Source organism: Paeniglutamicibacter terrestris, assembly GCF_012271785.1.
In the GTDB taxonomy this organism is placed as follows: domain Bacteria; phylum Actinomycetota; class Actinomycetes; order Actinomycetales; family Micrococcaceae; genus Paeniglutamicibacter; species Paeniglutamicibacter terrestris.
In genome coordinates this window covers 1,206,280-1,263,330 of sequence record NZ_JAAWVT010000001.1, presented here as the reverse complement: position 1 = coordinate 1,263,330, position 57,051 = coordinate 1,206,280, and the positions used below count along the sequence as shown (strand labels likewise).

The 57,051-nt window shown below is 61.4% G+C and carries 54 protein-coding genes and 1 riboswitch (2 of these 55 cut by a window edge); of the genes, 26 read left to right on the top strand and 28 right to left on the bottom strand.

The annotated features are described in order from the left end of the window. The 4 genes from HED64_RS05620 to HED64_RS05605 all read right to left on the bottom strand — a co-directional run. Positions 1–1,270 carry the 5' portion of a polysialyltransferase family glycosyltransferase gene (locus HED64_RS05620; protein ID WP_168151040.1) on the bottom strand. The gene continues 104 nt to the left of window position 1, outside the view, so only the first 1,270 of its 1,374 coding nucleotides appear in the window; it begins with the start codon at positions 1,268–1,270; its stop codon lies off the left edge, out of view. Continuing rightward, positions 1,267–2,289, bottom strand: a complete 1,023-nt coding sequence (locus HED64_RS05615; RefSeq protein ID WP_168151039.1) for a glycosyltransferase family 2 protein — start codon at positions 2,287–2,289, stop codon at positions 1,267–1,269. The genes HED64_RS05620 and HED64_RS05615 overlap by 4 nt, the downstream gene beginning before the upstream one ends. Positions 2,290–2,417: 128 nt before the next feature. Further along, positions 2,418–3,311 (bottom strand): N-acetylneuraminate synthase family protein, encoded by an 894-nt coding sequence (locus HED64_RS05610; protein WP_132360760.1) that lies wholly within the window; start codon positions 3,309–3,311, stop codon positions 2,418–2,420. An 89-nt stretch (positions 3,312–3,400) separates the two neighbouring features. Further along, the gene (locus tag HED64_RS05605) at positions 3,401–4,606 is read right to left on the bottom strand and encodes a cytidylyltransferase domain-containing protein (protein ID WP_168151038.1); all 1,206 of its coding nucleotides are present in this window, start codon (positions 4,604–4,606) and stop codon (positions 3,401–3,403) included. Between the two features lie 329 nt (positions 4,607–4,935). Here HED64_RS05605 and HED64_RS05600 point away from each other — a divergent pair, with 329 nt between their 5' ends. Beyond that, positions 4,936–5,388: a MarR family winged helix-turn-helix transcriptional regulator gene (locus HED64_RS05600; RefSeq protein ID WP_342590656.1), complete on the top strand. Its 453-nt coding sequence runs from the start codon at positions 4,936–4,938 to the stop codon at positions 5,386–5,388. Between the two features lie 149 nt (positions 5,389–5,537). Beyond that, positions 5,538–5,771 carry a hypothetical protein gene (locus HED64_RS05595; protein WP_168151037.1) on the top strand — a complete coding sequence of 78 codons (234 nt, stop codon included), beginning with the start codon at positions 5,538–5,540 and terminating at the stop codon, positions 5,769–5,771. An 85-nt stretch (positions 5,772–5,856) separates the two neighbouring features. On the opposite strand, the gene HED64_RS05590 is transcribed toward HED64_RS05595, so the two are convergent. The 3 genes from HED64_RS05590 to HED64_RS05580 all read right to left on the bottom strand — a co-directional run bounded on the left by HED64_RS05590 (position 5,857) and on the right by HED64_RS05580 (position 10,272). Next, positions 5,857–8,241 (bottom strand): ATP-binding cassette domain-containing protein, encoded by a 2,385-nt coding sequence (locus HED64_RS05590; RefSeq protein WP_168151036.1) that lies wholly within the window; start codon positions 8,239–8,241, stop codon positions 5,857–5,859. A gap of 165 nt (positions 8,242–8,406) precedes the next feature. Next, positions 8,407–9,120, bottom strand: a complete 714-nt coding sequence (locus tag HED64_RS05585; protein ID WP_168151035.1) for an SDR family oxidoreductase — start codon at positions 9,118–9,120, stop codon at positions 8,407–8,409. A 75-nt stretch (positions 9,121–9,195) separates the two neighbouring features. Then, positions 9,196–10,272, bottom strand: a complete 1,077-nt coding sequence (locus HED64_RS05580; protein WP_168151034.1) for an alkene reductase — start codon at positions 10,270–10,272, stop codon at positions 9,196–9,198. 165 nt (positions 10,273–10,437) lie between these two features. Here HED64_RS05580 and HED64_RS05575 point away from each other — a divergent pair, with 165 nt between their 5' ends. After that, entirely contained in the window at positions 10,438–11,040 is a 603-nt protein-coding gene (locus HED64_RS05575; RefSeq protein WP_168151033.1) for a TetR/AcrR family transcriptional regulator, read from the top strand. Positions 11,041–11,112: 72 nt separating this feature from the next. On the opposite strand, the gene HED64_RS05570 is transcribed toward HED64_RS05575, so the two are convergent. The 4 genes from HED64_RS05570 to thiE all read right to left on the bottom strand — a co-directional run bounded on the left by HED64_RS05570 (position 11,113) and on the right by thiE (position 14,859). Then, on the bottom strand, positions 11,113–11,970 hold the full coding sequence (locus HED64_RS05570) for an alpha/beta fold hydrolase (RefSeq protein ID WP_168151032.1): 858 nt from the start codon (positions 11,968–11,970) through the stop codon (positions 11,113–11,115). A 61-nt stretch (positions 11,971–12,031) separates the two neighbouring features. Then, complete coding sequence (locus HED64_RS05565) at positions 12,032–13,027, bottom strand: zinc-binding dehydrogenase (protein ID WP_168151031.1); 996 nt, start codon at positions 13,025–13,027, stop codon at positions 12,032–12,034. A 50-nt stretch (positions 13,028–13,077) separates the two neighbouring features. Next, complete coding sequence (locus HED64_RS05560) at positions 13,078–13,953, bottom strand: alpha/beta fold hydrolase (RefSeq protein ID WP_168151030.1); 876 nt, start codon at positions 13,951–13,953, stop codon at positions 13,078–13,080. Between the two features lie 234 nt (positions 13,954–14,187). Then, positions 14,188–14,859: a thiamine phosphate synthase gene (thiE, locus tag HED64_RS05555; protein WP_168151029.1), complete on the bottom strand. Its 672-nt coding sequence runs from the start codon at positions 14,857–14,859 to the stop codon at positions 14,188–14,190. Between the two features lie 143 nt (positions 14,860–15,002). Between thiE and thiO the strand changes: the two genes are divergently transcribed. From thiO to moeB, 5 genes are all read left to right on the top strand, one after another. After that, a complete protein-coding gene (gene thiO, locus HED64_RS05550; protein ID WP_168151028.1) occupies positions 15,003–16,235 on the top strand; it encodes a glycine oxidase ThiO in 1,233 nt (410 codons plus the stop codon). Further along, on the top strand, positions 16,232–16,471 hold the full coding sequence (gene thiS, locus HED64_RS05545) for a sulfur carrier protein ThiS (protein WP_132360732.1): 240 nt from the start codon (positions 16,232–16,234) through the stop codon (positions 16,469–16,471). The genes thiO and thiS overlap by 4 nt, the downstream gene beginning before the upstream one ends. 44 nt (positions 16,472–16,515) lie before the next feature. After that, entirely contained in the window at positions 16,516–17,319 is an 804-nt protein-coding gene (locus HED64_RS05540; RefSeq protein ID WP_168151027.1) for a thiazole synthase, read from the top strand. Between the two features lie 24 nt (positions 17,320–17,343). Then, positions 17,344–18,024 (top strand): 4a-hydroxytetrahydrobiopterin dehydratase, encoded by a 681-nt coding sequence (locus HED64_RS05535; RefSeq protein ID WP_168151026.1) that lies wholly within the window; start codon positions 17,344–17,346, stop codon positions 18,022–18,024. Positions 18,025–18,137: 113 nt separating this feature from the next. After that, entirely contained in the window at positions 18,138–19,334 is a 1,197-nt protein-coding gene (gene moeB, locus HED64_RS05530) for a molybdopterin-synthase adenylyltransferase MoeB (protein ID WP_245325634.1), read from the top strand. Here moeB and HED64_RS05525 read toward each other — a convergent pair. Together HED64_RS05525 and HED64_RS05520 are read right to left on the bottom strand one after the other, a co-directional pair. Further along, complete coding sequence (locus HED64_RS05525) at positions 19,331–19,597, bottom strand: DNA gyrase subunit A (protein WP_168151024.1); 267 nt, start codon at positions 19,595–19,597, stop codon at positions 19,331–19,333. The two genes, moeB and HED64_RS05525, sit on opposite strands and share 4 nt — an antisense overlap. A 95-nt stretch (positions 19,598–19,692) precedes the next feature. Next, positions 19,693–20,736, bottom strand: coding sequence for an NAD(P)-dependent alcohol dehydrogenase (locus tag HED64_RS05520; RefSeq protein ID WP_168151023.1), 1,044 nt, complete (start codon positions 20,734–20,736; stop codon positions 19,693–19,695). Between the two features lie 342 nt (positions 20,737–21,078). Here HED64_RS05520 and HED64_RS05515 point away from each other — a divergent pair, with 342 nt between their 5' ends. Beyond that, the gene (locus HED64_RS05515) at positions 21,079–21,882 is read left to right on the top strand and encodes an IclR family transcriptional regulator (protein ID WP_168151022.1); all 804 of its coding nucleotides are present in this window, start codon (positions 21,079–21,081) and stop codon (positions 21,880–21,882) included. Between the two features lie 43 nt (positions 21,883–21,925). On the opposite strand, the gene HED64_RS05510 is transcribed toward HED64_RS05515, so the two are convergent. Genes HED64_RS05510 through HED64_RS05500 form a run of 3 tightly spaced genes read right to left on the bottom strand, consistent with a single transcriptional unit; the run spans position 21,926 to position 25,603 of the window. Beyond that, positions 21,926–22,888: a beta/alpha barrel domain-containing protein gene (locus tag HED64_RS05510; RefSeq protein WP_168151021.1), complete on the bottom strand. Its 963-nt coding sequence runs from the start codon at positions 22,886–22,888 to the stop codon at positions 21,926–21,928. Continuing rightward, positions 22,885–24,129, bottom strand: a complete 1,245-nt coding sequence (locus HED64_RS05505; protein ID WP_168151020.1) for a CoA transferase — start codon at positions 24,127–24,129, stop codon at positions 22,885–22,887. The genes HED64_RS05510 and HED64_RS05505 overlap by 4 nt, the downstream gene beginning before the upstream one ends. 28 nt (positions 24,130–24,157) lie before the next feature. Next, positions 24,158–25,603 carry a GntP family permease gene (locus HED64_RS05500; protein ID WP_168151019.1) on the bottom strand — a complete coding sequence of 482 codons (1,446 nt, stop codon included), beginning with the start codon at positions 25,601–25,603 and terminating at the stop codon, positions 24,158–24,160. Between the two features lie 343 nt (positions 25,604–25,946). On the opposite strand from HED64_RS05500, the gene panD reads away from it, so the two are divergent. Then, positions 25,947–26,369 carry an aspartate 1-decarboxylase gene (panD, locus tag HED64_RS05495; protein WP_168151018.1) on the top strand — a complete coding sequence of 141 codons (423 nt, stop codon included), beginning with the start codon at positions 25,947–25,949 and terminating at the stop codon, positions 26,367–26,369. Positions 26,370–26,416: 47 nt separating this feature from the next. Then, positions 26,417–28,105, top strand: a complete 1,689-nt coding sequence (locus HED64_RS05490) for a long-chain-fatty-acid--CoA ligase (protein ID WP_168151017.1) — start codon at positions 26,417–26,419, stop codon at positions 28,103–28,105. Between the two features lie 113 nt (positions 28,106–28,218). Here HED64_RS05490 and HED64_RS05485 read toward each other — a convergent pair whose 3' ends face one another. After that, positions 28,219–28,770, bottom strand: coding sequence for a hypothetical protein (locus HED64_RS05485; RefSeq protein ID WP_168151016.1), 552 nt, complete (start codon positions 28,768–28,770; stop codon positions 28,219–28,221). A 229-nt stretch (positions 28,771–28,999) separates the two neighbouring features. After that, positions 29,000–29,065, top strand: a riboswitch (guanidine-III (ykkC-III) riboswitch). A gap of 12 nt (positions 29,066–29,077) precedes the next feature. Here HED64_RS05485 and HED64_RS05480 point away from each other — a divergent pair. After that, positions 29,078–29,395: a DMT family transporter gene (locus HED64_RS05480; protein ID WP_168151015.1), complete on the top strand. Its 318-nt coding sequence runs from the start codon at positions 29,078–29,080 to the stop codon at positions 29,393–29,395. A gap of 181 nt (positions 29,396–29,576) precedes the next feature. On the opposite strand, the gene HED64_RS05475 is transcribed toward HED64_RS05480, so the two are convergent. The 5 genes from HED64_RS05475 to HED64_RS05455 are packed head-to-tail and all read right to left on the bottom strand — an operon-like array spanning position 29,577 to position 35,400. Then, positions 29,577–29,852 carry an HPr family phosphocarrier protein gene (locus tag HED64_RS05475; protein ID WP_132360691.1) on the bottom strand — a complete coding sequence of 92 codons (276 nt, stop codon included), beginning with the start codon at positions 29,850–29,852 and terminating at the stop codon, positions 29,577–29,579. Positions 29,853–29,907: 55 nt separating this feature from the next. Beyond that, positions 29,908–31,596 (bottom strand): phosphoenolpyruvate--protein phosphotransferase, encoded by a 1,689-nt coding sequence (locus HED64_RS05470; RefSeq protein WP_168151014.1) that lies wholly within the window; start codon positions 31,594–31,596, stop codon positions 29,908–29,910. Next, the gene (locus HED64_RS05465; RefSeq protein ID WP_168151013.1) at positions 31,593–33,641 is read right to left on the bottom strand and encodes a PTS fructose transporter subunit IIABC; all 2,049 of its coding nucleotides are present in this window, start codon (positions 33,639–33,641) and stop codon (positions 31,593–31,595) included. Before HED64_RS05465 ends, HED64_RS05470 begins: the two co-directional genes overlap by 4 nt. Continuing rightward, positions 33,638–34,624 carry a 1-phosphofructokinase family hexose kinase gene (locus HED64_RS05460; protein WP_168151012.1) on the bottom strand — a complete coding sequence of 329 codons (987 nt, stop codon included), beginning with the start codon at positions 34,622–34,624 and terminating at the stop codon, positions 33,638–33,640. Before HED64_RS05460 ends, HED64_RS05465 begins: the two co-directional genes overlap by 4 nt. After that, a complete protein-coding gene (locus HED64_RS05455) occupies positions 34,621–35,400 on the bottom strand; it encodes a DeoR/GlpR family DNA-binding transcription regulator (RefSeq protein WP_132360683.1) in 780 nt (259 codons plus the stop codon). Before HED64_RS05455 ends, HED64_RS05460 begins: the two co-directional genes overlap by 4 nt. Positions 35,401–35,927: 527 nt before the next feature. Between HED64_RS05455 and HED64_RS05450 the strand changes: the two genes are divergently transcribed. The 3 genes from HED64_RS05450 to HED64_RS05440 all read left to right on the top strand — a co-directional run bounded on the left by HED64_RS05450 (position 35,928) and on the right by HED64_RS05440 (position 39,117). Continuing rightward, positions 35,928–36,524 (top strand): SbtR family transcriptional regulator, encoded by a 597-nt coding sequence (locus tag HED64_RS05450; protein ID WP_168151011.1) that lies wholly within the window; start codon positions 35,928–35,930, stop codon positions 36,522–36,524. 156 nt (positions 36,525–36,680) lie between these two features. Then, complete coding sequence (locus HED64_RS05445; RefSeq protein WP_210149211.1) at positions 36,681–37,235, top strand: NAD(P)H-dependent oxidoreductase; 555 nt, start codon at positions 36,681–36,683, stop codon at positions 37,233–37,235. Between the two features lie 928 nt (positions 37,236–38,163). Further along, the gene (locus tag HED64_RS05440) at positions 38,164–39,117 is read left to right on the top strand and encodes an acyl-CoA thioesterase (RefSeq protein WP_168151010.1); all 954 of its coding nucleotides are present in this window, start codon (positions 38,164–38,166) and stop codon (positions 39,115–39,117) included. Positions 39,118–39,125: 8 nt separating this feature from the next. On the opposite strand, the gene HED64_RS05435 is transcribed toward HED64_RS05440, so the two are convergent. Together HED64_RS05435 and HED64_RS05430 are read right to left on the bottom strand one after the other, a co-directional pair. Next, entirely contained in the window at positions 39,126–40,853 is a 1,728-nt protein-coding gene (locus HED64_RS05435; RefSeq protein ID WP_245325633.1) for an alkaline phosphatase D family protein, read from the bottom strand. Next, a complete protein-coding gene (locus tag HED64_RS05430) occupies positions 40,807–40,950 on the bottom strand; it encodes a hypothetical protein (protein ID WP_168151009.1) in 144 nt (47 codons plus the stop codon). The genes HED64_RS05435 and HED64_RS05430 overlap by 47 nt, the downstream gene beginning before the upstream one ends. Positions 40,951–41,061: 111 nt before the next feature. On the opposite strand from HED64_RS05430, the gene HED64_RS05425 reads away from it, so the two are divergent. The 3 genes from HED64_RS05425 to HED64_RS05415 all read left to right on the top strand — a co-directional run bounded on the left by HED64_RS05425 (position 41,062) and on the right by HED64_RS05415 (position 44,434). Continuing rightward, positions 41,062–41,508 (top strand): SRPBCC family protein, encoded by a 447-nt coding sequence (locus HED64_RS05425; RefSeq protein WP_168151008.1) that lies wholly within the window; start codon positions 41,062–41,064, stop codon positions 41,506–41,508. 84 nt (positions 41,509–41,592) lie between these two features. Then, a complete protein-coding gene (locus HED64_RS05420) occupies positions 41,593–43,032 on the top strand; it encodes a glycosyltransferase family 87 protein (protein ID WP_168151007.1) in 1,440 nt (479 codons plus the stop codon). Next, entirely contained in the window at positions 43,022–44,434 is a 1,413-nt protein-coding gene (locus tag HED64_RS05415; RefSeq protein WP_168151006.1) for a phytoene desaturase family protein, read from the top strand. The genes HED64_RS05420 and HED64_RS05415 overlap by 11 nt, the downstream gene beginning before the upstream one ends. Positions 44,435–44,546: 112 nt before the next feature. On the opposite strand, the gene HED64_RS05410 is transcribed toward HED64_RS05415, so the two are convergent. Next, positions 44,547–45,725: an ATP-binding protein gene (locus HED64_RS05410; RefSeq protein ID WP_168151005.1), complete on the bottom strand. Its 1,179-nt coding sequence runs from the start codon at positions 45,723–45,725 to the stop codon at positions 44,547–44,549. A gap of 246 nt (positions 45,726–45,971) precedes the next feature. On the opposite strand from HED64_RS05410, the gene HED64_RS05405 reads away from it, so the two are divergent. Continuing rightward, positions 45,972–47,192: a sensor histidine kinase gene (locus tag HED64_RS05405; protein WP_210149315.1), complete on the top strand. Its 1,221-nt coding sequence runs from the start codon at positions 45,972–45,974 to the stop codon at positions 47,190–47,192. Next, a complete protein-coding gene (locus tag HED64_RS05400) occupies positions 47,192–47,827 on the top strand; it encodes a response regulator transcription factor (protein WP_168151004.1) in 636 nt (211 codons plus the stop codon). The genes HED64_RS05405 and HED64_RS05400 overlap by 1 nt, the downstream gene beginning before the upstream one ends. 10 nt (positions 47,828–47,837) lie before the next feature. Here HED64_RS05400 and HED64_RS05395 read toward each other — a convergent pair whose 3' ends face one another. After that, positions 47,838–48,485 (bottom strand): hypothetical protein, encoded by a 648-nt coding sequence (locus tag HED64_RS05395; protein WP_168151003.1) that lies wholly within the window; start codon positions 48,483–48,485, stop codon positions 47,838–47,840. A gap of 75 nt (positions 48,486–48,560) precedes the next feature. After that, positions 48,561–49,628, bottom strand: a complete 1,068-nt coding sequence (locus tag HED64_RS05390; RefSeq protein ID WP_168151002.1) for a CPBP family intramembrane glutamic endopeptidase — start codon at positions 49,626–49,628, stop codon at positions 48,561–48,563. Between the two features lie 132 nt (positions 49,629–49,760). On the opposite strand from HED64_RS05390, the gene HED64_RS05385 reads away from it, so the two are divergent. After that, positions 49,761–50,996, top strand: a complete 1,236-nt coding sequence (locus HED64_RS05385; RefSeq protein ID WP_168151001.1) for a histidine kinase — start codon at positions 49,761–49,763, stop codon at positions 50,994–50,996. Then, positions 50,990–51,658 (top strand): response regulator, encoded by a 669-nt coding sequence (locus tag HED64_RS05380; RefSeq protein WP_168151000.1) that lies wholly within the window; start codon positions 50,990–50,992, stop codon positions 51,656–51,658. The genes HED64_RS05385 and HED64_RS05380 overlap by 7 nt, the downstream gene beginning before the upstream one ends. Before the next feature lie 160 nt (positions 51,659–51,818). Here HED64_RS05380 and HED64_RS05375 read toward each other — a convergent pair whose 3' ends face one another. Continuing rightward, complete coding sequence (locus tag HED64_RS05375; protein WP_342590654.1) at positions 51,819–53,273, bottom strand: MFS transporter; 1,455 nt, start codon at positions 53,271–53,273, stop codon at positions 51,819–51,821. Positions 53,274–53,363: 90 nt separating this feature from the next. Between HED64_RS05375 and HED64_RS05370 the strand changes: the two genes are divergently transcribed. The 4 genes from HED64_RS05370 to HED64_RS05355 all read left to right on the top strand — a co-directional run. After that, positions 53,364–53,810, top strand: coding sequence for a MarR family winged helix-turn-helix transcriptional regulator (locus tag HED64_RS05370; protein WP_245325632.1), 447 nt, complete (start codon positions 53,364–53,366; stop codon positions 53,808–53,810). A 134-nt stretch (positions 53,811–53,944) separates the two neighbouring features. Continuing rightward, the gene (locus tag HED64_RS05365) at positions 53,945–54,889 is read left to right on the top strand and encodes an ATP-binding cassette domain-containing protein (RefSeq protein ID WP_132360661.1); all 945 of its coding nucleotides are present in this window, start codon (positions 53,945–53,947) and stop codon (positions 54,887–54,889) included. A gap of 1 nt (position 54,890) precedes the next feature. Beyond that, entirely contained in the window at positions 54,891–55,754 is an 864-nt protein-coding gene (locus tag HED64_RS05360; RefSeq protein ID WP_245325631.1) for an ABC transporter permease, read from the top strand. Positions 55,755–55,783: 29 nt separating this feature from the next. Next, positions 55,784–57,051: the 5' portion of a sensor histidine kinase gene (locus tag HED64_RS05355; protein WP_168150999.1), read on the top strand. Its footprint extends 70 nt past the window's final position; 1,268 of the gene's 1,338 nt are visible here — the first part of the coding sequence; its start codon is at positions 55,784–55,786; the stop codon falls past the right edge of the window.

The window sequence follows — 57,051 nt, the reverse complement described above, 5'->3', positions numbered from 1 at the left end:
CGGCCCCGGGAATGACCCTGCCGCTGCGCCGCGGGTGTGCCCATGACGGAGGAAGCTCCAGGGCAGCAATGCGTCGGCGCTTAAAGTGCTGCTCGAAACGCAGGTAGTTCACGGAGAGGAATTCGGCTGCCTCGTCGCGCAATTCCGGCAGGTTCTGGTATTGCATGCAGTAGGCTACAGCGCGCAGCAAGGGCGTGAGCTCGTCCACCGAATCACTGGCGGCCGGAGAACTGACGCCCTGAACCAGTTGGGCGTGCACGATCGAGAGCGGGATCCGGTTGCTGTTTTGGTACGGGCTGAGCTCCTGTAACAGCTCGCTGGTGCCCACGGCGATCACCGGGACGCCGAGCATGTTCTTGGCGCTGAGCAGAGCGGTGGAGAAGCAGGAGATGACCGCCAGCGGCTTCATGAGCGTGATGACGGTTTCCGCCAGCAGATCTGTCTGCAGGATCTGGAAGTCCAAGCCGAGGGATTCGGCGCGGGCTCGCAGCTGCAGTGCGGCGGTGGGGCCCGAGCTCGGGTGCGGTTTGAACACCACGGAGCGCGCGCCGGCGTCACGGGCGGCCAACAGCATGCCTTGGTGCAGTTCGAGTTCCTTGGCCGTATCAAGGATGCCCAGCGAGCCCAGGTACTGGCCCACCACCAGGGCGCCGTCTTGGGGCAGGTTGAGGCTGGCCGGGTCGACGGCAGCTGCCAGTTCGGAAAAAATGGCCGCGAGCGACTCAAGCTTCAGGACCTTGCGTTGCACGGGGTGTTCGAGCAGCAGCATGGGTTCAAGGCCCGGGACCAGGTCGATGTGGATGGTCTCGCGCAGTCGCTGGAGCATGTGCAGCGGCAACTTATTGCGGGTCGGGCCGTAGGACATCAATCCGTCGGAGTGCACGGAAATTGGTGCGTCGAAGAATATTCGTGCCAGCGCCTGGGCGGGGTTGACCTGGATAGATTCAAGCACCAGAGACACCTGCTCGCTGCCAAGGTTCCAGCGGTGGCGCAGGAGCTTTTCAAAGAGCGCAAGTTCTTCGCCCCGCGGGTTGAACTGTCCACAGCGGCGCGGCCAGAGCAGATCGGCCAAATCAACTACGCCATCGAAGCGGGCAGCCAGGGCCGCGAATCCCGGGTAATCGGGCAGCGCGGTGGTGATTTCCGGCATTTGGCTGCCGTTGGCCAGCACCAAGATGCGCCGGTCGGCTGGCGGCAGCAGTCCGGCATCAGCCATGGCGGCCAGAGAAACTACCTGGAAGTAGGTGGAGGCCTGGATGAGCGCGATCATTTGGAGTCCTTCTTCGCCGCTGGGTCATACAGCGCGCTGATCATCTTCCGGCGCGGGGCATCAAGCAGTTCCAGCGCGTCAACTAATAGCGGGGCGGGGATCTGAGCTAGGCGCTCGGCAAGGCGGGTGCGCAGCAGGGCGCGCAGTTCGGCGGGGAAATCGCCCGAACGCTTGAGGTGGTGACAGGAGACGGCTAGGAACTGGCGTAGTGCCTTGGGTGCATGAACCTGGTTTTCTTCCTTGCTCAGCGTGAGGTCCAAGATTTGCGTGTAAGCATCAATAAAATCGAACTGACGCTCATCAAAGACCTGGGTGAGGGACCCGGGCAGGCCGCGGCGGTAGAAAACGCCCGGAGCATTGATGATCGCGTAGTTCGTGGCATTCAGACTCAGTTCCCACATCCAGGCCCGGTCTTCACAGGTCCGCAGCGCTTCGTCGAAGCGCGGTGCGGCCGTCTCCAGCATGGCCCCACGGTACATTCCTGCCCAGACAAAGGGGTAGTCAATCATTGACGAGGTATGGATCGGATTAATGTCATCTCCCGGATCCAGTGCCTGGTGTCGATTCACCTGCGGCGCCCGGTGCACCGCACGATTCCCGCCCGTCACACGCACGTGGTCACAGCGCACAAAGTCGACTCCAAGTTCCTGGAGCCCATCGGCCAGCTGGGCCAGATGGGTGGGGGCAAACCAGTCATCGGGATCCAGGAACACCACAAATTCTCCGCTGGCGTTTTCCAGTCCGCTGTTCCTTGCCGCAGAAACTCCACGATTCACCGGGTGCGTGATGATCTTCAAACCGGGGATTCGCGTGGAAAATTCGGCAGTGATGGCTGCCGTCGCATCGGTGGAGGCGTCGTCAACAACGAGGACTTCCAGTTCCCTTTCACCCAATTGCTGGCGGGCCAGGGACGCCAGTGCGTCGCCGATGTAATCCTGCTGGTTCATCGCCGGAATGATGACGCTGATGCGACCGGGGACGCGGGTGCGGGTTAAGGGTTGTTCCGTTGTTGTGGACATAGGAAGTGGAGGTGGTCCTTAGGTCTGGGGGAATCGTAGTTATGGCAGAAAGTGCCACATCATGCCGCTGGGGCGCCCGCAATATGCGGACACCCCACGGTGATAAAACGCTGTGTTACCGGAGGTGACTAGGCATCCACGCGACGCAGGCGGGACAGCGGAGCCAACTCGCCCGGGAAGACGCGCTTGACGCCGTCGCCCATAGCATCTTCGAGGATGCGGATGTCGCGGGTCAATGCTTCGAAGCCCTTGGGTTCCAGCGAGGAAGCCTGATCCGAGCCCCACATGGTGCGGTCCAGGGTGATGTGGCGTTCGACGGTGACGGCGCCTAGGGCGACGGCTGCCAGCGAGATCTGCAGACCGCGCTCGTGGCCCGAGTAACCGATCGGCACCTGGTAGCGTTCCTGCAGCGTGGTGATCATGCGCAGGTTGGCTTCTTCGGGAGGCAACGGGTAGGTGGAGGTTGCGTGCATGATGACCAGGTTCGAGGTACCCAGGGTCTCCACGGCCTTGTCGATCTGCTCGATGGTGGACATGCCCGTGGAAAGAATGATCGGCTTGCCGGTTTCTGCCAGTGCCTTGAGCAGTTCAATGTCGGTGACCGAGGCCGAGGCGACCTTGTGGGTGACGGCGCCCTGTTCTTCCATGAACTCGACCGAGGGAACGTCCCACGGGGAAGCGAAGGCGTGCAGGCCCTGCGCCGCTGCGTAACGGATCAGTTCCTTGTACTGTGCCGCATCAAATTCGACGCGGTAGCGGTAGTCCAGGTAGGTCATGTCGCCCCACGGGGTGGAGCGGATCTTGTCACGCATGTCCATCGGGGTGGAAATGTCCGGGGTGCGCTTCTGGAACTTCACTGCGTTGGCGCCAGCCTTGGCGGAAACGTCGATGAGCTGCTTTGCAATCTCCAGGTCACCGTTGTGGTTGATGCCAATCTCGCCGATGACGTAGACGGCCTGGCCAGCGCCCAGGAGCTGATCGCCAATGGCGACGGGTGCGGTTTCGGTGGTGGAGATAGTCATGGGACTTGCCTTTCGTGGATTTCCGGTACCGTCGGGGATTAATTTTGTGTGGGGTACCGGGGAGGATTGGTGGAAAGTTTTGGGGGGTCCTAATGGACCAGTGCTGGGACGGGTGTGGTGGCCGCGTCTGCGGGTAGGTTGATGCCTGCCAAGATGAGCTCGGCTGCTTCACGGACTGCACCGTGGCCACCATTGCGGGCCAATCGGTGACGGGAAGCTGCATGCACCGATTCTCTGGCGTCTGCCACGGTCAGTGGCCAGCCGATAATGCTCATGGCTGCTAGATCATTTACGTCGTTGCCGAGGTAGGCAACACGTGCCGGATCGAGTCCACGCTCGCTCATCCATCTCGCCAGTACCGCTGCCTTGTCGCCCACCGACTGGGCTACCTCCACGCCGAGCTTGGCTCCGCGAGCAGTGACAACGGGGTTGGTTTCCGAGGAGAGGATCAGCAGCTGTATGCCGGCTTTTTTCAGCAGCGAAACACCCATTCCGTCGGAGCGTGAGACACGCACCGATTCGGTGCCGTCTTCGCTGAGATACGCGGTGTCCTCGGTATGGACGCCATCAAAGTCTGTGACGAGTGCGTCAACGTCGATGTTTGTGGCCTGTTCGCCGTGGCTCATGCGCCATTGCGCCAGTTCAAGATCGGCCTCGGAATCAATGTCGATTCCGTGTTCTTCCGGAACCCGGGCCAGGGCCAAGGAACCAAAGAATCGATGTTCGGCCTCTAGGAAACCTGCGGTGTCCATGACATAGAACGCACCGGTTTCGCGGAAACGTGGTTCGCGGTCCTGCCGACGTGGTCGCCGTGCGGCGTCGTGTCCGCTGGCATGGGCCGTGCCCGTCTCGTCGCAGCTCCAGTGGAACCCGTGATCCGGGACCGCTGCGAAGCTGACGTCCGCTGCTCCGCTGGCAACCGTGGTGATGGCGTCCTGCAGGTCTGCCGGGTCGATGACCGGCGAGGTGCATTGGATGAAGACGGTAATTTGCGGGAGTACGTCCAGCGTGCCCAGGGCGTGCAACAGTACCGATTCGCTGCTTGCTGTGTCACCGGCGATTTCTGCCGGGCGGTCAATGACCGTTGCACCATGTGCCAGGGCTTCTGCCTTGATTTCCGGGTGATCCGTGCTGACTACGACGTCGAGAACTGACGGCGTGGCAAACGCGGATTCAATGGCCCGTGCCAACAAGGTTTGGCCGCCGATCCTGCGCAGGTTTTTAAGCGGGATCCCTTTTGAACCACCCCGTGCCGGGATGATTACTAGGGTCTTTGCTTTGCTGTTCGTGCTCACAACCAAAGACGCTATCGGCGCTAATCAACCATCGGACCGCATTTAGGTTAACGGGAGGCGACAACTGGGAGACAAGTACGCAGATGCATATTTTGCCTTGTCAGCATGAGGTGAAAAGGGTGAAACCGAGAGCCGGCGGTCTCCCGAGTACGGGTGTTGGACATCGAATAAGGCTTGGTGGCAGTGCCGTTCGGCGATTTCTCGTGAGCTCTCGAGGTCACTGGTGCCGGCGGCCCAGCGACCTACGGTACGGCGCCCCCGGTGTCATGGCCGCGACTGCGGTACATATGATGGTCAGAACGATGAGTACACCAAAAGCAGGGAACAAAGTGAGTGATAAGCCTCTGGTTGATCCGCTGGCGCTAGAGAATCAGGTGTGTTTTGCGCTGTCCTTGGCATCACGCAGTGTGATTGCCGCCTACCGCCCCGTTCTTGAGCCCATGGGACTAACCCACCCGCAATACCTGGTCATGCTGACCCTGTGGGAGCACGAGCCACTGTCGATCAAGGAGCTGAGTAGCCTCCTGCAGCTGGATCCGGGGACCCTATCTCCACTGGTGAAGCGCATAGAGGCGTTGGGCTTTGTGCAGCGCAGTCGCAGTGTGAGTGATGAGCGGACGCTGGAGATCGTGCTAACACCAAAGGGCCGTGAGGCCCGGGTCCAGGCCTTGGAGATTCCCAAGGAAATGATGCGTAGGTTGGATATGGACGCAGACGAGCTGGCCCTTCTTCATCGAACCATGAAAAAGGTTATAGCGGCGGCCGCGAACGCGCCCCACTAGAAAACGCAGATTTTGCTGATGTCCTTGTTTGGCCATTTAGTTGGTGCACCAATCATTGGCCTACAATCTAATAAGGCGGACGTGTTCTGCTAAACCCCCGAATCGTTAAGCAGCCGATGAGGGTTCCCAGAGAAAGTGAGGCGAGAAGTATGAGTGACAAGAGTTTGCCCATCATCGAAGACATCACCGGGCTGAGTCTCAGCTACAGATTTTTCTGGCGGCTTCAGTACCTCGGGTTCTCCATCTTCGGACCGGCGGACCTCTTGCCGCACCGGGACCCGCGCCAGAAGATGAAGCGCGAGCGCGCTCGCATCGTCTTGCGCGCCCACGAAGTTGCCGGCACTTCGGCACCCGATGAGGTCATTTCAACCGCCGCTAGCTGATACCCGCTGACTCATCCCGGTCAGCGACAAAACGGCGCACCCGACCTGAGGGTCGGATGCGCTGCCAGCACACGAGGGAGGGGTACTAGTCGCCGATGTAGGCGGCCAGGTGCTTTCCGGTCAGCGTGGCAGACTCGGCCACCAATCGTGCAGGCGTGCCTTCAAAAACGATGGAACCACCCGCGTGGCCGGCGCCCGGACCCAAATCGATGATCCAATCCGCGTGGGCCATGACCGCTTGGTGGTGCTCGATCACGATGACCGACTTTCCCGACTCCACCAACCGGTCAAGCAGACCCAGCAGTTGTTGAACATCGGCCAGGTGTAGGCCGGTGGTCGGCTCGTCAAGAATGTAGATGCCGCCCTTTTCGCCCATGTGGGTGGCGAGCTTGAGGCGTTGGCGTTCACCGCCGGAGAGTGTTGTCAGCGGTTGGCCCAGACTGATGTAACCCAGCCCCACGTCCGAAAGTCGAGAAAGAATCTTGTGCGCGGCCGGCAGCTTTGCCTCGCCGTCGGCGAAGAAGACCAGGGCGTTGTCCACTGACATGGCCAATACCTCGGAGATGTCCTTGTCGCCGAGCTTGTACTCGAGCACCATCGCGTCAAAACGCTTGCCGTCGCACTCCTCGCAGGTGCTGGAGACCCCCGCCATCATGCCCAGATCGGTGTAGATGACACCGGCGCCGTTGCAGGTGGGGCAGGCGCCCTCGGAATTTGCGCTGAAAAGCGCCGGCTTCACGCCGTTGGCCTTCGCAAACGCTTTGCGAATCGGTTCAAGTAACCCGGTATAGGTGGCCGGGTTGGAACGCCGCGAGCCCTTGATGGCACCCTGATCAACGCTGATGACGCCCTCATGGCCGGACACCGAGCCGCGGATCAGTGAGCTCTTGCCGGAGCCGGCAACACCCGTGAGCACCGTGAGTACCCCCAGCGGGATGTCGACATCCACGTTCTTGAGGTTGTTGGTGTTTGCCCCGCGGACCTCAAGGGCCTGGGTCCAGGGGCGGACGGTGTTCTTCAGCGTGGTGCGGTCATCCAGATGGTGCCCGGTGATGGTGTCGGATGCGCGCAGGTCGGCAACCGTGCCTTCAAACATGATCTGACCGCCGCCGGCACCGGCCTTTGGTCCCAAATCAACCACGTGGTCGGCGATGTTAATGGCCTCGGGCTTGTGCTCAACCACCAGCACTGTATTGCCCTTATCGCGAAGGGCCAGTAGCAGCTCGTTCATCTTGTCGATGTCGTGAGGGTGCAATCCGATGGTGGGTTCGTCAAAGACGTAGGTGACATCCGTCAGCGAGGAACCCAGATGCCGGATCATCTTGGTCCGTTGCGCCTCACCGCCGGAGAGTGTGCCGGAGGGACGCTCCAGCGAGAGGTAGCCCAACCCGATGTCGACAAAGGAATCCAGGGTATCGCCGAGTGCCTCCAACAGTGGGGCCACCGAAGCTTCCTTGAGCGAGCGCACCCAAACGGCCAGATCACTGATCTGCATCGAGCAGGCATCGGCGATGGACTTGCCCTCGATTCTGGAGTTTCGGGCGTGCTCGGCCAGCCGGGTGCCCTCGCACTCGGGGCAATTGGTGAAGGTGATGGCGCGCTCAACGAAGGCGCGGATGTGTGGCTGCATGGCCTCAACGTCTTTGGCCAGGAATGATTTCTGCATCTTGGGAATGATGCCCTCATAGGTGAGGTTGATGCCCTCCACCTTGATCTTGGTCGGCTCGCGGTAGAGCAGATCATCAAGTTCCTGCTGGGAGAAAGCGCCAAGTTTCTTGTCCATGTCGAAGTAGCCGGAGCCGGCGAAAATCCGGCCGTACCAGCCGTCCATCGAGTACCCGGGGATGGTCAAGGCACCCTCGCTCAGGGACTTTTCCGCATCAAAGAGTGCCGTGAGGTCAAAGTCGTTAACCTTGCCGCGGCCCTCACACTCGGGGCACATACCGCCGGTGATGGAGAAGGAGCGTCGCTCCTTGATCTTCTTCCCGCCCTTTTCGATGGTGACCGCGCCCGCGCCAGAGACCGAAGGGACGTTAAAGGAGTAGGCCTGTGGCGAGCCGATGTGCGGCTCGGCGAGGCGGGAAAAGACGATGCGCAGCATGGCATTGGCATCGGTGACCGTGCCAACGGTGGAACGCGGGTTTGCGCCCAAACGCTCCTGATCCACCAGAATGGCAGTGGTCAGGCCCTCCAGGGTGTCTACCTCGGGACGAGCCAGGGTGGGCATGAACCCCTGCACAAACGCGGAGTAGGTCTCGTTAATCATGCGCTGGGACTCGGCGGCGATGGTACCGAAGACCAGCGAGGATTTCCCGGAGCCCGAAACCCCGGTGAACACCGTGAGGCGCCGTTTCGGGATCTCGACGCTAATGTCCTTGAGGTTATTCACCCTCGCCCCGCGCACGCGGATGACCTCGTGGCTGTCGGCGGCGTGCACCGGTGCTGCGTTGCTTGTACTCTGGCTGGTCATCGTCTCTCCATCTGCTGCAGGTTCCGCGTCGCCGAAACTCCCGATGCCTACACTAGCGCCAGCACCGTGAAGTGAGCTTCTTGAAAACTGCTTGACCTTGGGACAGGCCCGGAGCGGCCGGGGATGCCGGCGCTCGTAAAAGCGCCGGCATCCGCACCGGAATACCTACTCCGCAGCGCTGAGCTGCGTGTAGAGAGCCTGAAGCGGGGCCGAAAGTGCGGCCTTGAGCTGCACGGAGGTGTCATCGGCGAGGACTTCGTACTCGCCCGCCTCGGTCGCATCAAGGACCTTGCTCACCAGGACCGCGGGATCCAGCTTCGGATCGGTGGTGCCGGCGGCCATGGGGGTATCGACCCAACCGACGTGCACACCGACGACCTGGACACCCGCGGGCTGAAGTTCGAGGCGCAGGGAGTTCGTCGCTGACCACAAAGCGGCCTTGGTGGCCGAGTAAATCCCTACCGTGGCGTACCAGGCGAGGGCCGAGTGGATGTTGATGATCGCCGTGTCACCTGCCTTCGTGGTTAGGACGGGTGCGAAGGCACGGGTGAGGAAGAGCGGGCCGAGGAAGTTGGTTTCGACATTGCGCCGGATTTCCTCATCGCTCTGGGTGAGGATGCCGGGGGAGGACACCCCTGCGCCGGCGTTGTTGATCAACACCGTCGTATCGGCCGCAGCCTCAACGGCGGCCGCGATGGATGCGGGGTCGGTCACGTCGAGGCGCAGTGGCACGACGCGTGCGTCGTCCCATTCTTGCGGGGTGCGGGCGGAGGCGTACACCTTGGCTGCGCCGCGGGCGAGGGCTTCGCGAACAAAGTGCCCGCCTATTCCCCCGTTCGCGCCGGTGACGAGGACGATGGCGCCATTTAATGAAGTCATGATGGGTGTTTCCTTTGCTCTAAGACGTTGATGTTCGGGCGAATCCGCACAGCGGCGCCCGGTGGTGTGGTGGTATCAGACCTGGGCGAGGACCGGGTAATCGATGTAGCCGTTGGCCCCTCCGGTGTAGAGCGTTCTCGGGTCGAGGTCGTTGAGCGGCGCATCGGTGCGCAGCCGCTCAACAACGTCCGGGTTGGCCAGGGCGAAGCGCCCCAACGGGGCAATGTCTGCCAGACCCGCGTCGATGTCGGCGGCAATCGAGTCTCGATCGCGGCCGTAGCGGACCACGAGTACCGCGGTGGGCCACGCGTCGCGCAAGGAGCGCAGCAAGACGTCGTCGCCCAGGTGGTGAACATGCAGGTAGACCAGGTTCAATGGGGCGAGCTCGCCCACCAGGTGCTGGTACTGGGCGTGCACCGCCGCGGCGTCACCCTCGTTTAGACCGCCGAGTGGGAAGGCGGGGGAGATGCGGATGCCGGTGCGATCTGCGCCGATTTCCTCCGCCACGGCCCGTGCGACCTCGACGACAAAGCGGGAGCGGTTCTGAACCGATCCGCCATATTCGTCCGTGCGCTCATTGGCATTCGGGGCCAGGAACTGGTGCAGCAGGTAGCCGTTGGCGGCGTGAATTTCCACCCCGTCGGCTCCTGCTGCGATGGCCGCGGCCGCGGCGTGCCGGAACTCGCCGATGACTTCCTGGATCTCTTCGATGCTCAGCTCGCGCGGGGCGGGGGTTTGCTTCGGCCCCGCGGCGGTGTAGATCTCCTGCTCGGCGGAGATCGCGGACGGAGCGACTGATTGACGGTGGTGCTCGGTGTTCTCCGGGTGAGAGATTCGCCCGACGTGCATCAGCTGGATGAACAGGTGCCCACCCTTCTCATGCACCGCGTCGGCGACGTTCCGCCATGCCTCGATCTGTTCGGGGGTGTAGATGCCGGGCGTGTTGAAGTAGCCCTGGCCGTCCGCGGAGGGCTGGGTTCCCTCGCTGATGACCAGTCCCAGCGATGCACGCTGGGCGTAGTAGGCCGCCACGTGCTCACCTGGCGTGCCATCGGCGTTTGAGCGGTTGCGGGTCATGGGTGCCAGGGCTAGGCGATGGGGCAGTTCAATCCGGCCGAGAGTGAACGGCTGCCACAGGGAAGATGACGTCATTACGAGGGTTTCCTTTGCAACTAGTGGAGGAGCACTGCAACCGGCGCGCGACCCGGTGGTCTCGCACCATCGTGGGAGAATGAGTGAAGATATTTCCGAGTCCACGCAACAGTGACTATAATCAAAACTGAGTCTAGTCATAGTTTATTCCAGGAGGAACCCCCGATGCCAGTCGAGCCCCAGCCCCTCGGTCGACGCGAGCGGAATAAGCAGGCCAAGCTCGAGCGCATCACCGCGGCCGCCAGTCAGTTGTTCGCCGAGTACGGCGTTGACGAAGTCACCACCCAGCAGATCGCCGATGCCGCGGATATCGGTACCGGCACGTTGTTCCTTTATGCCAAGACCAAGGGTGAGTTGCTGCTGCTGGTGCAGAACCTTCACTACGCCGCAGCGCTGGAGCGCGGGCGCGCCGCAGTTGCTGACACGGAAACCGCCCTCGACGGGATGCTGGCGCTGATTGCAGAGGTCGTGGACTGCAACCGTGTCCAAGTGGAGAACGGCCGCACGTACCTGCGGGAGATGGTCTTCGGAGACCCGTCCGAACCACACCATGCCGAGGCACTGTCCATCGTTGCGCAGACGCAGCAAGCCGTTGCCGAGATCCTTGTTGAGCGAGCGCAGGTTGCGGCGCCGGAGGCCGCAACGCTTGCCGGGGTGGTTTCGGCGATTATGTTCATGGACCTAGCGGCAAGCGTGAATGTCGGTGCGAGCAACCAGGAGATTCTTGCGCAGATCCGCACGCAGCTTGCGGCGATCCTGCCCCGCTGACCCCGCGCCCCTGATGCCGCAGGCGGTGTTGCATCCTGCGGTGTGGTGGTGATATTTCCCGAATGGGAGGGGTTAGTCGGCGAGGAACTCGGCGGCAACCGGGGCAAACTTCTCCCAGTACTGGAAGATACCGCCATGGCCGGAATTCGGGTAGATGATCAGCTCCGAACCCTTGATGCGTTGGTGCAGGTCCGCGGAGAGGATGGAGGGAACCATTCGGTCATTGTCGCCATTGGCGATCAGCGTCGGCCCGGTGAAGACCGACAGGTCCGAGGGCGCCGAGCGGCCGTAGCTCACGATGGCCTTCAGCTGGGTGCGCAAGGCCGCGGTGGTAATGGCCTTGTCGCGGTCCACGGTGCGCTCTGTGAGGCGTTCCACAAAGGCCTTGCCTGCCTTCTTGCCAACCTTGTCGCGGTCGAAGAAGAGGAACTCCTTGGGATCGGAACGGGTCAGCGTTGCGCGCAGGATGTCCCAGTAGGTCACGCCCACGACCTTGTCGATGTTCTTGCCGCCGCGCGGTCCGGTGCCGGTGAGCACTAGCTTGCGGATGAGCTCGGGGTGCTTAACGGCCAGATCCTGGGCGATGAAGCCACCCATGGAGAAGGTGAACGCGTCGATCTTCTCGAACCCGAGCGCGCTGATGAATGTGTAGGCGTCGTCCGCGGCGGCCTCGAGGGTGTCGGGAACCGTTCCGGAGGAGGCGCCTACACCTTGCTGGTCGAAGGTGATGACGTGGCGGCTCAGCGCGATGGCGTCTACGATGCGCGGATCCCAGTTATCCAGGGTCGCGGCGAGGTGCACGAAGAATACGACGGGGATGCCGCCTTTGGGGCCAAGCTCGCGGTAGGCGAAGCTGATGCCTCCCGCGGTGATGGACTTGGTGGGGGCCTGGGCGTACGAGGTGATGACTGGTTCGTTGGTGGTGGTCACGATAATTGCTCCTTCTCGGTTGGGACTTGCGGAATGCTGCTGGTCCGCGACGTGCTTCGGGTCAGGCGCCGGTGATGACGACCTTGCCACGGATGCCACCCTTGGCCAGTGCTTCGAGGGCCTGCGGAGCCTGCTCGAAGGGGAAGGTCTTTCCCACGACCGGTCGCAGCACGCCACGATCGACGAGGGCCGCGATCTCACGCAGCTGGTCGCCGCTGGCGTCCATGAAGAGGAACTCGTAGCTCACACCGAGCTTCTTGGCCTGCTTGCGAATCTTGGCGCTCAGCGCGGTGACCGCCAGGCGGAGCAGCGGATTCAGTCCGGCCTTGCGGGCGAAGTCAGGGTCCGGTGGGCCGGAGATCCCGATCGCTTTCCCGCCCGGGCGGAGGATTCGCAAGGATTTCTCCAAGTTCTCTCCGCCGAGGCTGTCTAGCACCAGGTCGTACCCGGAGAGCTCTTTTTCGAAGTCCTGGGTACGGTAGTCGATGACCTCGTCCGCTCCGAGTCCACGGACAAAGTCGGCGTTCTTCGCCGACGCGGTGGTGGCCACGTGGGCGCCGAGGTGTTTGGCTAGCTGGATGGTGATTGATCCGACGCCGCCGGCCCCGGCATGGATCAGGATCTTCTGGCCAGGTTGCACATTTCCCCTGACCACCAACGCCTGCCAGGCCGTCAGTGCCACCAGCGGCAGGGAAGCTGCCCCGTCTGCTTCAATCGTGGTCGGCGCGAGAGCCACATCTGCCTCGTCGATCGCGATGCGTTCGGCGAAGGTCCCGATCCGGTGATCCCGCGGCCTGGCGAACACCGTATCGCCGGCCTTGAAACCGCGGACCCGCGAGCCGACGCTCAGGACGGTGCCCGCGACGTCGTGGCCGAGGGTAAGCGGGGTCTTGTAGGGCAGGATCGTCTTGAACTCCCCGTCCCGGATCTTCTCATCAAGCTGGTTGACGCCGGCCGCGAGAACCTGCACCAACACGTCCCGTTCGCCCACAGTGGGTTCCTCGATGTTGGCCTCGCGCAGGGGCGCTTTGTACTTGTCTATGGTGAATGCTCGCACGAATCTATCTCCTTGATGTCAGTGTCTTGGTGGTGGTGAAGGCGCCGTATTCAGCGGCGGAGGAAATGATTGATGGCGCCGGTGATGGACTGTCGATTCTGGAATACGACGCCGTGACCGGAGTCCGGATAAACCTGCAGCTTCGCCTGGGGGAACGGCCGCAGCAGGGCATCGGCGTTCTCGACGCTGACCATGCGGTCGGAATCGCCGTGCAGGATCAGCACTGGCCTCGGGAACGTGGGTCCAGATGGAGGATTCGGTTGCTGCCCCCACCGTTTGACCGCACGGAGCTGTGCCACCAGGACGCCGGGTCGCACCGGCTTATCCCTACCGGTTCGGCGTAGCTTGAGCCGTGCTTGGTACGCCCTCGCCGCGTGCTTGGCGTTGTCGCTTCGGGTGAAGAAGAGCAACGTCGTTGGGTTTGTGAGGCTCGCCGCCCCGCGCAGAATTCCGCGCACTAAGGTACCCGTCATCCGGGTCAATCCGGGGCCGCCCTGAGGGCCGGTCCCGGCGAGAATGACCCGGTCCACCAGATCCGGAGCAAGCCGGAGAACCTCTTGAGCGACCATGCCGCCCATCGACAATCCGAACAGGTCAACGCGGGTTAGGCCCAGTGCGCGGATGGCAGCGATCGCGTCCTGCGCCATCTGATCGAACCGGTCCCGTGGGGTCCCGGTGGACGAGCCAACTCCTCGATACCCGATCATGATCACGCGGCGTTGGGTGGCGAGCGCGTCGATAAGTTCCGGGTCCCAGCTGTCGAGGTTTGCGCCGAGATGTGTCAGTGCCACCAGCGGCACCTCATGACCAATTTCATCGCCGAGCTCTCGGTACACGAAGTGTGCACCCGCGGCCGCGATGGTCCGGGTTGGCGCCGCCACGAACCGCCTCGCAGTGGATTCCTCTTCGTGTGGTGACGTTGTCATATCAACTCTTGGCTTTCTGCCTCGTGTGAATTGTGCACGGAGGCTTCCTCTTTCCACTAAACCGATCATACTCAATTATGAGTAGACTCAGATATTTTGTCAAGGAAGGTTTCATGAGGTGCTATGTTGTGCCCGGGCTACTGTCTCTTAGCCTCAGGTTCCCTGCGGTGAGGAACGGCAATTCGTGAGGAATCCGGCGAGTCTGGGGTCCGGTGCCCCTGCCGCTTAGCCGATTTATGGCAACCTCGAAAGTAGTGCCTGGGCAGCCGCGGCAGGATCATCCGCATCGGTGATCGCGCGCACCACCACGATGCGCGAGGCACCTGCGGCAACCACCTGATCCACATTTGAGAGATCGATCCCACCAATGGCGAACCACGGTTTAGTCGTTTTCAGAGATGCGGCGTGTTCCACCATTTCTAATCCCACTGCCGCGCGACCTGGCTTGGTCGGTGTGGCCCAGAGCGGTCCGACGCAGAAGTAGTCGGTGTTCGGGTCCGCTGCGGCGGCGGTGATTTGAGCCGGATCGTGACTGGAGAGGCCAAGAACGACCTCGGGTCCGAGCAGCGACCTAACGCTGGGCAACGGAAGATCGGTTTGGCCCACGTGGAATACCGGAGCGTCGGAGAGCATGGCCAAATCGGCGCGATCGTTCACCGAGAACGGCTTGCCGAACTTCTCGGCGACCTCCCTCAGCACTCCCAACAATTCAAGCTCGTGGGCAGCGTCAATGCTCTTATCGCGTAACTGGATGATATCCACACCGCCGGCGTAGGCGGCGGTGATGAACTCGGCGAAATCCCCACGCTCGCTGCGGGCATCGGTGCAGACATATAGGCGGGCGGCGGAAATCGTTGCTGCGGATAAGTCGGGTGTTGCTTCATCTTGCGCGGTGATCTGGCTCATGTCTCATAGACTAGTTCAGTACCGCGGGAGCCAGGAAAGCTGGCTGAGAGGGCGCCGATTGCGCCGACCGATAGGCGTCACCGAATTATCAAGGTGGCGTGGAACCTGATCCGGCTCATACCGGCGTAGGGAAGGAGACAATAATGTCGTGCACCGTGCCCGACCCCATTTGTAGCGACGTTGCCGTCATTGGCGGCGGAATCATTGGCCTGAGCATTGCCCTCGAAGCGCAGCGTGCGGGGCATAGCATCACGCTCATTGACCCAGAACCCGCCACCGGTGCAACGTTTGCCGCTGCCGGCATGCTGGCACCCATCAGCGAGTTGCATTATCAAGAAGAGCAACTGCTGGCCCTCACCCTAGCTTCTGCCGCCCGGTGGCCGGAATTTGCGGCGCGTATTACTGCCGAGACGGGTATGGACATCGGCTTCCGTGCAACGCCCACACTGATGTTGGGTGCTGATGCCGCGGACCGTATAGCCCTGGAGGATCTTCAGCAGGCCCGGCTGCGTCTAGGTCTTGAGGCCACACGGATCAGTATTCGTGAGGCGCGCACCATGGAACCGCTACTGGCCCCGCATATCTCCTCGGCGCATCTGTTAACGCTCGATCATCAAGTTGATCCTCGTTTGGCGGCCGCTGCTATCCAGAAGCAGCTACTCGCCGTCGGCGCAGAGCGGGAGGGGCGCGGCGCGGATGAGGTGCTGATACGCGCGCGCGCCCGCGAATTGCTGCACCAGGACCCCACCGATACCGCATCGCCGGTTATCGGGGTAGTGCTGGATGACGGGCGCGAAATACGGGCTCCAGAGGTTGTTGTGGCTAATGGTCTGGGCGCCCTTGAACTAGGCGGACTACCGCATCACCTGGTGCTTCCACTGCGCCCGGTCCACGGTGACATTTTGCGCCTGCGCGTTCCCGAACACCTGCGTCCGTTGACCACCGCCACCGTGCGCGGGGTGGTCCGTGGCCTGCCCGTGTACGTGGTGCCGCGCAACGATCACACCGTGGTCATCGGGGCCACCTCCCGCGAGGACACAAATGCCGGCGCCAGCGCCGGTGGCGTGCACCAACTATTGCGAGATGCCCAGGTACTACTGCCGGCGGTGCTTGAGCTCGAATTGTGCGAAGTCACTGCGCGTGCGCGCCCGGGAACACCGGATAACGCACCCCTCTTGGGACGTGTCGAAGCTGCAAACGGAACAGTAATTCCGGGACTGCTCATCGCCACTGGGTTCTTTCGCCACGGGGTGCTGCTGGCGCCGATTGCCGCCCGCATCATCACCGAACTCTTGGCGGGTGTCCGGGATCCTGCTTTCGATCACTTCCGTCCCGACCGATTCTCACCCGCTCGCCAACATCAGGAGTCTGCATGAGCACCATCCAACTCAACGGAGCTGCCCGCCCCCTGCTCACCGGAACCACGCTTTCCGCATTGGTTACCGAGGTAACCGGCCGCGAACTGTTGCCCACCGGCCAGCCGATCGATGGCGGAAGGCTGGGGGTAGCAGTGGCCAGAAACTCCGGCATCGTGCCGCGTAGCCAATGGTCTCGCACGCTTCTGGAAATCCATGACGAAATCGAGATTGTCACTGCCGTCCAAGGTGGTTAACTCCCGATGGCTCCCTCCCGCATTTTTCAAGGAAAAGAACGATCATGACCCAAACACTGACTGATAATGATGCACTGCTCATCGATGGCGTCGCCTTAGGCTCCCGGCTCATCATGGGGACAGGAGGTGCGCCAAGTCTTGAGGGACTGGAAGCTGCTCTCGTGGCTTCTGGCACCGAACTGACCACCGTCGCCATGCGCCGATACGCAGTGCACGGCGAAGGAAATACCGCAGGGGCTAATCTCTTTGACCTGCTGGTGCAAAACCGTATCCGCGTGTTGCCGAATACCGCCGGCTGCTTCACCGCCCGCGAGGCGCTGATGACCGCGGAGTTGGGCCGTGAGGCACTGGAAACCGATTGGGTCAAGCTTGAGGTCATCGCCGATGAACACACCTTGCTGCCCGATGCGGTGGAACTCGTGGAAGCCACCGAGTCCTTGGTGAATCGTGGCTTCAAGGTTTTCGCCTATACCAATGACGATCCGGTGTTGGCTCTACGCCTCGAGCAACTGGGAGCCGCTGTCGTAATGCCGTTGGGCGCACCGATCGGCACGGGCCTAGGGATCCTGAACCCGCACAATATCGAATTAATCGTTTCGCGGGCTTCGGTGCCCATCATCTTAGATGCCGGGATCGGTACCGCCTCCGACGCTGCTTTGGCTATGGAGTTGGGGTGTGATGGCGTGTTGCTGGCCTCGGCGGTGACGCGTGCCCAAGATCCGGTGCGCATGGCGACGGCCTTTAGACACGCGGTCATTGGTGGCAGACTGGCGGCACAAGCTGGGCGCATTCCGATGCGCACCCATGCATTGGCCTCCTCCGCCATGGAGGGGCGTGCAGATTTCTGAATCGGCTACGCGAAGGAGAAGATCATGACTGCAAAAGACGTTCTGACCAGTGAACAGATCAAAGCTAACCTGAAGGTAATGCCCGCCTGGCGATATGGATTAGGTGCGTTACGCACGGTTTTGAAGTGCGATTCTTCTGCTTCGGCGTTGGCCTTGTTTTCTACGGTAGGTGCGCTGGCCCAAGAAGCGAATCACCATCCGGATATCGACTGGCGCTATGACACGCTGTTCATCACGCTGACCTCGCATGACGTCGGCAGCGTGGTGAGTGCACGAGACGCTGCCTTAGCTAGGTCAATTTCTGCCGAAGCGGAAAATGTTGGCGCGACCCCGCGCCCGGATCTATTGCGCACAGTGGAGATCGCTATTGATACCGACAACGAGGAAGTCATTGCGGAAACCTGGCGCGCGGCACTGGGATACAAGAAGCAGAATGACGGCAGCCTCACCGACCCCTTCGGCAGGGGGCCAGCGATCTGGTTCCAGAGGACGACAACTCCTAATCCGAACCGCTTCCATCTGGACGTCACGGTTCCCTTCAGCGAGAGCGCACCCATCTTGGATGCCTTGGAAGAAACTGGTGCAGGACTTGACCATGATGCGGCCCCGAGGTTTGTGGTGGCCACGGATTCGCAGGGAAATCGTCTGTGTATCTGTACCGAGGAAGGCCGTGACGTTGACGGTTCTCCGGAAGCCAGTGCCTGATCACTTTAATAACCGGTCGTCACTATCGTTAATTGAGTGACAGTAAATAAGTTTACTAACGACGATTAAAGACGTCGGTAGTTGATATCTAAAGACTCATGGAGCCGTTCTCATTGAATCAAATCATTTATAAGAAAGACATTGATCGGCTGCCGCCGCTGGTTGACCTTGGTCGGCCGTTATCAACTACCGAGCTTGAACGGTACTCCCGGCATATCCTCATGCCTCAAATAGGGCAGGAAGGGCAACAGCGGTTGCGCAACGCTAGGGTGCTGGTCCTCGGTGCCGGTGGGCTGGGGTCCCCGGTGCTGATGTATCTGGCAGCGGCCGGTATCGGGACTCTTGGCATCATTGATGATGACACCGTAGAACTGAGCAACCTCCAGCGTCAAGTGATCCACGGGGTGAGTGACATTGGACGAAGCAAACTCGAGTCAGCAAGGGCATCAATCGCCGAAATCAACCCCGGTGTTGAGGTCATACTTCATCCGGCGCGGCTAGATTCCAGCAATGCGCTAGAGCTCTTTGCCGACTACGACGTGATCCTCGACGGGGCCGATAATTTTTCCACGCGTTATCTGGTCAACGATGCGGCGGCCATCCTAGGCAAACCGTACGTGTGGGGATCAATCTTGCGTTTTGATGGCCAAGTAAGCGTCTTCTGGGACAAACACGGCCCAAACTATCGTGACCTCTATCCCGAACCGCCGGCGCCTGGAAGCGTGCCTTCTTGTGCCGAAGGAGGAGTTTTTGGCATGTTGTGTGCCTCCATCGGGGCAATGATGGTCACCGAAGCGGTCAAGCTCATCACCGGGGTTGGGGAGACATTGTTGGGGAGATTGCTGGTGTTTGACGCATTGACTTCCCGCTGGCGCGAAATGAGCATTACCAAGGATCCGGAAGCGGATCGGATCACCGAACTCATCAACTACGAGATGTTCTGCGGGTTGCCTTTCCCCGAGGGCCAAAATATCGCGGCTGATGCGATGATATCCGTTGAGGAACTTCGGCATCGACTGGCCGGGCGCCAATCGGGGCGGGATGATTTTGTACTGCTCGACGTGCGCGAGCCGGTCGAGTTCGACATTGCGCGTATAGAGGGATCCGTGTTGGTTCCGCTGGCCGGGATCAAGGATGGGTCGTCGTTGGCCGGGGTCCCGCGGGGCGTGCCGCTGGTGCTGCATTGCAAGTCGGGCGCTCGTTCGGGGCAGGCGCTGGAAGCCTTTTCCGCAGCGGGCTACACCGACGTCGTCCACTTGGATGGCGGGATCGATGCCTGGCTGAAAGTGGAGACCCGGATGCGGACCTAAGCTGATTCCAGTTTGGCACGCAGCATCGCAAGTTGGTCGGTAATCGTGCGACGTTCGCCCTGCGCCCACCGCCGCGCCTGCATATCAAGCACAGCACGTGCCAGTATCTCCTCGACCCCCAGGAGTTTCGCTACGGCTGCGCGTGCCTCGTCTTGGGTTTCCGAAGTTTCAATGGCGGCGAACACTTCTTCGCGCCTGTCTATGGCTTGCATCATGGCTTCAAGGAGCTGCAGCTCATCGCGGGTCTTGTCTTGTGCGTCCATGACGTCATCATGCCATGGCCCTGCGAGGCAGAGCCTCCTCGGTGCCGTTACGGATATAGGCACCAAGGAAGCTCTGCCAAATAACTCGACGCCGACTAGACCAGTGTCGAAGTATCAATCACAAAGCGGTAGTGAACATCCGAGGCGAGGACGCGCTCGTAAGCCTTGTTGATGTCTTCGGCCGAGATGACCTCGATCTCGGCACCAATCTTGTGCTCGGCACAGAAATCAAGCATTTCCTGAGTCTCGCGGATGCCTCCGATCATCGATCCGGCAAAGGAACGACGACCCGTAATCAACGCAAAGGCGTTGACCGGCAGCGGCTCGGCCGGAGCGCCGACGTTGACCAACGCCCCGTCCAAGGACAGCAGCTGCAGGAAGGCGCTAATGTCGATACTCGCGCTGACGGTGTTGATGATCAGGTTGAAGGATCCGGCGAGGGCTTCGAACGTTTCGGGATTTTCCGTCGCGAAGTAGTGATCGGCGCCCAGCTTCAGTCCGTCCTCCTGCTTTTTGAGCGAGCGCGAGAGCACAGTGACCTCAGCGCCCATGGCGTGGGCAATCTTCACTGCCATGTGGCCGAGACCGCCGAGTCCAATGACGGCAACCTTCTTGCCCGGACCTGCATTCCAGTGGTTCAGCGGCGAATAGGTGGTGACGCCGGCGCAAAGCAGTGGGGCGGCAACGTCCAATTCCAAACCCTCGGGGATGCGCACGATAAAGTCTTCGTTCACGACTACATGGGTGGCGTAGCCGCCCTGCGTGATGGTTCCATCGACGTCTTTGGCGCCGTAGGTCCCGATGTTTCCAGCCAAGCAGTACTGCTCTTCGCCGGCCAGGCAGTTGACGCACTCGCGGCAGGAATTGACCATGCAGCCCACGCCGACGCGATCGCCGACGGTGTAGCGGGAGACATCGGATCCGACCTCGGTGACAATGCCGGCAATTTCATGGCCCGGGACCAACGGGTATTGCTGATCTCCCCACTCGCCCCGGACGGTGTGGATGTCGGAATGGCAGATCCCGGAGAACTTGATGTCAATCAGTACGTCGTGGGGACCGACGTCCCTACGGGTAATGCGGGTGGGGACCAAGTCGCCCGTCGCGGATGTCGCTGCGTAGGTGTTGATTTCAAGCATGATTCTCCATCAATGTATGGCGATGTTTAGGCAATGGGACCGGTTGATCACCAAGCCACGTGCGTATCCGACCGATGTGACGGCTCGGGTACCCCTCCATCAAATCACGTCCGGCCTACCTCGAGGGAGGCCCCGCCGAAAGGGGTACCAATAGGGCCTCCCTGCGTCCTTGCGGATGTGGATATCGTTTAGTTCGGAAATAGCCAGTGCACGAAGTGACGATCAATGAGCAGGGCCGCGCTGCCGGAAACAGAGATCAGAGGCGATGTATGGAACCATGGTCCAGACCCCTTAACGCAAACTAATTGGACGCTCACAGCCCCATCGTCTAGCGTCAGGTTCATGTCGAAGGTCGAATCACCCGCCAAGAACCAGAACCCGCTCCTTGTGCTTGGCAAGATCAGCTCGATTCTTGATTCCTTTTCTCTGCGTCAGCCGGTGCTCTCCTTGGCGGACATCCGGTTGGCCACCGGGATGCCCACCTCCACCGTCCAACGACTCGTGGCCAACCTGGTGGGCCAGGGGTTCCTGGACCGGGACGGAGATGGCTTCCGTATCGGTATGAAGATGGCCTACTGGGCCGCCCCGGCCACGCGCGGCAAGGAAGTCCTCGATGTCATTAGCCCGCTGCTGGCGAATCTGCGTGAGATCACGGGTGAAACCGCCTGCCTGTTCCGAGCCGAGGAGCGGTACCGGGTCTGTGTGGGAATAGCCGAAACTAGGCACGCCTTGCGCCGTGAAATGCACCTAGGAAAACTTGCACCACTGCACGCAGGGTCCGCTGGGCGGGTTCTTCTTGCGTGGAACCCCGACCTCCAAGCTCTGGTGCTTGACACTCCCTTGGAGCACTTTACCGACGCCACCATCACCAGTGCCGCGGATCTTCGCGGTGCAATCTCCAAGACACGGGCAGACGGTTTTGCGATCACCACCGGGGAACGGGAGAACGGTGCTTCCGGCCTCTCGGCCCCGGTGTTCGACGCGGCGGCGGGACTTGTTGCCGCGGTGACCATCAGTGGTCCCACCATGCGCATGTCCCGAGCCGTGTGCGAAGAATGGATCGAGCCGCTGCTGGAGACCGCGGAACACATGACACGTTTAATTGGTGGCAGGTTCCCCGGGGAAGCAGTGGCACCCCGCAGCTAGATGACCGGCAGCCGCAGCACGGCCTGAACATGCCTGGCCCCCTCTATTGCGTTCCCTCGCAGGAGACGACCCGGTCCGAGGCAATGACCCACTCGAAGGCCGCGGCATTGGACCGCGCGCCCTGGGCCGACTTGGAGCGGTTGGGTTCGCCCAGTTCCTTCAGTAGGTCCTCGGAGAGTTCCACCAAGCTGCCAAAGCCGCGCGGATCGAGCCACTCGGGACGGGTGGCAAAGAGAATGTCCTCGCTGGAGGTGTTTCCGCTGGCGCCCGGGGCAAACGGGCAACCACCCAGCCCACCGAGCGCGCCATCGATAACACCGGCTCCGGCGCCGATGGCCGCGAGCGTGTTGGCCACACCCAGGCCCCAGGTGTCGTGGCCGTGGTAAACGATGCGTCGCGTTGGGGTTTCGTCGCGGACTCGTGAGATCAGGCTTGCCACCTGCGCGGGGACGGCCTGTCCCAGGGTGTCGCAGATGACGATGTCGCAGGTGCCCTCCGCGCGGGGGTCATTGGCGATGTCCAGGACGCGCTGCTCGGGCACCTGCCCGTCAAACGGGCAGGTGAAGGACGTGGCAATGCAGAGCTGGATGCGTCCGTCCACGGCGCGGGCATATTCGATGGCCTGCGGCAGGGCGGCGAGGCTGGCCTCGGTGCTGCGTCCAATGTTCGCTTGGTTGTGGGCGTCGGAAGCGGAGAGACAGTACTGGAAGTTGCGTAGGCCAGCGGCGGCGGCCTTGGCCACATGGCCCGGGGTGGCCACCCAGATCCAGCACTTCTCAAGTTCCTCGGCGGTCAAAGCCGCCGCGACCTCAAGGGTATTGGCCATGGTGGGGACCAGGTCGGCCCGGGCCATGGATCCCAACTCGATTTCCGGCACACCCAAGCGGATCAGTTCGCGGACCGTTTCCACCTTGCGTTCGGTGGATAACATTTTGCCGGTCAGCTGCAGCCCGTCGCGCAGGGTGACATCGCGCAGCACCGCGCGGGGTTCTAGGGTGTGGCTCATGCCGGGGTCCTTTCGGGGTTTGATGCGGCGGTGATGTGTTCGGCGTCCATGCCCAGCAGCCCGCCAAGCACCTCCTGGGTGTGTTCTCCGAGGTCCGGGCCCAAGGTGCGGATCGGCAACGAGGTGCCGCCGATCACCGGGACGATGCCGGGGAACCCCACATCCTTGATGATCTCCTCGCCGGTGGACACATCGAAGGACTGGATCATGTTGCGTGCTGCGTATTGCGGGTCGTTCACGATGTCTTGTGCGGTGTAGATCGGTCCGGCGGGCACGCCGGCGGTGTCAAGCAGCGCCAGCGCCTCCGAGGAGGGCAACGTTGCCGTCCAGACGCCGATGGCCGCATCAAGTTCGATGCGCCTCTCCCAGCGTTCGGCGTTGGATTGCAGGGAGGGGTCGTTGCCTAGGTCGGGGCGCCCGATGGTATCCATGTAGCGGCGGAAGATCGCATCTCCGTTTCCGGCCACCACAATGCTGGCACCGTCCTTGCAGACGTAGGCGTTTGATGGGGCGATCCCCTCCATGCGACCACCCACCCGGGTGCGCTTGTCGCCATAGGCACCCAGGTCGGGAACAAGCGATTCCATCATGGAGAACATGGCCTCGTGTAAGGCCACGTCAATGACGCGTTCGCGCATGGGAATAGGTATTCCGCTGCCGCGACGCGTCTCGCGTTGGAACAAGGCCATGACCGATCCGAACGCCGCGTAGAGACCCGCGATGGAGTCACCAATCGAGACGCCGACGCGCACCGGTGCCCGATCGGGGTCACCCACCAGATTGCGGAAACCGCTGAAGGCCTCGGCGACGGCAGCAAAACCCGGGCGCTCGGACAGTGGTCCGGTTTGCCCGAAGGCAGAGATCCTTGTGATCACCAGATCGGGATTTGCAGTATTAAGAACCTCGGGTCCAAGTCCCCACTTCTCTAGGGTTCCGGGACGGAAATTCTCCAACAGGATGTCGCACCGCTTGACCAATTCCAGGACTGCAGCACGACCGGCCTTGGTACGCAGATCCAAGACGACGGACTTCTTGTTGCGGTTCAGCGTCCGGTAGAGCATCGACACGCTGCCCTTCTTCAAACGCCAATTACGCAGTTCGTCTCCGGTTCCGGGACGTTCCACTTTGATGACTTCGGCGCCAAAATCGGCCAGCAGGCGGCCAGCGGTCGGCGCGGCAATGTAATTTCCGAGTTCTAGGACCCGGATTCCGGCCAGAGGGGCTATTGCTTTTTCGGACACGTGGGGGACTTCCTTGCGGTGGTGATGGCTAGATGAAGACGCTCAAGAGCAAAACGACGAGAAGGGCGATGACCGACGCCACGGAGACTCCGAAGGTGACGGACTTCAGTGCGCCACGAACCGTTTGGCCCAGCAACGACTGCAGAAGCCAGAAAGTATTGGAGGTGACATGAATCATGAACAGGGAGCCAGCGCCCGCGGCCAAAGCAATAAGCACCGGGTCGATGCCCAGGGCAGGTGCAATCGGTGCCAGCAAACCTGCCGCGGTGATGGCGGAGAGCGTCACGGAACCCACTGCGATGTGCAGGACTGCCGCGATGGCCCAAACCACCAGCAGCGGGGCAACCGCGCTCGCGGAGAAGAATCCTCCAAGAATGTCCCCGAGTCCCGCCGCTGCGACGGTTGCTGCAAGAGATCCGCCGACGCCGGTGAGTAACAGGATCTGCCCACTTTCCTTGAAACCGGAGGAAATGGCGTTCTCGACGCTCTTCTGTCCCACGGTGTAACGGCCGATCACGGTGGTTCCAATCAAACCGATCAGCAGGGCCACGACGGGGTCGCCCACCAGCTTTAAGGGGGCCGAGTCGATGCCAAAGATTTCGACCAATGCGCCGCTGGCGATCAGGACCAAGGACAGCAGCAGGGGAGTGAAGAGAAGTAGTAGGGGTGCCTCGCGCTTGGCTGCGACCAGCACTGCCACGGTGCGCGGTTCACCCTCGGGCAAAGGATCGGTCTGACCGGGTCCTTGGGCTACTGCCGATACCCCGTAGGCATCCGGGCCGTGGCTTGCGCCTTGGCTGGCCTGCGGGTAGTCCTCTTCGTCAAAGAGGTTTTGTTCGTCGCGATCCGACTTCCAGAATCCACGCTTGAACAGGAACGTCATGATCATGATGGCGATGATGATGGTTGGAACGACGACCAAGAAACCAAATACGAGCATTTTGCCTAAGGGAACCCCTAGCAATCCGGCCAAGGCCAGGGCCCCGACACCCGGAACCATGAAGATGATGCCACATTCGAGGCCGATGGCCATGGCCGTGGCCATGCGTGCAGTGCCCAGCGGACCGATCTTCGGCGCCATGCGCCGTGCCAAGGGTGCAGAAATCACCAGCAGGACGTCGAGGAAAATTGATTGGAGTACCGTACCCATGGCCAGTGCCATGGTGTAGGGCAGACGCTTGGGTCCGAAGGCTAGGAGCAGGTGCTCCACCAGGCGTCTGATGGCACCTGTTTCGTTCAGTATGGACCCCATGAGGACCCCGAAGGCGATGAGCAGACCCACCTCGACCATAATCTCGCCAAAACCACTGGTGATGATTTCGATGGTCTTGGTGACGCCAAGTCCGGTTGATAGGCCCAGGTAAAGGGAACCCAGCACCAATGCGATGACGGGATTGACCTTGAATCTAACGATCATCAGCACCGTGGCAAGTACGGCCACACCGGTGTTGATCAGAATCGCGGTTTCTGACATGTGTTGATCCGATCTGGAAAGAGGCAGGCAGCTAACGTGATCTGCGCCACGTCGTCAATCCCATACTATGAGTCGCTGCTCATAATGCAAACTACTCGAGATGGTGTGACTACTATCAGGTGATTCCAAGATCCCAAGAATCGACCTCGGGCGTCCTTGCCCGAGAATCCGCACTGAGCCAACCACATCCCGGGGAACTCAAATGCGTCACAGACAAGCCAAAGGCTGCCGGTTTAGAATGTCCTAGGCACCGGTTCATCCCCATTCCACCTGACCGGAGCCTCGAGGTGGGCAGTCAAGGAAGACTGCTCCGCCTGCACTACGCCCCTCCAGGAGATTCCCCATGCAGCGCACCATGTTCAAATCCAAGATCCACCGTGCCACCGTCACCCATGCTGACCTGCATTACGTCGGATCCATCACCATTGATGCGGATCTGCTTGACGCTGCCGATATTCTGCCCGGTGAGCTCGTCTCGATCGTCGATGTCACCAATGGTGCCCGGCTGGAAACTTACACGATTGCCGGAGAGCGCGGCTCGGGGGTGATCGGCATCAACGGTGCCGCAGCTCATCTAGTCAACATTGGCGACCTCGTCATCATCATCACCTATGCCTCCATGAGCGATGCAGAAGCCCGCAGCTTCAAGCCCTCCGTGGTGCACGTGGATGGCACAAATGCCATCAAAGCCTTGGGTAGCGATCCTGCCGAGGCGCTCACCGACGGCTTAGAAACACCGCCATTCGCGATTTTTGCCAACGCTTAATCCCCTAGAAGTTTATTACCGCCCCTCATTGGCGGCATGATGGAAGTATGGAGAATACTTCCGCCCACCTGTGGACCAAGAACTACCAGCCGGGCGTCCCCGCCGAAATTGAGCTCCCCACCGAATCGCTCAGTGTGATGTTTGAGCGTTCCGTCGCTGCGGCGGGCGATTCCCCGGCCACCGAATTCTTTGGACGACGCACCAGCTACCGCGAGCTCGGCGAGCAGGTGACGCGTGCGGCAGAGGGGCTGCGCAAGCTCGGGGTGGTCGCGGGGGACCGGGTCGCCCTGATCCTTCCCAACTGCCCGCAACATGTCATCGCGTTTTACGCAGTGCTGCGTCTGGGAGCGGTGGTCGTGGAGCACAACCCGCTGTACACCTCGCGCGAGCTGCGCCACCAATTCGAGGACCACCAGGCCCGCGTGGTGATCGCCTGGGATAAAGCAGCGGATTCGGTGCGCCAGTTCCCCCAGGACGTGCGCATCGACGCACTGATCTCGGTGAATCTGCTCGAAGCCTTCCCCACTATCAAGCGCTTGGCCTTAAAGCTGCCGCTGAAGAAGATCCGTGCCTCGCGGGACGCCCTGACCGCTCCTGCTCCCGGCACCATGACTTTTAAGGAACTGCTCGGCGCCGATCGACTCGCAGATTCCCACCCGCGTCCGTCCGTGGAAGACCTCGCGGTGATCCAATACACCTCCGGGACCACCGGCACCCCGAAGGGTGCCATGCTCACGCACTTCAACCTGTACTCCAATGCGTTGCAGGGCGAGGCCTGGATGGCAGGAGCGCAGGAGCGTCAGGAGATCCTCTACGCGATCTTGCCAATGTTCCATGCCTTCGGCATGACGCTGTACCTGACCTTTGGGGTGAAGAAGCAGGGCCTGTTGGTGCTCTTCCCGAAATTTGACCCGGATCTCATTCTGGCCGCGATGAAAAAGTCACCGGCAACCGTCTACTGCGCTGTCCCGCCGATCTATGAGCGTACGGCGCTGGCCGCCAAGGAAAAGGGCGTGTCGCTGCGCTCCGCCAAATACTGCATCTCGGGGGCCATGAACCTGCCCGATTCGGTAGTTGAACTCTGGGAATCGGTCTCCGGCGGACTGCTGGTGGAGGGCTACGGGATGACCGAGTCTTCACCTGTGGCGCTGGGAAACCCGTTCCATCCCACGCGTCGTACCGGAACCATCGGTGTGCCATTCCCCTCGACGCAGATGAAGGTGGTTGACCTGGATGATCCGGAAGTTGAGGTAGAGCAGGGTCAGCCCGGCGAATTGCTGCTCAAGGGACCCCAAGTGTTCGCCGGATACTGGAATAACCCCGAGGAAACCGCTAGATCGCTGACACCCGATGGCTGGCTGCGCACCGGAGACGTGGTGACGGTGGATGAAGATGGCTTCACCACCATCGTGGACCGCGCCAAGGAACTGATCATCACCGGCGGATTTAACGTCTCGCCCTCCGAGGTTGAATCGGTACTGCGCTCCCACCCGGACGTCAAGGATGCTGCCGTCTTCGGCAAGACGTTGGAACGCGGCGGTGAAATGGTGGTTGCAGCGGTGGAGCTTGAACCCGGCGCCGCGCTGGATGAGGCCGGCATTCGCGAATACTGCCGCACCCAGCTGGCCGGTTACAAGGTGCCCAAGCGGGTGGTGGCGATCGATGATTTGCCCCGTTCGATGCTCGGAAAGATCCTACGCAAGCAGGTACGGGAGCAGGCCTCCCCGAACCTGTAGTTGGCGAGGGGAACGGCTGGGCGCTTTCGCCCGGTTACAAACCAACAATGGGGCCGCGGTGGGGCGAATGGCAGAAGCCGGACGCCCCACCGCGGCCATGTCTGTATCAGCGACTACTGCGTGGCGGTGCCATCAGAGACGGCGGACGAGCCTTCCGCGGGCTCCCTACCGGTGGCCACAGATGAGCCTTTGAATCGTTGGCGCTGACTTGCAGAGGCAAGCGACCGACCGACCACATCTGCACAGTAGCCCAGTCCGAAGACCAGCATCAACCCCGGAATTCGTCCTGAGTTCAAGGAGGTGTGCAGGGCAGAAACCTGTTCAGAAAGGATAGGAATCGTATCCGCGACGAACCAACCGTTCACCACTTGTTGCTGTGGAGCTCCTTCGGTGGATTTATCGTTGGCAGTCTTACTGAATTCAGCGACGGTCATGTCACCTGACCAGTCGGACGCTTCACCGCCAGTGGGAGCCGCAAACCATACGGTGACTGCGGCGATGGCGACGAGGAGCCAGACGACCGCGCGGTAGGCGTGTGGGTCAAAGTGTTTTTGGCTTTTCGGTCGTCCGGATAGTTGGGCCATCGCACGATTCGATGATCCCGAACCGTGGTTGAGGGCACCGATAAGGCGGTGCACTGTCGGCGTGTTATTGGATTCTGACATGGAACATTTCCTTCGCGAGTGAAGCCAGCAACCTTTTAGTTGAAAAGGCAACCATTGAATGAGATGAGACTACATAGAAGCGCCGACATTTGTGTAGTGAGAATCATTTTCGACAAGACTGGTTTGATAAGCCCCCTGCGTCTGGGCCGGTGGCGGAGGGTCCGTGTCTTTGGTGACCGATCTGACCAGCAGAGATGCTTGCCTCCGATCCGTGGCGTGTGACATCGTGGAATCATCCCGACAGGGGATTCCGGACGATGGGTGCCGTACCCGGTGTGCGACAAGACGGCCCGCGAGGAGTCTTGTCATGTCCTGGTTCATTCTTATTCTTTCCGGCGTTCTTGAGGCTGTCTGGGCTACGGCGCTGGGCAAATCCGAGGGATTCACTAAAGTAGCGCCCACCATTGTTTTTGGGGTGGGACTGCTGTTGAGTATGGCCGGTTTGGCCTATGCGATGCGCGATCTGCCCGTCGGTACCGCTTACGCCGTGTGGGTGGGGATCGGCGCGACTCTGACGGTGATCTACGCGATGGCCACCGGCATGGAATCCATCTCGATCCTGAAAGTGATTTTCCTGCTGATGATCGTTGGTGGCGTCGTGGGCTTGAAGTCCCTGCACGCCTAACTGTCTGGTGGATCGAGAATTCGCTCGATCGTGATTCTCCGCGATCTCAGCGCGGAAGCGGCCCCGACTTCAACGCTCTCTGGTGAGAACCGACGACGTCTGACTGCCAAGATTTTCGGGTTAAAAGCAGCGGCCCGGCAGAAAACCATCATGGTTTCTGCCGGGCCGCTGGCGTTGGTGACTAGGCGTCGTGGTCGGTTTCCAACACGCCAGCCAAGGATTCGAGGATGGCTTCAGCGCCCTCACCCTCGGCACGGAGTACTACCTTGGTGCCGTATTCGGCACCCAAACCCATGAGCGAAAGGATGCTCGAAGCATCCAACGCGTCCTCGATCGGCTCGCCTTCCAGGGCGATGGTGACCTCGAGCGGCTGGTCGCCTGCGGCCTCGGCGAAGATGGCTGCCGGACGGGCGTGCAGGCCGACGCGGCTGGCGATGGTGGCGATACGTTCTGCCATGGTAATTCTCCTTGATTCTGGTGTTCGTTATGGGTTAATGCGGACTTGAGAAAGATTAGAGTCCGAAGATATCAAGCTCGGGAAGCTCGTTGCGCACGGCATTCCTGGCGTCATCGGCCGAAGCCGCGTTCAGAGCCAGCTGTGCGATGCGTTGGGCTCCGGGAAGATCAACGGTCTTGAGAATGGCCGCAACAGCGGGAAGAGCGCGGCGGTTCATGGACAGCGTAGCCACCCCGAGCCCGACGAGGACAACAGCCAGTGCCGGGTCGGCCGCGGCCTCGCCGCATACTCCGACAGGGCGCGGTCCACTTTCAACGGCCGCACCTCCGTCGCAGGTCGCCTTGATCAGGTGAAGCACCGCCGGCTGCCACGGATCGTTCAGCGCGGCCAATGCACCGAGCTGACGGTCTGCTGCCATCGTGTACTGGGTGAGGTCGTTGGTGCCAATGGACGCGAAGTCCACCTCCGCGCAAACCTGCCGTGCCAGCAGTGCTGCGGAGGGAACCTCAACCATGACCCCGGGCGTCTTGAGCCCGGCATCCTTGCACATGGCCGCGAATGCCGCAGCCTCCGCCGGGGTGGAGATCATGGGGGCCATGGTCCAGACATCGGCATCCGAACCATTCGCGGCCTGGGCGATGGCCTTCAGCTGCCGGTCCAAAACACCCGGGACAGAGCCGTCGGTGCGGTACCCGCGCACACCCAAGGCCGGGTTAGGTTCCGAATCATCGGTGAGGAAGGGCAGCGGTTTGTCCGCACCAGCGTCTAAGGTGCGAACGACGACCTTGGAGCCGCCAAACGCATCAAACACTGCCTTATACGCGCTGACCTGCTCCTCATGAGAGGGCTCGGTATCCCGGCCCAGGAAGCAGAACTCGGTGCGCAACAGGCCAACACCCTGGGCTCCGGCTGCGGCTGCTGCCTGCGCATCGGAGCCAGAACCGACATTAGCCAGCAGGGGCACCGCATATCCATCCTTCAGCGCGCCGCTGCCGCTGAACTCCGGCAGGGCAACACGGGAAGCGTAGGCCTGCGCCAGCGCTTCTTCCTCGGCACCCGGTGCGCGCACCACGGTGCCATCGATGCCATCCACAAAGAGGATGTCTCCGTCGCTAAGCACCGTGGTTCCGCTGGCCGCGACGATCGCTGGCAGACCGAGCGAACGCGCGATGATCGCGGTGTGCGACTGCGGTCCGCCGTCACTGGTGACCAGGGCCAGCACGCGTGCCGGATCGAGGGTTGCGGTGTCCGCCGGTGCTAGGTCAACGGCGCAGAGCACAAATGGCTCGTCGCTGTCCGGGATACCCGGTGCCGGGACGCCGCGTAGTTGCGCGACAATCCGGGAGCGGACATCAAGGACGTCGGTGGCGCGTTCGGCCATGTAACCGCCCAGGCCGGTAAGCTGCATGGCGACGGCTTCCGCCGCCTCCCAGATGGCTGATTCCGCGTTGGTTCCGGAGGCCACCAGCTTGGTGGCCGACTTCAGCAAGGTTCGATCCGAGGCCATCAGTGCCGTGGCCTTCAGGACCGCTGCTGCGTCACCGGTGGCGGCGGCGGAGCGTTCCTTTAGTCCCGCGGCGACCGCCGCGGTGGCCTGGGCCAGTCGTGCCGATTCTTCTTCGATGCTGACTCCGGCGGGCAGTGGAGCGCCGTCGGCGGGGGCGATGATCGGATCGGGCATCCGACGGACCGGGCCAATGACCCGTCCGGCGCTGACCCCGACTCCGGCGAAAGACTCGCTCATGCTGCCACCTTCTCCTGAGCTAGATCTGCTGCTGCGATCGGAGTCTTGCGGGCGTATCGCTTCAGGGCGATAACGGCGAGGGCGCTGATGATGGTGCCCACGATAATGGAGACCACGAACATGGCGAGGTTACCGATGGCGAAGAAGACGAAGATCCCGCCGTGCGGCGCCTGAGAGGTGACGCCCAAGCTCATGATCATGGTTCCGGTAACACCGGCACCGAGCATGCTGGCGGGAATCACGCGCAGCGGGTCGGCAGCGGCGAACGGGATGGCACCTTCGGAGATGAAGGCGGCTCCCAGCAGCCAAGCTGCCTTGCCATTTTCGCGTTCGGCGGCGGAGAAGAGGCGACGATCAAGCGAGGTGGCTAGGGCCAGAGCCAGCGGTGGAACCATGCCCGCAGCCATGACGGCTGCCATGATCTGCCACGGTGCCTGGTTGGCTGCTGCGCCCGCACCCAGACCAGCAACGGCGAAGGAGTAGGCCACCTTGTTAACCGGACCACCCAAATCGAAGGCCATCATCAGGCCAAGGATCAGACCAAGCAGGGCTGCAGCAGCACCGGACATTCCCGACAGCCAGCTGTTCAAACCCGTGGTCAACGACGCGATGGGTCCACCGAGCAGCAGGAACATCAGACCCGAGGCAATGATGGAACCCAACAGTGGGGTGATGACCACCGGCATCAGACCGCGCATCCAACGCGGAACGGACCAGGAACCGATCCAGCGGGCAGCAAGTCCGGCGATCAAACCGCCGACGATGCCACCGAGGAATCCAGCGCCCATGAAGCCAGCCACCGCACCGGCGGTAAAGCCGGGTGCCAGACCCGGACGGTCGGCAAAGGCGTAGGCAATGTAACCGGCCAGCGCCGGGACCAGGAAGCTCATCGAGAGCGCGCCGATCTTGAAGACGACGGCGCCGAGGTACACGCCCAGCGGTCCGAACTTGGCATCAAGGGTTGTCACCATGTCCGCGCCGGGCAGGTTGAAGAGGGTATTTGCCGCCAAGATGTCATCGGCCACGGTGGTGATGGCGTATCCGCCGAGCAGGAAGCCCAGCGCGATCAGTAGACCACCGCCGGCAACAAACGGGATCATGTAGCTGACGCCGGTGAGCAGTGCGCGCTTCAGCGCCGCTCCGACGCTTTCGCGTCCACCACTCGATGAGGAGGAAGCCGCATCGGATGATCCGCTAGCTGCCGGGACTCGGCGAGCGTTCGGATCTTCGGCCGCGGCCAAAGCCTCGGCGATCATCACGGCCGGCTCATCGATGCCACGCTTGACCGGAGACTGGATCAGCGGCTTGCCGGCAAAGCGGGACTTGTCGCGCACATCAACGTCAACCGCAAAAATGACCGCATCGGCGGCGGCAATGACGGCGGGGTCAAGCGGGGTGGCCCCGGAGGATCCCTGGGTCTCGACCTGCAGGTCTACGCCTACCTCGGCGGCTGCTGCCACGAGGGAATCGGCGGCCATGTAGGTGTGCGCGATGCCGGTGGGGCAGGCGGTCACGGCGACCAGGCGGCGCTGGCCCGCGGGGGCCGGTGCGCTGGGAGCCGCGGTGGCCGGTGCGGATGCTTCGGCCGCGGGAGCCGGAGTGATCGCGGCCTCAACCAGCGCCACGATCTCTGCCGGGTTCTGCGCGGCACGCAGTGCGGCCGTGAAGTCCTTCTTGACCAGCGAGCGGGCCAGTTTGGAAAGCAGCTTCAGGTGTTCCTTGTCGGCACCATCGGGGGCGGCGATGAAGAAGATCAGGTCGGCTGCGCCGTCCTTGGCACCAAAGTCGACGGCCGGATTCAGCCGGGCCATGGCCAGGGTTGGGACGGTGACGGCAGTGGAGCGGCAGTGGGGAATGGCAATTCCGCCGGGAACGCCGGTGGCGGTCTTGGATTCCCGGGCGACCGCATCGCCCTGCAGGGCGACGACGTCGGTGGCGCGGCCTTGAGCAACCACGCGTTCAGCGAGCTTGGCAATGACCTCGGTGCTGGTTCCTCCAAGGTTCGCATCGAGCAGGACGAGCTCTTCGGTGATGAGAGAGGTCATGGCTTTCCTTCGGTGGTGAGCGGAGCGGAGAGCGCGGCGACGGTTACGGCGCGCGGGTTGGTGTGTTCGGGGGCGGGGATCGTGGATCCGGGCAAGGAGACGGCTGCGGATCCATGGGCGACCGCCTGGCGTAGACACTCGGCGGGTGCCAAGCCTTGCGCGTCGGCCAAGAGGTATCCGGCCAAGGCCGAATCTCCCGCACCGACGGTGCTACGCGCGGTGACCGGTGGGTGGCGAGCGTGCCAACTTCCCGATGCGGTCACCAGCACGGCCCCCTTGGAGCCGAGTGTTGCCAGCACGGCAGCAGTGCCGTGGCTGATGAGCCGTCCGGCTGCCTCCACAACTAGCTGGGGGTCGGCCTCGAGGGTTTCTTCGGTGCCTTGCCCGGTGAGCTCGGCGAGTTCCTCGGCATTGGGCTTAATCAAATCCGGTGCGCATTCGGGCCCTGCGGCAAAGAGGGCGATCAGTGGTGCGCCGGAGGTGTCTACGGCGATGCGTGGTGCCCGTGATCCCAGAGTGCGCCGGACCTCGGCCACGAGCGTGGCGTAGAAGCTATCGGGCACACCTGGGGGCAGGGATCCGGCCATGATCAACCAGTTGGCCCCATCGGCGGCCAGCAGTACCTGATCGATCAGGGCGCGTTGGTGGTTGTTATCCAGCAGCGGGCCCGGGGCGTTGATCTTGGTGGTGGTGCCGTCGACCTCGGCTAGGGTCAGATTGGTGCGCAGGGCCTGACCGATCGGCAGTGCCACGTGCGGCAGTTCGCAGTCAATGAGTCCAACGATCACCGGATCATGTGGATCTCCGGGTAACACCGCAAGCGTCGGGACGCCAGCGGAGGCCAGCGCCCGTGCCACGTTGACGCCCTTGCCGGCCGCCTGCGAGGTCAGTGACTGGGCTCGTTGGACGCCACCGCGCTGTAGCGGGTGGCTCAGCTCGATGGTCCGGTCCATGCTCGGGTTCATGGTGAGGGTGACGATCATGCCAACACCACCTCAACGTCGGCAGCCTCAAGGGCTGCTGCCAGATCGGCGTCGGGTGCTGCGTCGGTAACTAAGGTGTCGATATCGGCCAGCGTGGCGAAGCGAACCAACGCGGTTTCACCTAACTTGCTGGAATCTGCCAGCAGTACAACGCGTCGGGCGCAACCGACGATGGCCGTTTTGACTGCAGCTTCGAGGGAGTCGGGGGTGCTGAGACCGAAGGTGGCGTCCAAGCCGTTGGCGCCGACAAAGGCAATGTCTGGGCGTAATCCGTCCAGCTGGGCAAGTGTGTGGTTGCCGGTGGCGGCGCTGGTCAGTCCGCGAACCCGCCCACCAATCAATTCAAGCTGCATCGTGGGGGAGATCCGCAGGGCGATGGGCAGCGCGTGGGTGATCACCAGAAGTTCGGCGGCCCGTTGGGAAGCCAGTTCGTCGGCCAGTAGGCCAGCAAAAAGTTCGGTGGTGGTTCCGGCGTCAAGCACGATCGATGTTGCACCCTGGGGGAGGAGCTCGAGCGCCTTGGTGGCGATGCGCTGCTTGGCTTCGTGGTTCTGGGTAGTGCGGGCCGTGTGGCTTTGTTCGGCGGTACTGGTTTTTGAGGCCACAACGGCTCCACCGTGTACTCGACGCAAGACGCCCTGCTGCTCGAGCTGGGCGAGGTCGCGACGAACGGTTTCACGTGTGATGCCAAAGCGCTCGGACAGATCGGCGACTCCGACCTTGCCCTGCGCGGCGAGTTGCTCGGTGATGAGACGGTGGCGTTCTTCGGCAAACACTGTGTGGGCCTCCGGGTAAGGTGATGCGAGTCACGGCGATCTGTGTTCGTACGACTTTAGGGGCATTCCTAAGGCAATGTCAACACAAAACCACATAAAAACAGAAAAACACAGATTGGCGACCTCGACGCACTCCCAACCTTCCGCATAAAGAGCAAGGGGCCGTCTCCTGCGGGAGCTCGTCTCTCTATCTTTGGGATCGGCGATCGTCGGCGCTCTTTGGGATATCCCGGGCTTGAGGGCCAAGGTGCCGCATGGTCGGATAACTAGCAGGCAGGGAGGTATTGGGAGGCACTCGATGTCGTGACGAGCGGCTCACGACGCGGGTACAGCACCGAAAGGAATAGGTATTCCTCCCCGAGGATACGCAGCAGAATTCTAGTTCCTCCTCGTTGCCGGTCGCGTTATACTCGCCAAGACCCCTGTGTATGAAAAGTGGTGGACTCATCAGTTCCTTGTTAGCAAAGACCGCAACTAATCCAGCATCATCGGGCCGCCGCGCTGCCCAGATGGATATGAGCGCGAATGTGCCTGAAGAAGCACTGGCGATGGATCGGGATGAGATTCTGCGCGGCTGCGCGCATGAGCTGTTCTCGATCAAGGGCCTCGGAGTGCCACTATCGGAGATCGCCAAGATCGCCGGTGTTGGAGTTGCGACGCTCTACCGCCGGTACCGTGACAAGGATGTCTTGATTTTGGACGTCTACCGTCGGCCCATGGTCGACAGGGTGGATTTTGCTGTCGCCGCGAATAGCTATACCCATCCCTGGGAAGGAATTGAGTATTTTCTCCGCGTGACCTCAGCTCAGTTGGCCGCAGACCGAGGAATGCGAGAGCTAATCCTGGGTGGTTACGTCGGCAGTGCCGGATGGGCCCGTGGGTCCACGCCAGAGGAACTGCTCGCCGCGCTGAGTGAAATGGAAATAAAGCTCACCGGGCAATTGGAATTGCTGGTCGAGCGAGCACTCGCAGCGGGCGTGGTCCGTGATGATTTCCGGCATACTGACCTGCTGCTCATGATGGCCATGGTCCACTCCGCAGTGCCCGTTGACGCTCCGGACCGAGCAGAGCTGAGCCATCGCGCACTGCAGCTATTGATTGAGGGGATACGGCCGGCTGCCTGAGTGTGTGCCCACGTGATGGTCAATAGTGCCGCATATCACGTTGGGTCCGGGAATTGACTGCGACATTGCCTCGTTCACTTTGATTGATACGTCAAACTTTCCGCGGTGACCGCAACGAGTAGCCACCGCGGCCCCTCAACAATGGGAGATTTCATCATGGCAACCACCGTCCTCACCCTCGTCGGATCTCTGCGCAACGGTTCGACGAACCGCCAGCTCGCCGAAGCCACCGCATTAAACGCACCTGACGGCGTTGACGTTAACGTCTACTCCGGACTGGAGAACCTCCCCTTCTACAATGAAGATCAGGACGTTGAAGGCCAGGTTCCGGCCGCTGCCGTTGAACTGCGCGCTGCTGCTGCGGAAGCGGATGCCTTGCTGCTCATTTCCCCGGAATACAACGGCACCATGCCTGCCGTGCTGAAGAATGCCATTGACTGGCTGTCTCGCCCGTTCGGCGCTGGCGCCCTGAAGGATCTTCCATCGGTGGTCATCGGAACCGCATTTGGTCAGTACGGTGGCGTCTGGGCTCAGGATGAAGCCCGCAAGGCACTGACCATCGCCGGCGCCAACGTTCTCGAGGACGTTAAGCTCTCCATCCCCAACTCCGTGGTCCGCTTCGCCGAGCTCCACCCGAAGGATGACGCTGAGGTTGCCTCCCAGGTCGCCGAGGTGCTTCAGGGCATTCGTGCGGTAGCCGAAAGCAACTAATTTTTAGTCGAAGGTTTTCTCGCTGACCCCAGTCGGTCTGTGAGTTATTGTGTGGCCGGCATCCGAAAGGGTGCCGGCCACACGCTTTTCTAAGCCCCGAACTAAGCGAACCCCCTTTTTTACGGGCGCAGCATCTTGTTAACCAAGATCGTGTCGATCAACGTTCGTTTTTGCGACTCGTCACGATCGGTTTGACCGTAAGGTAGTTGCTTGTTTTTTTGGAGCCCTTTTGTGGCTCAAATAGCGCTCACCGTATCGCTGCGCGTTTTCGGCCTCGAGTCGAGCACATTCTCAGTTTCGATCATTACGCAAGTAATAATATTTACCAATTATTGAATTTTACCGGCCATATTATGTTCAATAAGTTTAACTTTGCTGCAGGACGAGGAAGGCAATTTGCTTGGATAGGCCAGATTATATGACCAGCATTTTCGGAGTCGAGAAATATAGTTACGACTGTCTTATTGGCCATTTATGTTCGGTCTAATGTAGGGCGTGTGACAATGCGTAATGAATCGGTAATGGTGATTCCGTAGTTCAACTAATACAACGTAATATCGGTGAGGTTCGACGACACTTTTCCGATCAGGAACCTGATCCATCAAGGGCAAATTTCTTGATCGTATTGTCAATTGAGTTTCCAGCTTTCGTAAAAGGCAAAATAAACTTCTGTCCGATTTAGACCTAGAAAACGTCGCAAGAGAAATCACAAAGAAGTCGCCATTGTTAACAGTTTCGTCCGGCCCGTGCCAGCTGTGGTCCTAGCGCTGGAGGCGCCGTAGCAAGTGCGTCGAATGCTCTGGGTCCCCTGAAAGATTCGAACCAGTTTTGGTGGAGCGGACGAAGCCTCGCCTCGAATGGATCATCTTCGAGTAGCCGTCCAGCAATGAAACAACGTCAAAACACGCCTCGTAGCTAGTATGTAGCCATGAATGACGTGATCACGCTGCGTTTCCTTGCCGCCCCTACTGATGTTTCCGAAGACGGGGTCACGGTGCAAGCTGGACGTGTTCTCGAATGGATCGACAAGGCCGGCTACGCCTGCGCCGTCGGTTATTCCGGGGGCTATTGCGTCACCGCTTACGTCGGAAACGTCCACTTCACTCGGCCCATCGAAAATGGCGACCTGATCGAGGTCACGGCACGGATTGTGCACACCGGGCGCAGTAGCATGCAGGTTGTTGTCACCGTCGACGCTGCTGACGTGCGTGAACGAGTCTTTAGGCCCGCCATGGACTGCATTCTGGTCTTCGTGGCGATGGACGAAAATCGTCGGGCCAAGACCGTCCAGCAGTGGGTGCCCCTCGACGCCGAAGGTGCCCAGCTGGCCCAAGGGGCCGCTGATCGTGTGGCCGTGCGTGCTGAAATCCGCGACGCCATGCGGGCCCAGGAATACACGGATGCTGGCACCGCGCCGCGAGAGAAATTCCGCTTCTTGGCCTCGCCGAGCGATGTGAACTGGGGCGGGAACGCGCACGGTGGGATCGTCATGCGTTGGATCGACGAGGTCGCTCGGGCCTGCGCCATGGGCTGGTCCGGCAAAGATGCGGTGGCCGTCTACTCCGGTGGCATCCACTTCATGAACCCCATCCACATTGGCGACATTGTTGAACTCGAGGCCAGATTGATCCACACCGGCCCGCATTCGATGCATATCGCCGTGCATGTGCGAGCGCGGGATCCGCGCGAAACCCAATGGCGCGATACGACGCAATGCATGACCATCTTTGTTACCCGCGACGAGTCCGGGCGAGCTTCCGAGGTGCGGCAGCTGGTGCCCGTCAACGAGGAGGACAAGCGCCTGGATGCTCACGCCGTGGACCTGATTTGCCGGCGCGCCGAGCTGGCCCCGTTGGGGTTTGTCACGGCGCGCGTGTACTGAGGCAGCTGCTACCTCTCCGCTGACGGGTCCTGCCGGAGCGCGTCGTCCCGGCGGGTGCCCAGGGATGCGGTGGCAACGGTTTTCAGCCCGGGGTGCGCAGGGTTGTTATCCCGAGCCACGCCTGCGAGCCAGCACAGGGCCAGCCCGTCTGCGCTGGCCTCTAGGATGGCCAAGTTGTTGTCGAACCAGGGCCCCTTGATGAGTTTCCAGGCAAACGGTGGGTTCGGCACGTGCGCCAAAGACGCCATCCACGCACCGAAAGGGACCGCTGGCCCGAAGGCTAGGGCCGCGGCAAAGTAGCGCAGGAAGGGTGGCAGTGGATTGCGGATCGGGGAACAAACGGCCTGCCGGATCCGGCTGCCGCCCTCACGATCGACCTCGGAGATGTAGGAGAAGTGCACGTCCCCCGAGAGAAACGTGACGGTCTGCGGGGCGGGTCCGCGTTTGCCGTCGGCAACCTCGGTGGCGAATCTGGCGACCTCCTGGAAGCTGCGCTGGAACGCGGCCCAATGTTCAAGATCAAAACGTCGGCGCAACCGCTCGCCCAACCACGCCCGCAGCCGCCCACGGTTGGGGTCAGAGATGGCTTCGTCCCAGGATTCCACGTGGTGCAGGCCCATCGGCAGCAGGAATGGCAGCGAGGTGCCAATGAGTAGGTGGCGGAATCCGCCACGCATCTGCCCATCTAGCCAGGCACGTTCCACAGGATCAAGCAGGGCGCGCCGTTCGGGTTCGAGCTTGCGCGCCGCCCTGGAATCCACCACGATCAGGCGCACCTCATCCCAATCCCGAGAATAACTCCAGCTGTAGCTTTCCGGCACGGCATCCACGCGCTCCGCAAACTCGTCGAGGTCCGCCGAAAGATCGAACTCGCCGAGACCCGTGTGGTTCACGATGCGCTGCCACAGCGGATCTGCCGCCCGTTGAGTGGGCGAAAGGTTTCCCAGGTGCTGATAGATCCAGTACGAGCCGAGACCGGAAACAATACGCTCGTGCCACCAACCGGTCTTCTGCATCTTTTGTTTCCAGCTCAGCGAGGAATTCCAGTCGTCGCGGATGTCGTGGTCATCAAAGATCATGGCACTGGGCAGGGTTGAGAGCAGCCAGCGATTGGCAGGGTCCGACCACGCTAGGCGATACAGGTGGGCGTATTCCTCGAAATCCTTCAGCTCGGGCCCTGGCGCTTCCTTGATGTTGCGCCGTCTGCGGATAAATTCCTGCATTTCGTCGCTGGTGGAGTCCGCATAAACCTGATCCCCGAGGAACAGCATCAGATCGGGCCAGCGGCCATGTCCCGGTGCGGCCATGGACAGGGCATAGGCGCGCATCGCGTCGATCCCGTGGGTGCGATTACCGGATTCGTCATGGGAAACACTCGTGCGGCAGGATCCGAAGGCCAGCCGTGGTTCCTTGGCCGGATCCAGGGTGGAGATCATCGATCCGGGGAATCCGTCCTCGATGGGCCAGACAAGGTCGCCGTCGAGGTGCACCGTGTAGGAACGCAAGCTGCCCGCCTCCAGGCCCCAGACCTCGACCAGGGCGTAGTGGTGGCCGTGCGCCACAAAGGTCGCCGCCTGCCAAGCCTCCGTACCGGAACGAATTTCGACGGTGCAGGACGCGGCAGTTTCCACCCAGATGCTGGCGCTGGTGTTGTCAACATAGCGAAGCATCGGCCCAAGCAGCAGGCCACTAGCGATCACCGGCGGCGAGCCGGTCGGTGTAAATCCACTGCTCATCAGCATTCCCTCCGGTAGCGCCGGTGAACACCAGAATGGCACAACGGAATCGATCGGTATAGACCCATAGTCGGTGGACCTCGGGTGGCTGGCCCATGTCCTAGCCCTTGATCGGCGACGACAAGCGCCAACTCATGCACCAGAACCTCAATCTTCGCGGTCGCCGCGTGGTGGGACACGAGGCGCGGCAGATGCATAGGATGGGCTCATGAGTCCCTCCGCATATCTCCAAACCCGCCAGCGATTGATCGCCGCCACCCCGCATGAGATCTTCGACGTGCTCGCGAATCCGGCGATGCATCCGGTTATCGATGGATCCGGAACGGTTCGGGCAACTACAGGGCAGGTGCAACGGCTCGTCTTAGGCAGCGAGTTCGGCATGCAGATGCGCCTGGGCGTGCCCTACCGGATCAGCAATACCGTGGTCGAATACGAGCAGGACCGGGTGATTGCGTGGCGGCACTTCAGCGGGCACCGCTGGCGCTACGAACTAGAAGCCCATGACTCCGGGACAACCGTTAGCGAAACCTGGGATGCCAGTCGGTTGCGGCACAAATGGATGATTCGGCTCCTGGGCTTCACCCGGACCACCGGGCCGAACATGGAACGAACTCTCGAGCGGCTAGCCGCACTTTTCCCCGACGACGGACGGTAGCGCCGCGCCGCGCGGGAATGGGGGAACGCGCGCCGCGGGGCCGGAGACGGGGCATTGGCCGATCGACCTACTAGGCTGAAAACCATGACCCGCTCAACCGCCCCCGGCCCGCCGAAACGGGGAACCGCCCCGATGCGCATTTCTGTGCCCAGCCGCAGCGATGCCTTCCTGAAACGGTTCACGGAGGTCATCGGCGGCCCCCTAGGGAAGCATGCAAAACCGGGGATGACCACCCCGGGGTTCTTCACCATCGAACGCGTGCTGATCATTTTCACGATCATCGGCGTGCTACTTGCGGTACTGGCAAAAAATGCGTGCCGGCTTAACGGTTGGGGCGGTACCAACTCCTATCAATGGGCCTGTTATTCGGACTGGACGGCGTTATTCCATGCCCGTGGGTTCGCGGAGAATGCGTTTGCGCCCTTCGCTGACGGCGCCCAATTCGAATACCCGGTCCTGATGTCCGTGGTGGCATCGGCCACCGCAGCACTGATCCCACAGGGGGAATTCGACAGGGCCTTGGCCTTCTTCGATGTGAACCTGTTGATTGTTGCTGCCCTGTGGATGGTGGTGGTCATCGCCACGGCACGTGCAGCGGGCCGTCGCCCATGGGATGCCGCCATGGTGGCTCTGGCACCCGGACTGATACTCGCCTCCACCATCAACTGGGATATGTGGGCCGTTGCGTTCCTGACCCTGGCGATGCTGGCCTGGTCCCGCCAACTCACGTTCCTCGCAGGAGTGCTCATTGGGTTGGGCGCGGCCATGAAGGTCTTCCCATTGCTCTTCTTCGGAGCGGTGATCGTCCTGGCCATCCGCTCCGGGCGCTACCGGCCCCTGTGGGTGTCTTTAGCCGGGGCGGCCCTGTCCTGGGTGGCGGTCAATGCGCCCATGGCAGTGGCGAACTTCGACGCGTGGAAACACTTCTTCACCTTCACAGAGGACCGCGGCGCTGGCCTCTCCTCCTTCTGGCATATTTACAACGTCACCGCCGCCGAAGTTCCGGGGATGAATACGCTGGATGCCGGAGTGATCAACGTGCTGGCCATGGGACTCTTTGTGGCCTGCTGCGCCGGCATCGCTTTCCTGGGCTTACGAGCCCCGGTGGCACCGCGACTGAGTCAACTGGTATTCCTGATCGTCGCGTCCTTCATCATGTTCAACAAGGTCTACTCCCCACAATTTGTGGTGTGGCTGATCCCATTGGCCGCTCTCGCCTGGCCGAAGTGGAAAGACTTCCTGATCTGGCAGCTTTTTGAGGTATTGCACTTCTGGGCGATCTGGATGTACCTCTATGCCACCACCGCCGACATTCAGGCCTCAAACGCGTTCCCGACGTCCTTCTACGTACTTGCCGTGCTGGGGCACATGATCGCCACCGGGTGGCTCATGTACAGGATCTGTGCCTCGATGTTTGACCCCAGGCTCGACCCCGTGCGCCGATCCGGACAGGTAGATCCGCAGGCCGGCGCCTTCGCCGGCGCCCGGGACAGCTTTGTCCTACGGAGCACCCGTGGCCTATGACGTGGCGGTGGTGGGCGCCGGACCCAACGGGTTGGCTGCGGCCCTAACCATGGCCCGGGCGGGACTCTCGGTCAGGCTGCTGGAACGCAATAGCACGATCGGCGGCGCGGCCCGCACCCAAGAACTCGGCTACGCAGGAGCGATCCACGACTTGGGCTCGGCGGTGCACCCCATGGCGTTGCTCTCCCCGTTTTTTGCCGAGATCGGGTTGGCCGAACGCGTGAAATTTGTTCTCCCGAAGATCTCCTTTGCTCACGCGATGCCCGCGGGCCAGGTGGGGATCGGATGGCGGGATTTGGAGCGGACCGTCCAAGGATTAGGCCACGACGGGCCAGGCTACCGCAGGCTGCTGGAGCCGGTGGTCAAGCGGATGGAAGAGACCGCTGAGCTATTGCTGCATCCATTGCTACGCCGACCGCGAGAGCTTGAAGCGCTTGCTGTTTTCGGGCTGCGTGCGGCCCAACTGATGGTTCCGGGGCTGGGCACCGGGGAACTGGCCGCGGCGATGATCGCTGGATGTTCCGCCCACGCCGCTGGTGGCGGCAGGGGCCCGAGTGCCTCGGGCGCTGGGCTCTTCCTGGCAGCATCCGCGCATGCCGGGGGTTGGCCGATTCCGCTGGGCGGATCCCAAGTCATCTCCGACGCATTGGCTGCGATGTTTGTTGAGGCCGGTGGAAACATCGAACTAAACACCGAGGTCACCGATCGAGCCGAGATCCCGGAAAAGACCGTCATCTTTGATTCCTCACCCGAGGCGTTGGCCAAGATCGCAGGCAGCGCGCTGCCGCAGAAGTACTTGGAGATCCTCACTCGCACCCGTAGAGGACCGGGCTCGTGCCTGGTCCACTACGTGCTCAACGCCCCGGTCCCATGGCGCAATTCCGATTTGGCTCATGCTGGCACCATCCACCTCGGAGGCACCGCGGGGCAGATCGGACGCGATGAACGCCGGATCCGCACCCGCGTCTCCGCGGGCCCCTACGCCATCGTCTCGCAGCCCAGCGGCTTTGATTCCTCCCGAGCGCCTGCGGGCAAACACGTGCTGTGGGCCTATACCCACGTGCCCAACGGATACCCCGGGGATATGAGTGAGACCATGAATCGACAGCTGGAAGCCGTGGCTCCCGGCTTCATCAACACCATCGAGCATGTTCAAACCACTACTGCTCCCGGATTAGCGGTGCAGAACCCCAACTTGGTGGGTGGTGACATTTCCGGTGGGGCGACCGACCTACGGGGCATGCTGGCACGCCCCGTACTCTCGCCCGATCCGTGGCGGACCCCGGCCAAGGGCATCTATCTCGCCTCCAGTTCCACCCCGCCGGGACCAGCGGTCCACGGCATGTGTGGCTATTTGGCCGCACAAAGCGCCCTGCGCCACGAGTTCGGAATTTCCTTGTAAACGCGAGACGTTCAACCAAGCAAAGTATAGGAATTTTCTTATACGGCCACATAGGCCCCTATAGGCCGCTAGCTTCCACTAGGGTTTGGGACCTTGAATGGAGTCGGTGACCCTAGTCTGCAAAGTGTTGGCGCTCGATGTAGGCGCTCATGCCCGGTACGGTGAAGGCGACACGTCCATGGTCTGGTGAAAAGATGAGCCCCTTTCCAATTAGTTGCGCACGAGTTGGGCCTAGGTTTTGGACGGCTGTGCCAAGTCTCGTTGCGACGGATGAGCTGGAAGAACCGTCTTCGCCATCTTGTGCCATGGCGGTCAGGTACTGGCGTTCCCTCGGTGTCGCTCGGTCCCAACGGGATGGGAAAAAGCCGGAATCGAGCCGTTGAAGCCCAATTTTTGATGCAATTTCAGCGTCGACGTCAGTGAATGGAGATTCTTGGGCCGCTTCCCACATTGCACTTCCGAATTCCTGGATGAAATAGGGGTACCGGCCAGAGACATTGAGGAGAACTTCAAGTGCCTCAGGGGAGTACTCCTGCCCAGCTCTTCCTGCCGGAATTTGGAATGAGTCGATTGCTTCCTTCGCTTCAAGCGTCCCGATGACCCGATAGTCGAAGAGACGCTCCGCATAGCTTCGTGCCTCTGCTAACCGTGAAGGGAGATTGGGGAGCCCGGCTCCAACTACATAAAAGGGCAGTTCCTCCTGACCAGCATGATGCTGCGCAGTAACCAAAGCTGACAGCAGCTCATTGTCGAGGTCTTGCATTTCGTCGATAAAGATGACGAAACCTCTGCGTAGAGTACGCATCGCCCTCGCCAAATCCTCTGTTAGATCCCGTAAATCGATTTCGATTTGTCCAGTACCAGCACGCGTGAGATCGGCTTCCACTCCGAGTGAGATGCCTTGGGCGCCCAGGCTGAGACTAAACGAGGTTAGGGTGCGCAGCATCTGCTTGAACTTTTCCCCGGCGTACGAAGATGTGGTGAATCGCCTAGCAGCAACTTGCAGTTCCCGTGCAAGCGTTTTGCGATTGTCGATGGAACCAGCGGCGCCGGGCCGGGCTTCGAGCTTCACCTCGAGCCATTCATGATGCCGTGCCATGCCGCGCAGCTTGTTCAGAAGTACAGTTTTTCCCACGCCGCGGAGACCGCCGAGTATCATTCCTCGCCCTTGGTATTGCAGTTTCGTCCGGGCAAGCAGCAGGTCAAAAGCTTCGATTTCGCCTTCCCTTCCAGCAAGAAACGGGGGTTGAAGACCAGATCCGGGGCTGTAAGGGTTGAGGGCAGGTTCCATGTCTAGGAGTATATAGATAAGTGTATGAAAATTTCTATACATACCTACACGCTGATATATACCGATATATGCTTGTTCGTATGCGCTCCTGAGTCTTGGTAGGGGAGACGCGTGGACTCAACCATTCGGTGGAGCCGGGTCACGGGGCACGGCGCTACGCTGGGAGACATGAGCGTTCCTGCCAACCCACCACGCCGCGGAGCCGGAGCGAGTCCCGTGGAAGAACCGGCTGCCTCGGCCGGTGAGATGGTGCTGCGCGTTTTACGGGTGGGCCTCCACGTCGGATTTGCCGCGCTACTCGCCGTCGGACTCGTGCGCGTATTGATCTCGGAAACGACAACGCAGCGCCGCGTCGCCGCCATCACCCTCGCCTTTCTGCTGGCGACGCTATATCTGGCCGGAACCATCGCGGAAAAACGCCATGCCGCAGGTCGGGCACCCAGTACCGCGCCCTGGGCCACGTGGTGGCTGGCCGGGGTCGTATTGCTCTGGCTCGTGCTGCTCTACCTGCACGCCGACTTCTCCTGGTTGGCGTTCCCGCTGTTCTTCCTCCACCTGCATATTTTGGGCCAGCGCCACGCGCTGGTTGCCGTCTCGCTGCTGACCTTTGCGGTCATCGCCGCCGGTTGGTACCACTCGGGAGCCCTTGCGCTGCCGCAGATCCTGGGTCCGATGCTCGGCGCGATCTTCGCGGTCATCATGGGCATGGCCTACCAGGCGCTGTATGCCGAGGGGGTCAACCAACGCCGGGCCCTGGACGAGTTGCGAACCACCCGTGCGGCGCTCGCCGAGGAACAACACCGCGCCGGGACTTTGGCCGAACGCACCCGGCTCTCCCGCGAAATTCACGACACCCTGGCCCAGGGACTCTCCAGCATCGTCTTGGTCTCCCGCTCCGCCGCCGCGGCTCTGGCCGCGGGGGATACCACCGCAGCCGCCGATCGACTCGAAACCATCGGTGCCACGGCCGCGGAAAACCTTGCCGAGGCGCGAGACTTCGTGGCCGATTTGTCCTCAGCTTCCGGCACTCAGTCGCTGGCCGGCAAGCTGCGCCGACTCTGTGCCAGCACCGAACGAAGCGCCACCGCGGCTGGCCACGGATTTCTTGTCAGCTTCCGCCAAGACGGCACGGCAATCGCCCTGCCCCCGCAGGTCTCCGCGGCGCTCATTCGTGCCGCCCAATCCGGGCTGGCCAACATTGGCGCCCATGCGCATGCCACACGTGCAGTGCTGAGCCTGGGATACCTTTCGGATGCCGTGACACTTGATGTGTTTGATGACGGGAAGGGCATGAGTCCCGGCGACATTCCGGCCAAACCACGCAGCGATGGCACCGGCTACGGTCTGGCCGGGCTACGCGAGCGCCTCGGGCTGCTCGGTGGCACCCTGGAGATCGAATCCGCACCCGGGGAGGGAACGGTATTGGCCGTTCGTATTCCGCTAAACACCGCAGAAAGCGACTCCTGATGCCTACCCTGAAGATCATGCTTGTTGATGACCATCCGGTGGTGCGTGCCGGCCTGCGCGCGGTGCTCACCGAACAGGGCGGGCTGCAGGTGCTGGCCGAGGCCGCCGATGGTGCCGCGGCACTGGCCCAACTCGAGCGGTTAAAAACCCTGGGTGAGCGCGTGGATGTGGTGCTCATGGATCTGCAGATGGATGGCATGGACGGAGCCACCGCCACCGCACGCATCCGGGCCATAAACGGACCTCCGGTGCTGATCCTGACCACCTACGACTCGGATGCCGACATCAGGGCGGCACTGGATGCCGGCGCCGCGGGCTATCTGCTCAAGGATGCCCCGCTGCCCGATGTGCTCGCGGCGGTCGAGGCCGCTGCCGCCGGGGCGCAAGTGCTCTCCGCCGACATCGCCGCGCGCTTCACCCCCGACGCGCGTGCCAACTCCACCGATCTGAGCCCGCGCGAACTTCAGCTGCTGCAGCTACTGGCCCGCGGACACAGCAACAAGGAAATCGCCGCCGACCTGTTCATCTCCCAGTCCACGGTCAAGACCCACCTGATCCACATCTATAACAAGCTGGGCGTGGAGAATCGTACGGCAGCCATCGACAGGGCTCGCAGTCTGAGACTCATTCGTTAGAAACGAGTGCTCAGTTAGAGCCCGTGTCCGGGCACCATTGCTTCCGGGCCATATTGCTGGGCAGTTCTGGTTCTCCCTCGGCCGGCAGGGAACAATCGATGATTCCGGTCTCGTTGTTCATCCAAGTGTTAACCGTTCCGAAGGCCACATGATCGCCGCACGATAGTGTGATCGGCACCGAAATTTCTTCAACCGCTTGGTAGCCCAGTGTGGTCCCAGGGACCTTGACGCCTTGGAACATATCTGCCACGGATTCATTCCCGAAGATGACCCCGGTGGTGGGATGCTCGATCACCTCGGAGATCTGCTCGGTGAAGCGATCCGACGGTTGCCCCGAACCCTCCCACACGATGGATGGGGCTAGGCTCCGTGTGAAGTACTCCGTCGTGGACCGCGAGCCGTCCTGGATCTTCAGCTCCATGGCGCCGATGATGCGCCAGCCCTTTTCCGCGGGCTCTGCATGGCTGATCGTGGGTTCACCGCAGTCGTCCCAACTCGTCGGTTCTGCTGCTGGGGTGGGAGTTGATGTCGTCTCCGAGGTGGCGGGGCTGGGGGTTGGCTCATCAAGCGGGACGCAACCGGTTAGCAGTAGCGCGGTCAGCGAGCCGACTAGGGTTAATCCTCCGAGTCCTGCGGCGCGCCAGGCATCTGACTTCACGATCATCCTTCTACCTACTGTTTCTGTTGTGTACTTGAGGTACAGATACCTGCGTACGGAGTTGAGGAACCCGACTCAGTGCGCCGACGGTGGGGTCCAGCCGCCGGGCTGAACCCAGGAATCGGGCGCCGTGAGTACCGGTGTCGGCGGGCGCGGCGTGCTGAATCGTTGGATGTGGCGCCGATTGGCCAGCCACAGAACCAGCAGCACAAATACGCCGGTGGTCACCGTCGAGAAGATCAGGCTTCCCAGGCTGCCCGCGGAGTCATTCACGTCGATCAGTCCGACCGCGCCCATCAAGAACAGCAGAACGTTATTGACCACGTGCAGGGCAATTGCCGCTTCCAGACCGCCGGTGCGCCAGGTGAGCCAACCCGCGGCCAGGGCGAACATTCCAACATCCAACTGTCCATAGATGTCGTAGTCGTGACCCAGCACAAAAAACGGAATGGGGAGCAAGATGGCGAAGGCGGGATGCCGTAACCAGCCTCCGATCAATTGCATCAGATAGCCGCGGAATACATATTCCTCGGCCGCCGCCTGGAATGGCACCAGCAAAAGCGTCAGTCCCACCATGAGCCACAGATTGGGGGCACCACCGCTGGGAGCCACCTCATAACCGGCGATGGAATCCACCAAGAAGGATAATCCGAAGCTCAATCCCAAGACTCCGAGCGCCACAGTCGCGCACCAGCCCAGCCAGCCCCAGCGGATTCTTCCCGTGACGGAGCTGAGTGATCCAACCTTTTGGACGTTCATCATCCGTGTTGCCCACAGGATGGCCGGCAGCATCAAAATGATGGAGATCATGGCGAAAACGAAGATGCTCGGTTCGCTCATATCCAGGTCTTCGGGGGAGCTCATCGCCGAGTCCAGCAGGGCCTCGAGCGCCGGGTCACTCAAGATGACAACAAAGAAACCGATGCTCGCGATGATCATCATCCCGATATAAAGACCCAGGGCGATGAGTCCAACCAGCAGGGGTTTGAACCAGCGATAGGCGGAGTAGGTGCGTGCCATGCGGTGGAAAGGCAGGGGCTTCGCCGGTGGAAGCTGAGCCACCGGGGCCGGAACCCAATAGGCGGGAGGCAGGCTCGGTGGCGGGTTCGCTCCCGGTGGCGGGAGGGACGGGATCGTGTTCATGACCCCATTCTGTATCACCGAGGCCCCGACGTGCCTCGACATTTCGGAGGATCTTTTCTCTCCCCGGTGGCGCCCTCGGGTGGTCCTATCGGCCGATGCCGCTGCCGCTTTGCCGCCGGTATCGTTGCAGGTATGACTACCGAGCATCGGCAGGGACGAGCGCGCAGCAAGCTGCGGCGGTTCCTGGCGCAGTTCTGGCGCATCGGGTTGGGTCTGATCATGGGGCAAATCGCCTATGCGCTCACCTATAGCGAATATTCACCCGATTCGGCGGTTGATGTTCAGGCCGTGGGGTCACTGATTTTCCTCGATATCCTCGGTGGGATCGTTGCCTTGGTGTTGTACCCCCTGCGTCATCGTTTCCCCGTTGTGATGGCAGCTAGTCTGGTGCTGCTTTCCATTCCGTCAACGCTGGCCATGCCCTTTGCGGGTTTGGCCATGGTGTCCCTGGCTACCAGGCGCCGGATGTGGGAAATACTGGGCATCGGAACCCTCTTTTTGCTGGGCATATTCGCCTCCGAGGCGTTGTTGGGTGTTGTGCTACCGATGCCCGATGAGGTGATCACCTGGTGGCAGACATTAATCGTGGGCATCGTGCTGGTGGGCCCGACGATGCTGATCGGCATGTATATCGGCGGCAAGCGGCAACTGGCGGACTCACTACTTGAACAGACGCGCAGTGCCCAGCGTGAACGGCAGGCGCAGATCCATGCCGCAAAGGCCGATGAACGAACTCGCATTGCTCGAGAAATGCATGATGTGCTGGCCCATCGACTCTCGCTTGTTGCCCTGCATTCGGGGGCATTGGAAATTCGCCAAGATTTATCGCCTGAACAGACGCGTGCCACGGCGGGGATCATCAGGGAAAATTCGCGCCTGGCTCTGGGTGAACTGCGCGAGGTGCTGGGCACGTTACGGGATCCGGGAACGCTCTTTGCTAATGAACTGGCTAGGCCGCAACCCACTCTGGGGGAACTGAACCAAGTCATTGCCGAAAGCCGCGCGGTGGGAACCGAAGTTGAGGTGGTGATGTCGCAGGCGACGAGCGACCGGCTCCCAAGCCTCACCCAATCCACCGGCCGGCATCTCTATCGCATCATCCAGGAAACGCTCACCAATGCACGGCGCCATGCCCCCGGAGAGCCGGTGACCCTGGAAATTGCCGGGGGCGCTGACGACCAGCTCCTGCTGCGGGTCTCTAATCGGCTTCCCGCGGGTCTTCGTGGGCAACGCCCGCCCTCCGGTGCCCCTGCCGCCGGGCTGGGTCTCACCGGTGTGACCGAAAGGGCGCGGTTGGCCGGTGGCGATGTACTGATTGATATGAAAAATGACGACGAGTTTGTGGTGAAGGTGTGGTTGCCGTGGTGAACCCAAATGAGTCGATTCGGATCGTGCTGGTTGACGATGAGAACCTCGTGCGCGTGGGATTGCGCATGATTCTTGAATCGGATCCGAACATTACGGTGGTCGGCGAATGTGCCGATGGCCGCGAAGCGGTGCGGATGGTTGCCTCGCTGGCCCCGGATCTGGTGTTGATGGATATTCGCATGCCCATCATGGATGGACTGGAATCCAGCGCGGAAATCTTGCGCCAGAACGTGGAACAAAAGATCCTGATTCTCACCACCTTTAACACCGATGACATGGTGCTCTCCGCTCTCAAGCTCGGGGTCAGCGGTTTTCTGCTGAAGGACACCCCACCCCTCGATCTGATGTCCGCGGTAGGGCAAGTGGCTGCCGGGAAAACCATGTTGTCGGAATCGGTAACCAAACAGTTGATCAACGTTGCCGGGTCTAGGCAGCCAAGTTCCCGCCGCGCCGAGGCCTTGGAGCGACTCGAACTGCTGACCGAGCGCGAACGGGAGATTGCCGTGGCAATGGCACGGGGACATTCGAACCCGGAGATCGCCAGCACGCTGTTCATTTCCTTGGCCACGGTGAAGACCCATGTCGGACGGGTCTTGGAGAAACTGAATATGGACAATCGGGTCCAAGTGGCGCTGTGCGTGTTTGAATCGGAAATGGACTGAGTCACCAAACGAGACGATAGGAGCCGAGCGCTCGGTTGACATCGCATCGATGACGTCCGCTGTTTCCCGTTAAACAGCATGCCCCACCGTTTAGTGGGGGCATGCTCGGCGCCGGGACCTTCACGGTGGTGCCGGGGAGGTGAGAAGCTCACCTCGTCATTTACTTGGCGAGGGCCGCTTCTGGTTGGGGAGCAATCTCGAGCGGGATCTTTGCTGCCGCGGCCGGGATGCACGCGGCCAAAATGGCCGCGATGACGGAGATGCCGGCACCGAGAATCAAGGCAACACGGAACCCGGCCTCTGACGGGACCGAAACCCCACCGAAGTCGGTGGTCATCTGGGCCAGGACCAGACCGACGACAGCTGCGCCGGTGGTGGTGCCCAGCGAACGCATCAGGGTATTAAATCCGTTCGCGGCAGCCGTTTCGCTGCGCGGAACCGCACCCATGATGATTGATGGCATGGCACCGTAAGCTAGGGCCACTCCGCCATTGATGACGAAGCTCGTGGCCATCAGGCCCCACGCGCTGCCCATGCCCAGCAGACCAACACCGTAGCCGAGCGCAAGGATCGCAACACCCAGTACCAGGGTGAACTTTGGGCCGCGAGAATTGGTGAGTCGGCCACCCACGGGCGAGAGCACCAGCATCATCAGACCCGCGGGAGCCATCCACAGGCCGGCGGCGAGGATTGACTGTCCCAAACCGTAGCCGGTCTCGGCAGGGAGCTGCAGGATCTGCGGCATGACCAGCATGCTCGCGTACATGCCGAAGCCAACGAAGATAGAGGCGATATTTGTCAGCAGCACGCGAGGGATCACGGCGGTGCGCAGGTCAACCAGCGGATCCTTGGTGCGTGTCTCCCAGATGCCCCACAACAGCAGCGAAACTGCAGCAAGGCCAAGCAGGCTCAGGGTTATGGGTGCTGCCCAACCCCACGAGGATCCCTTGGAGACGGCGAGGATGAGGGAAATTAAGCCGATGGTCAGTCCAATGGCCCCCAACCAGTCGAAGCGCTGGCCCGAGGCGCCGGCGGGCAATGCGGGGATGAATTTCCAGATTCCCAGGACAACGATGAGCGTGACGACCGCGCTGCCGAAGAACAGTGCCCGCCAGTTCGAGAAGTCAACAACTGCCGCAGCGATCGGCATGCCAATTGCACCGCCGACACCCATCGTTGCGCTGACGGTGGCGATCGCCGACGAGAGTCGTTCCTTGGGCACAAGATCTCGCAGCATGGCGATGGCCAGGGGCACCATGCCCGAACCCAGCCCCTGCATGGCCCGTCCCGCGATCATGATTTCCACCGTGGGGGCGATGGCACACACGATGGCGCCCAGGATCAGCGGCATCGCCAGGATGAGGATCATCCGGCGCTTGCCGAACAGGTCGCCCAGGCGGCCCGAAATCGGTACTGCCACGGCGGCGGCCAGAAGTGTCGCGGTGATGATCCAGGCAGTGTTTGATGCCGGGGTGTTAAAAATCGTGGGGAGCTGGGGAATCAGCGGTGTGACCATGGTCTGGGTGATCGATGAGGCGATGCCGGCGGAAGCCAGGACACCTACGACTAGACCTGGGCGGCGGCCAGCGGCGCCGGCCGGGATGGGGTGGGACACGAGGGCCTTTCAGAAGGAATATGCATAATGCATAGAATGTTCATAGTACACGTCGGGGTACGATCGTAGGATCCTTAAAGGGGGGGAAGTATGCCAATGGAACGTCGCGTCGCGGACATCGAATACGAACAGATGCTACTGAGCCGTTATACGGTCGCCCAGCATCGAAATGGTGACGGACTTGACCGCAGTGTCTACCTGCTGATGAGCCGCATCGATGGTCAAGGCCCCATGTCGATTAGCGAGCTGAGCACCGTTTTCCGCTTGGACGCATCAACGCTGCAGCGCCAAACAACCGTCGGATTGCGTGGCGGCTTCCTTGAGCGTGTGCTGGATCCGGTCGGCGGCGTTGCGCGCAAATTCGCCCTGACAAACGCGGGCAGAACACGGCTACGGGAGGTGCGAGAGTACTCGGTGAACGCCATTGAACGTATTCTGGCCGACTGGCCAGATGAGGACGTCAACAAGTTCGCGGAGTTGATGCACCGGTTTAATGTCTCGATCGAGGAGTATCGCGACACAAAGGCCACTTCCTAGCTGGGTGCCAATGCCGCCGTACGGAAAGCGTCCCCTAGGGGATGACCCCTACGCCGAAAGAGTGAGGAATCCGCCGGTGAAGATCATCCGCTGGAGCGGCGACCGATGGCCATAATCACCGTAGCGTTGACCTCATGATCACAGCAGAGGCATTGACAAAAAATTATGGCGTCAAGCGCGCAGTAGATTCGGTGAGTTTCACCGTCCAGCCAGGCAAGGTCACCGGATTCCTCGGCCCGAATGGCGCGGGAAAATCTACCACCATGCGCATGATCGTCGGACTTGACCGACCGTCCACCGGAACCGTGACGGTTAACGGACGCAAGTACGGCGAACACGCCGCCCCGCTGCGTGAAGTCGGCGCACTGTTGGAAGCCAAGTCCGTCCATAAGTCGCGCAGTGCCCGGACCCACCTGCGCTCCTTGGCTGCCACCCACTCGATCCCCAATGCGCGGGTCGACGAAGTCATTGAGCTCACCGGGCTCAGCGCCGTAGCAACCAAAAAGGTCGGCGGATTCTCCCTGGGCATGGGACAACGTCTGGGCATCGCCGTTGCGTTGCTCGGTGACCCACAGACCCTCATCCTGGATGAGCCGGTTAATGGACTGGACCCGGAGGGTGTGCAGTGGGTTCGCCACCTGGCGCGGCAACAGGCAGCACAAGGCAAAACGGTATTCATTTCCTCGCACCTCATGAGTGAAATGGCGCTGACCGCAGATCACCTGATCATCATCGGCCGCGGCCGCATCATCGCCGACGCACCCATTGAACAGGTCATCAGCGGGCAGAATCTACCGACCGCCCGGGTAAAGACCGACGACGCGGACGCCCTGATGAACGCCCTTTTGGGTGAGAACATTCAGGTGACTCGGCTTGACGCTGAAACCATCTCGGTGGTGGGCCTTGATGGGCGCACCATCGCCCAACGGGCACTTGATCACAACATTCTGCTGCACGAACTGACCCCGCAACAGCAATCCCTCGAAGAGGCCTACATGGCTTTGACCCAAAACGACGTTGAATACCACTCGAGCCTGGGCCAACAGGCTTTTGCTGGCACCAATGGAAAGCAGGCTTGAGATGAGTACAACGGCAATGGCTAGGCCGCGCTCGGCCGGCCCCGGCGCAGCAGGCAACGGAAAAGTGTCATTTATGGGAGTGCTGCGCAGCGAATTTATCAAATTCAGCTCCTTGCTCTCCACCTTGATCCTGGTGCTGGCAACCATCGTGGTGATGGTCGGCATTGCAGCGGTTGTTTCCTGGGGTATCGGTTTCTCACTAGAGATGGCCGCTGAATCCCCGGAGATGGCTGCAGAGATGGGAGACCTCGGTGGTATCGCCGCCACGCTCCCGGCCAGTGGGCTGGTCTTCGCCCAATTGATCGTTGGCGCGCTGGCCGTCATGGTGATGAGCTCCGAGTTCACCACCGGTTCGGCCCGATCAACATTTGTTGCCGTCCCGAACCGCCAAATGGTGTTCTGGGCCAAGGCCCTGATGATCACGATCGTCGCGGCAGTGGTCGCCCTGGTCTCGATTCTCCTGTCCTTCCTGGTGGTCAAGCCCATTGTTGGGCACTACAACCTAGACATCGACTTCTCCTCCGAAGCGTTCCAGCGCAGCCTCTGGTTCAGTGTGCTCTATGTGGTGATGGTGGCGTTGATCGGCATGGCGCTCGGTGGACTGCTGCGCAATTCCGCCGGCGGAATTGTCGTGCTGGCCGCACTGTTCTTTGTTCTGCCCATGGCCATGGGCGGGTTCAGCACGATGGTCGATTGGCTGGCCAAGGCCATGCGCTTCCTCCCGGATCAGGCCGGAACCGCACTGACCCAGCTGACGGTGGCCCCCGGCGGGCTGGAACAGTGGCAAAACGGCCTGCTCATGGCCGCGTGGTCACTGATTCCCTTGATCCTCGCCGCCATCGTTCTGCAGCGTCGCGACATCTAATCGGTCGCAATAATCGCTAGGCTCAGATCATGAGAGAAAATACGTCAAAGCTCGCCTCCAGTTCACTGGAGGCGAGCTTTGACGAGCTCTCGGCCCACCGCATCGGCCGACTCCGCCGTTTTATGCGAGCGCATCCAACCCTTGTTGATGTTGCAGTGGTGGTCCTCTATTTCCTGCTGACGGCCAGCAGCATCATCGATTCCGCCCTGTCCTCACACTGGCCCACGGTCGTTTTATTACTGCTTTCGGGCATCCTGCTCTTCTTCCGGCGGGGCTGGCCGATGCTCGTCCTTTTTGTCTCGGTGGCCCTGGACTCATCGGCAACCCTGCTCGACTCCTCCTACGTGGGCGGAAGCACGGGTTTGTGGCTGGCGCTTTATGCCGCGGCGACCAAGTACTCGGCACGGCGGATGTACATCCTGATGATCTTGTTCACCGCCCTGCAGGGGCTGATCTTCAGTATCTTTGGGATGCCCTCGATGTTCAGCGAGTCTCCCGAAGATCAAGCGACCCTCGCAGAACTGGGTGGACGTGAACTGACCATGGTGTTGGTGATCGGCATGATGCTGGGTACGAACTTCGCCGCCGTGGCCATCGGCGCGGCAGTGCGAAACCAGCGACTCCACGAGGCGGAGCTGAACAACTGGGCCAAGCGCGTCCAGACGCTGGCTAGGGTGCGCGAACGGACACGGATCGCCCGCGAGATGCATGACGTGGTGGCGCATTCACTCTCGGTCATGATTGCCCTCTCCGATGGCGCGGCGGTGGTGCTCAAGCGCGACCCGATTCGCGCGGGAGAGGTCCTGAACGAACTCTCCAGCACCGGGCGGCGAGCCTTGGGCGACATGCGCCGGGTGATCGGAGTGTTGCGCACTGGGGAGGACACCTCTCTAGCGCCACAGCCGGCGGCCGAATCGGTGGAACAGATGCTCGCGGGATTCACCGTGGCTGGGTTGCCGCTGCGCTTTACCCAATCCGGGCCGACATTGCCCGAGAGCGCAACATTCCAACTGACCGTTTTTCGCATCATTCAGGAATCACTGACCAATGTGCTGCGCTATGGTCGCAACGTGAATTTGGTGGAGGTCTTGGTGCACCGCGAGGGCGAAGACGTGAGCGTGCGCATCCATGACGACGGCACCCACCAAGGATCCTTGCGCGAAAACATTGGATCGGGGCAGGGAATCCGCGGCATGGCCGAACGAGCCGCCCTCTTTGAGGGATCCTTGACGGCCGGCCCCAGCGCCTCCGGCGGGTGGACAGTCACCGCCAACCTCAGGTTGCCGAGGCCGACCCG

Bases quoted from the DNA above. Each gene is read 5' to 3' on its own strand.
- HED64_RS05615 (WP_168151039.1), bottom strand. From the start codon at position 2,289: ATGTCCACAACAACGGAACAACCCTTAACCCGCACCCGCGTCCCCGGT.
- HED64_RS05610 (WP_132360760.1), bottom strand. From the start codon at position 3,311: ATGACTATCTCCACCACCGAAACCGCACCCGTCGCCATTGGCGATCAG.
- HED64_RS05595 (WP_168151037.1), top strand. From the start codon at position 5,538: ATGAGTGACAAGAGTTTGCCCATCATCGAAGACATCACCGGGCTGAGT.
- HED64_RS05590 (WP_168151036.1), bottom strand. From the start codon at position 8,241: ATGACCAGCCAGAGTACAAGCAACGCAGCACCGGTGCACGCCGCCGAC.
- HED64_RS05585 (WP_168151035.1), bottom strand. From the start codon at position 9,120: ATGACTTCATTAAATGGCGCCATCGTCCTCGTCACCGGCGCGAACGGG.
- HED64_RS05580 (WP_168151034.1), bottom strand. From the start codon at position 10,272: ATGACGTCATCTTCCCTGTGGCAGCCGTTCACTCTCGGCCGGATTGAA.
- HED64_RS05575 (WP_168151033.1), top strand. From the start codon at position 10,438: ATGCCAGTCGAGCCCCAGCCCCTCGGTCGACGCGAGCGGAATAAGCAG.
- HED64_RS05560 (WP_168151030.1), bottom strand. From the start codon at position 13,953: ATGACAACGTCACCACACGAAGAGGAATCCACTGCGAGGCGGTTCGTG.
- thiE (WP_168151029.1), bottom strand. From the start codon at position 14,859: ATGAGCCAGATCACCGCGCAAGATGAAGCAACACCCGACTTATCCGCA.
- thiO (WP_168151028.1), top strand. From the start codon at position 15,003: ATGTCGTGCACCGTGCCCGACCCCATTTGTAGCGACGTTGCCGTCATT.
- thiS (WP_132360732.1), top strand. From the start codon at position 16,232: ATGAGCACCATCCAACTCAACGGAGCTGCCCGCCCCCTGCTCACCGGA.
- HED64_RS05540 (WP_168151027.1), top strand. From the start codon at position 16,516: ATGACCCAAACACTGACTGATAATGATGCACTGCTCATCGATGGCGTC.
- HED64_RS05535 (WP_168151026.1), top strand. From the start codon at position 17,344: ATGACTGCAAAAGACGTTCTGACCAGTGAACAGATCAAAGCTAACCTG.
- HED64_RS05525 (WP_168151024.1), bottom strand. From the start codon at position 19,597: ATGGACGCACAAGACAAGACCCGCGATGAGCTGCAGCTCCTTGAAGCC.
- HED64_RS05520 (WP_168151023.1), bottom strand. From the start codon at position 20,736: ATGCTTGAAATCAACACCTACGCAGCGACATCCGCGACGGGCGACTTG.
- HED64_RS05515 (WP_168151022.1), top strand. From the start codon at position 21,079: ATGTCGAAGGTCGAATCACCCGCCAAGAACCAGAACCCGCTCCTTGTG.
- HED64_RS05510 (WP_168151021.1), bottom strand. From the start codon at position 22,888: ATGAGCCACACCCTAGAACCCCGCGCGGTGCTGCGCGATGTCACCCTG.
- HED64_RS05500 (WP_168151019.1), bottom strand. From the start codon at position 25,603: ATGTCAGAAACCGCGATTCTGATCAACACCGGTGTGGCCGTACTTGCC.
- panD (WP_168151018.1), top strand. From the start codon at position 25,947: ATGCAGCGCACCATGTTCAAATCCAAGATCCACCGTGCCACCGTCACC.
- HED64_RS05490 (WP_168151017.1), top strand. From the start codon at position 26,417: ATGGAGAATACTTCCGCCCACCTGTGGACCAAGAACTACCAGCCGGGC.
- HED64_RS05485 (WP_168151016.1), bottom strand. From the start codon at position 28,770: ATGTCAGAATCCAATAACACGCCGACAGTGCACCGCCTTATCGGTGCC.
- HED64_RS05480 (WP_168151015.1), top strand. From the start codon at position 29,078: ATGTCCTGGTTCATTCTTATTCTTTCCGGCGTTCTTGAGGCTGTCTGG.
- HED64_RS05475 (WP_132360691.1), bottom strand. From the start codon at position 29,852: ATGGCAGAACGTATCGCCACCATCGCCAGCCGCGTCGGCCTGCACGCC.
- HED64_RS05470 (WP_168151014.1), bottom strand. From the start codon at position 31,596: ATGAGCGAGTCTTTCGCCGGAGTCGGGGTCAGCGCCGGACGGGTCATT.
- HED64_RS05465 (WP_168151013.1), bottom strand. From the start codon at position 33,641: ATGACCTCTCTCATCACCGAAGAGCTCGTCCTGCTCGATGCGAACCTT.
- HED64_RS05460 (WP_168151012.1), bottom strand. From the start codon at position 34,624: ATGATCGTCACCCTCACCATGAACCCGAGCATGGACCGGACCATCGAG.
- HED64_RS05445 (WP_210149211.1), top strand. From the start codon at position 36,681: ATGGCAACCACCGTCCTCACCCTCGTCGGATCTCTGCGCAACGGTTCG.
- HED64_RS05440 (WP_168151010.1), top strand. From the start codon at position 38,164: ATGAATGACGTGATCACGCTGCGTTTCCTTGCCGCCCCTACTGATGTT.
- HED64_RS05435 (WP_245325633.1), bottom strand. From the start codon at position 40,853: ATGAGCAGTGGATTTACACCGACCGGCTCGCCGCCGGTGATCGCTAGT.
- HED64_RS05430 (WP_168151009.1), bottom strand. From the start codon at position 40,950: ATGGGCCAGCCACCCGAGGTCCACCGACTATGGGTCTATACCGATCGA.
- HED64_RS05425 (WP_168151008.1), top strand. From the start codon at position 41,062: ATGAGTCCCTCCGCATATCTCCAAACCCGCCAGCGATTGATCGCCGCC.
- HED64_RS05420 (WP_168151007.1), top strand. From the start codon at position 41,593: ATGACCCGCTCAACCGCCCCCGGCCCGCCGAAACGGGGAACCGCCCCG.
- HED64_RS05410 (WP_168151005.1), bottom strand. From the start codon at position 45,725: ATGGAACCTGCCCTCAACCCTTACAGCCCCGGATCTGGTCTTCAACCC.
- HED64_RS05405 (WP_210149315.1), top strand. From the start codon at position 45,972: ATGGTGCTGCGCGTTTTACGGGTGGGCCTCCACGTCGGATTTGCCGCG.
- HED64_RS05400 (WP_168151004.1), top strand. From the start codon at position 47,192: ATGCCTACCCTGAAGATCATGCTTGTTGATGACCATCCGGTGGTGCGT.
- HED64_RS05390 (WP_168151002.1), bottom strand. From the start codon at position 49,628: ATGAACACGATCCCGTCCCTCCCGCCACCGGGAGCGAACCCGCCACCG.
- HED64_RS05385 (WP_168151001.1), top strand. From the start codon at position 49,761: ATGACTACCGAGCATCGGCAGGGACGAGCGCGCAGCAAGCTGCGGCGG.
- HED64_RS05370 (WP_245325632.1), top strand. From the start codon at position 53,364: ATGCCAATGGAACGTCGCGTCGCGGACATCGAATACGAACAGATGCTA.
- HED64_RS05365 (WP_132360661.1), top strand. From the start codon at position 53,945: ATGATCACAGCAGAGGCATTGACAAAAAATTATGGCGTCAAGCGCGCA.
- HED64_RS05360 (WP_245325631.1), top strand. From the start codon at position 54,891: ATGAGTACAACGGCAATGGCTAGGCCGCGCTCGGCCGGCCCCGGCGCA.